Annotated in this window: 53 protein-coding genes, 1 tRNA gene, 1 pseudogene and 1 riboswitch; of the genes and pseudogenes, 22 read left to right on the top strand and 33 right to left on the bottom strand. The window is 70.9% G+C overall.

Annotation, left to right across the window (positions count from 1 at the left end):
* Window positions 1-223 precede the first annotated feature (223 nt).
* Complete coding sequence (locus AB0H32_RS13240) at window positions 224-1,027, bottom strand: inositol monophosphatase (RefSeq protein WP_361118876.1); 804 nt, start codon at window positions 1,025-1,027, stop codon at window positions 224-226.
* A gap of 130 nt (window positions 1,028-1,157) precedes the next feature.
* A complete protein-coding gene (locus tag AB0H32_RS13235; RefSeq protein ID WP_361118827.1) occupies window positions 1,158-1,688 on the bottom strand; it encodes a GNAT family N-acetyltransferase in 531 nt (176 codons plus the stop codon).
* 116 nt (window positions 1,689-1,804) lie between these two features.
* On the opposite strand from AB0H32_RS13235, the gene AB0H32_RS13230 reads away from it, so the two are divergent.
* Window positions 1,805-2,347, top strand: a complete 543-nt coding sequence (locus AB0H32_RS13230; protein WP_361118825.1) for an MOSC domain-containing protein — start codon at window positions 1,805-1,807, stop codon at window positions 2,345-2,347.
* Window positions 2,348-2,477: 130 nt separating this feature from the next.
* A complete protein-coding gene (locus AB0H32_RS13225) occupies window positions 2,478-2,780 on the top strand; it encodes a hypothetical protein (protein WP_361118823.1) in 303 nt (100 codons plus the stop codon).
* A 233-nt stretch (window positions 2,781-3,013) separates the two neighbouring features.
* Here the strand turns inward: AB0H32_RS13225 and AB0H32_RS13220 are convergent, their stop codons facing one another.
* Complete coding sequence (locus AB0H32_RS13220) at window positions 3,014-3,988, bottom strand: helix-turn-helix domain-containing protein (RefSeq protein ID WP_361118821.1); 975 nt, start codon at window positions 3,986-3,988, stop codon at window positions 3,014-3,016.
* A gap of 164 nt (window positions 3,989-4,152) precedes the next feature.
* Here AB0H32_RS13220 and AB0H32_RS13215 point away from each other — a divergent pair, with 164 nt between their 5' ends.
* Window positions 4,153-4,602, top strand: coding sequence for a hypothetical protein (locus AB0H32_RS13215; RefSeq protein WP_361118819.1), 450 nt, complete (start codon window positions 4,153-4,155; stop codon window positions 4,600-4,602).
* Between the two features lie 119 nt (window positions 4,603-4,721).
* Here AB0H32_RS13215 and AB0H32_RS13210 read toward each other — a convergent pair whose 3' ends face one another.
* The gene (locus AB0H32_RS13210) at window positions 4,722-6,056 is read right to left on the bottom strand and encodes an SGNH/GDSL hydrolase family protein (protein WP_361118874.1); all 1,335 of its coding nucleotides are present in this window, start codon (window positions 6,054-6,056) and stop codon (window positions 4,722-4,724) included.
* A 249-nt stretch (window positions 6,057-6,305) separates the two neighbouring features.
* Between AB0H32_RS13210 and AB0H32_RS13205 the strand changes: the two genes are divergently transcribed.
* Together AB0H32_RS13205 and rdgB are read left to right on the top strand one after the other, a co-directional pair.
* Window positions 6,306-7,619, top strand: a complete 1,314-nt coding sequence (locus tag AB0H32_RS13205) for a DUF445 domain-containing protein (RefSeq protein ID WP_361118817.1) — start codon at window positions 6,306-6,308, stop codon at window positions 7,617-7,619.
* Window positions 7,620-7,802: 183 nt separating this feature from the next.
* Window positions 7,803-8,405, top strand: coding sequence for an RdgB/HAM1 family non-canonical purine NTP pyrophosphatase (rdgB, locus tag AB0H32_RS13200; protein ID WP_361118815.1), 603 nt, complete (start codon window positions 7,803-7,805; stop codon window positions 8,403-8,405).
* Window positions 8,406-8,446: 41 nt separating this feature from the next.
* On the opposite strand, the gene AB0H32_RS13195 is transcribed toward rdgB, so the two are convergent.
* The 3 genes and pseudogenes from AB0H32_RS13195 to bcp form a co-directional block, all read right to left on the bottom strand.
* Window positions 8,447-8,529: transfer RNA gene (locus AB0H32_RS13195), tRNA-Leu, on the bottom strand.
* Window positions 8,530-8,542: 13 nt separating this feature from the next.
* Window positions 8,543-8,758 (bottom strand): annotated as a pseudogene (locus tag AB0H32_RS13190) (HNH endonuclease); the annotation flags it as partial.
* Window positions 8,759-8,884: 126 nt separating this feature from the next.
* Entirely contained in the window at window positions 8,885-9,352 is a 468-nt protein-coding gene (bcp, locus tag AB0H32_RS13185) for a thioredoxin-dependent thiol peroxidase (protein WP_361118813.1), read from the bottom strand.
* Between the two features lie 92 nt (window positions 9,353-9,444).
* On the opposite strand from bcp, the gene AB0H32_RS13180 reads away from it, so the two are divergent.
* The 3 genes from AB0H32_RS13180 to AB0H32_RS13170 all read left to right on the top strand — a co-directional run bounded on the left by AB0H32_RS13180 (window position 9,445) and on the right by AB0H32_RS13170 (window position 10,688).
* A complete protein-coding gene (locus AB0H32_RS13180) occupies window positions 9,445-9,774 on the top strand; it encodes a DUF3618 domain-containing protein (RefSeq protein ID WP_361118811.1) in 330 nt (109 codons plus the stop codon).
* Window positions 9,775-9,850: 76 nt separating this feature from the next.
* On the top strand, window positions 9,851-10,210 hold the full coding sequence (locus AB0H32_RS13175; protein ID WP_361118808.1) for a co-chaperone GroES: 360 nt from the start codon (window positions 9,851-9,853) through the stop codon (window positions 10,208-10,210).
* 48 nt (window positions 10,211-10,258) lie between these two features.
* Window positions 10,259-10,330, top strand: a riboswitch (guanidine-III (ykkC-III) riboswitch).
* A 37-nt stretch (window positions 10,331-10,367) separates the two neighbouring features.
* Complete coding sequence (locus AB0H32_RS13170) at window positions 10,368-10,688, top strand: SMR family transporter (RefSeq protein ID WP_361118805.1); 321 nt, start codon at window positions 10,368-10,370, stop codon at window positions 10,686-10,688.
* 21 nt (window positions 10,689-10,709) lie between these two features.
* On the opposite strand, the gene AB0H32_RS13165 is transcribed toward AB0H32_RS13170, so the two are convergent.
* The gene (locus tag AB0H32_RS13165; RefSeq protein ID WP_361118872.1) at window positions 10,710-13,352 is read right to left on the bottom strand and encodes a transglycosylase domain-containing protein; all 2,643 of its coding nucleotides are present in this window, start codon (window positions 13,350-13,352) and stop codon (window positions 10,710-10,712) included.
* Window positions 13,353-14,703: 1,351 nt separating this feature from the next.
* Between AB0H32_RS13165 and AB0H32_RS13160 the strand changes: the two genes are divergently transcribed.
* From AB0H32_RS13160 to AB0H32_RS13145, 4 genes are read left to right on the top strand one after another with little or no spacing between them, the layout of a single operon-like run.
* Window positions 14,704-15,504 carry an ABC-2 family transporter protein gene (locus tag AB0H32_RS13160; protein WP_361118802.1) on the top strand — a complete coding sequence of 267 codons (801 nt, stop codon included), beginning with the start codon at window positions 14,704-14,706 and terminating at the stop codon, window positions 15,502-15,504.
* A 37-nt stretch (window positions 15,505-15,541) separates the two neighbouring features.
* On the top strand, window positions 15,542-16,318 hold the full coding sequence (locus AB0H32_RS13155; protein WP_361118870.1) for an ABC transporter permease: 777 nt from the start codon (window positions 15,542-15,544) through the stop codon (window positions 16,316-16,318).
* Window positions 16,319-16,322: 4 nt separating this feature from the next.
* Window positions 16,323-17,291 carry an ATP-binding cassette domain-containing protein gene (locus AB0H32_RS13150; RefSeq protein ID WP_361118868.1) on the top strand — a complete coding sequence of 323 codons (969 nt, stop codon included), beginning with the start codon at window positions 16,323-16,325 and terminating at the stop codon, window positions 17,289-17,291.
* 10 nt (window positions 17,292-17,301) lie between these two features.
* The gene (locus AB0H32_RS13145; RefSeq protein WP_361118799.1) at window positions 17,302-18,063 is read left to right on the top strand and encodes a DUF1707 domain-containing protein; all 762 of its coding nucleotides are present in this window, start codon (window positions 17,302-17,304) and stop codon (window positions 18,061-18,063) included.
* Between the two features lie 37 nt (window positions 18,064-18,100).
* On the opposite strand, the gene AB0H32_RS13140 is transcribed toward AB0H32_RS13145, so the two are convergent.
* From AB0H32_RS13140 to AB0H32_RS13130, 3 genes are all read right to left on the bottom strand, one after another.
* Window positions 18,101-18,502 carry a hypothetical protein gene (locus tag AB0H32_RS13140; protein ID WP_361118796.1) on the bottom strand — a complete coding sequence of 134 codons (402 nt, stop codon included), beginning with the start codon at window positions 18,500-18,502 and terminating at the stop codon, window positions 18,101-18,103.
* Between the two features lie 150 nt (window positions 18,503-18,652).
* Complete coding sequence (gene rph / locus AB0H32_RS13135) at window positions 18,653-19,390, bottom strand: ribonuclease PH (RefSeq protein WP_361118866.1); 738 nt, start codon at window positions 19,388-19,390, stop codon at window positions 18,653-18,655.
* Window positions 19,391-19,486: 96 nt separating this feature from the next.
* Window positions 19,487-19,720 carry a glucose PTS transporter subunit EIIB gene (locus AB0H32_RS13130; RefSeq protein ID WP_014672981.1) on the bottom strand — a complete coding sequence of 78 codons (234 nt, stop codon included), beginning with the start codon at window positions 19,718-19,720 and terminating at the stop codon, window positions 19,487-19,489.
* A 184-nt stretch (window positions 19,721-19,904) separates the two neighbouring features.
* Here AB0H32_RS13130 and AB0H32_RS13125 point away from each other — a divergent pair, with 184 nt between their 5' ends.
* Both AB0H32_RS13125 and AB0H32_RS13120 read left to right on the top strand, forming a co-directional pair.
* The gene (locus AB0H32_RS13125; protein WP_361118792.1) at window positions 19,905-21,197 is read left to right on the top strand and encodes a PTS transporter subunit EIIC; all 1,293 of its coding nucleotides are present in this window, start codon (window positions 19,905-19,907) and stop codon (window positions 21,195-21,197) included.
* A 286-nt stretch (window positions 21,198-21,483) separates the two neighbouring features.
* Window positions 21,484-22,749 carry a PTS transporter subunit EIIC gene (locus AB0H32_RS13120; protein ID WP_361118789.1) on the top strand — a complete coding sequence of 422 codons (1,266 nt, stop codon included), beginning with the start codon at window positions 21,484-21,486 and terminating at the stop codon, window positions 22,747-22,749.
* 90 nt (window positions 22,750-22,839) lie between these two features.
* Here the strand turns inward: AB0H32_RS13120 and AB0H32_RS13115 are convergent, their stop codons facing one another.
* Window positions 22,840-23,592, bottom strand: coding sequence for an MBL fold metallo-hydrolase (locus AB0H32_RS13115; RefSeq protein ID WP_361118786.1), 753 nt, complete (start codon window positions 23,590-23,592; stop codon window positions 22,840-22,842).
* 240 nt (window positions 23,593-23,832) lie between these two features.
* Between AB0H32_RS13115 and AB0H32_RS13110 the strand changes: the two genes are divergently transcribed.
* Complete coding sequence (locus AB0H32_RS13110; RefSeq protein ID WP_361118784.1) at window positions 23,833-24,294, top strand: type II toxin-antitoxin system PemK/MazF family toxin; 462 nt, start codon at window positions 23,833-23,835, stop codon at window positions 24,292-24,294.
* Window positions 24,295-24,564: 270 nt separating this feature from the next.
* Here AB0H32_RS13110 and AB0H32_RS13105 read toward each other — a convergent pair whose 3' ends face one another.
* From AB0H32_RS13105 to clpS, 9 genes are all read right to left on the bottom strand, one after another.
* Window positions 24,565-25,041 carry a hypothetical protein gene (locus AB0H32_RS13105; RefSeq protein ID WP_361118781.1) on the bottom strand — a complete coding sequence of 159 codons (477 nt, stop codon included), beginning with the start codon at window positions 25,039-25,041 and terminating at the stop codon, window positions 24,565-24,567.
* 121 nt (window positions 25,042-25,162) lie between these two features.
* Window positions 25,163-27,232 (bottom strand): putative Ig domain-containing protein, encoded by a 2,070-nt coding sequence (locus AB0H32_RS13100; RefSeq protein ID WP_361118778.1) that lies wholly within the window; start codon window positions 27,230-27,232, stop codon window positions 25,163-25,165.
* A gap of 268 nt (window positions 27,233-27,500) precedes the next feature.
* Window positions 27,501-28,451 carry a cysteine synthase gene (locus tag AB0H32_RS13095; RefSeq protein WP_361118775.1) on the bottom strand — a complete coding sequence of 317 codons (951 nt, stop codon included), beginning with the start codon at window positions 28,449-28,451 and terminating at the stop codon, window positions 27,501-27,503.
* 17 nt (window positions 28,452-28,468) lie between these two features.
* A complete protein-coding gene (locus tag AB0H32_RS13090) occupies window positions 28,469-28,747 on the bottom strand; it encodes a MoaD/ThiS family protein (RefSeq protein ID WP_361118772.1) in 279 nt (92 codons plus the stop codon).
* A gap of 116 nt (window positions 28,748-28,863) precedes the next feature.
* Window positions 28,864-28,959 (bottom strand): putative leader peptide, encoded by a 96-nt coding sequence (locus tag AB0H32_RS13085; protein WP_335743766.1) that lies wholly within the window; start codon window positions 28,957-28,959, stop codon window positions 28,864-28,866.
* Window positions 28,960-29,038: 79 nt separating this feature from the next.
* Complete coding sequence (locus tag AB0H32_RS13080) at window positions 29,039-29,461, bottom strand: M67 family metallopeptidase (protein ID WP_361118769.1); 423 nt, start codon at window positions 29,459-29,461, stop codon at window positions 29,039-29,041.
* Between the two features lie 143 nt (window positions 29,462-29,604).
* Window positions 29,605-31,023 (bottom strand): amino acid permease, encoded by a 1,419-nt coding sequence (locus AB0H32_RS13075; RefSeq protein ID WP_361118766.1) that lies wholly within the window; start codon window positions 31,021-31,023, stop codon window positions 29,605-29,607.
* Window positions 31,024-31,363: 340 nt separating this feature from the next.
* The gene (locus AB0H32_RS13070) at window positions 31,364-31,969 is read right to left on the bottom strand and encodes a DUF2017 domain-containing protein (RefSeq protein ID WP_361118763.1); all 606 of its coding nucleotides are present in this window, start codon (window positions 31,967-31,969) and stop codon (window positions 31,364-31,366) included.
* 13 nt (window positions 31,970-31,982) lie between these two features.
* Window positions 31,983-32,300 carry an ATP-dependent Clp protease adapter ClpS gene (gene clpS, locus AB0H32_RS13065; RefSeq protein ID WP_361118760.1) on the bottom strand — a complete coding sequence of 106 codons (318 nt, stop codon included), beginning with the start codon at window positions 32,298-32,300 and terminating at the stop codon, window positions 31,983-31,985.
* Window positions 32,301-32,437: 137 nt separating this feature from the next.
* Here clpS and AB0H32_RS13060 point away from each other — a divergent pair, with 137 nt between their 5' ends.
* Both AB0H32_RS13060 and AB0H32_RS13055 read left to right on the top strand, forming a co-directional pair.
* A complete protein-coding gene (locus AB0H32_RS13060) occupies window positions 32,438-33,766 on the top strand; it encodes a nicotinate phosphoribosyltransferase (protein ID WP_361118864.1) in 1,329 nt (442 codons plus the stop codon).
* 146 nt (window positions 33,767-33,912) lie between these two features.
* A complete protein-coding gene (locus tag AB0H32_RS13055; RefSeq protein ID WP_361118757.1) occupies window positions 33,913-34,506 on the top strand; it encodes a nicotinamidase in 594 nt (197 codons plus the stop codon).
* Window positions 34,507-34,769: 263 nt separating this feature from the next.
* Here AB0H32_RS13055 and AB0H32_RS13050 read toward each other — a convergent pair whose 3' ends face one another.
* Both AB0H32_RS13050 and AB0H32_RS13045 read right to left on the bottom strand, forming a co-directional pair.
* A complete protein-coding gene (locus tag AB0H32_RS13050; protein ID WP_361118754.1) occupies window positions 34,770-35,108 on the bottom strand; it encodes a hypothetical protein in 339 nt (112 codons plus the stop codon).
* Between the two features lie 121 nt (window positions 35,109-35,229).
* Window positions 35,230-37,584 (bottom strand): immune inhibitor A domain-containing protein, encoded by a 2,355-nt coding sequence (locus tag AB0H32_RS13045; protein ID WP_361118751.1) that lies wholly within the window; start codon window positions 37,582-37,584, stop codon window positions 35,230-35,232.
* A gap of 364 nt (window positions 37,585-37,948) precedes the next feature.
* On the opposite strand from AB0H32_RS13045, the gene AB0H32_RS13040 reads away from it, so the two are divergent.
* Window positions 37,949-38,185, top strand: a complete 237-nt coding sequence (locus AB0H32_RS13040) for a hypothetical protein (protein ID WP_361118748.1) — start codon at window positions 37,949-37,951, stop codon at window positions 38,183-38,185.
* A gap of 99 nt (window positions 38,186-38,284) precedes the next feature.
* Here the strand turns inward: AB0H32_RS13040 and AB0H32_RS13035 are convergent, their stop codons facing one another.
* On the bottom strand, window positions 38,285-39,100 hold the full coding sequence (locus AB0H32_RS13035; protein ID WP_361118745.1) for an RDD family protein: 816 nt from the start codon (window positions 39,098-39,100) through the stop codon (window positions 38,285-38,287).
* A gap of 74 nt (window positions 39,101-39,174) precedes the next feature.
* Window positions 39,175-40,689, bottom strand: coding sequence for an RDD family protein (locus AB0H32_RS13030; RefSeq protein ID WP_361118742.1), 1,515 nt, complete (start codon window positions 40,687-40,689; stop codon window positions 39,175-39,177).
* 234 nt (window positions 40,690-40,923) lie between these two features.
* Between AB0H32_RS13030 and AB0H32_RS13025 the strand changes: the two genes are divergently transcribed.
* A complete protein-coding gene (locus AB0H32_RS13025; protein ID WP_361118739.1) occupies window positions 40,924-41,337 on the top strand; it encodes an SsgA family sporulation/cell division regulator in 414 nt (137 codons plus the stop codon).
* A gap of 17 nt (window positions 41,338-41,354) precedes the next feature.
* Here AB0H32_RS13025 and AB0H32_RS13020 read toward each other — a convergent pair whose 3' ends face one another.
* Window positions 41,355-42,761, bottom strand: coding sequence for an FAD-linked oxidase C-terminal domain-containing protein (locus tag AB0H32_RS13020; RefSeq protein ID WP_361118736.1), 1,407 nt, complete (start codon window positions 42,759-42,761; stop codon window positions 41,355-41,357).
* A 92-nt stretch (window positions 42,762-42,853) separates the two neighbouring features.
* Here AB0H32_RS13020 and AB0H32_RS13015 point away from each other — a divergent pair, with 92 nt between their 5' ends.
* Window positions 42,854-44,365, top strand: a complete 1,512-nt coding sequence (locus tag AB0H32_RS13015; RefSeq protein WP_361118733.1) for a tetratricopeptide repeat protein — start codon at window positions 42,854-42,856, stop codon at window positions 44,363-44,365.
* 66 nt (window positions 44,366-44,431) lie between these two features.
* On the opposite strand, the gene hppD is transcribed toward AB0H32_RS13015, so the two are convergent.
* Window positions 44,432-45,580: a 4-hydroxyphenylpyruvate dioxygenase gene (gene hppD / locus AB0H32_RS13010; protein ID WP_361118730.1), complete on the bottom strand. Its 1,149-nt coding sequence runs from the start codon at window positions 45,578-45,580 to the stop codon at window positions 44,432-44,434.
* Between the two features lie 122 nt (window positions 45,581-45,702).
* Here hppD and AB0H32_RS13005 point away from each other — a divergent pair, with 122 nt between their 5' ends.
* Complete coding sequence (locus AB0H32_RS13005; protein ID WP_361118727.1) at window positions 45,703-46,209, top strand: Lrp/AsnC family transcriptional regulator; 507 nt, start codon at window positions 45,703-45,705, stop codon at window positions 46,207-46,209.
* A 106-nt stretch (window positions 46,210-46,315) separates the two neighbouring features.
* On the opposite strand, the gene AB0H32_RS13000 is transcribed toward AB0H32_RS13005, so the two are convergent.
* From AB0H32_RS13000 to AB0H32_RS12990, 3 genes are read right to left on the bottom strand one after another with little or no spacing between them, the layout of a single operon-like run.
* Window positions 46,316-47,107: a S16 family serine protease gene (locus AB0H32_RS13000; RefSeq protein WP_361118724.1), complete on the bottom strand. Its 792-nt coding sequence runs from the start codon at window positions 47,105-47,107 to the stop codon at window positions 46,316-46,318.
* 42 nt (window positions 47,108-47,149) lie between these two features.
* Entirely contained in the window at window positions 47,150-48,259 is a 1,110-nt protein-coding gene (gene menC / locus AB0H32_RS12995; RefSeq protein ID WP_361118721.1) for an o-succinylbenzoate synthase, read from the bottom strand.
* Window positions 48,256-49,257: a hypothetical protein gene (locus AB0H32_RS12990; protein WP_361118718.1), complete on the bottom strand. Its 1,002-nt coding sequence runs from the start codon at window positions 49,255-49,257 to the stop codon at window positions 48,256-48,258. Before AB0H32_RS12990 ends, menC begins: the two co-directional genes overlap by 4 nt.
* Window positions 49,258-49,376: 119 nt before the next feature.
* Between AB0H32_RS12990 and AB0H32_RS12985 the strand changes: the two genes are divergently transcribed.
* The gene (locus tag AB0H32_RS12985) at window positions 49,377-50,924 is read left to right on the top strand and encodes a helix-turn-helix domain-containing protein (RefSeq protein ID WP_361118715.1); all 1,548 of its coding nucleotides are present in this window, start codon (window positions 49,377-49,379) and stop codon (window positions 50,922-50,924) included.
* On the opposite strand, the gene dapE is transcribed toward AB0H32_RS12985, so the two are convergent.
* The 3 genes from dapE to AB0H32_RS12970 all read right to left on the bottom strand — a co-directional run bounded on the left by dapE (window position 50,887) and on the right by AB0H32_RS12970 (window position 54,353).
* On the bottom strand, window positions 50,887-51,960 hold the full coding sequence (dapE, locus tag AB0H32_RS12980) for a succinyl-diaminopimelate desuccinylase (protein WP_361118712.1): 1,074 nt from the start codon (window positions 51,958-51,960) through the stop codon (window positions 50,887-50,889). The genes AB0H32_RS12985 and dapE overlap by 38 nt on opposite strands.
* Window positions 51,957-53,414 carry an amino acid permease gene (locus AB0H32_RS12975; RefSeq protein ID WP_361118709.1) on the bottom strand — a complete coding sequence of 486 codons (1,458 nt, stop codon included), beginning with the start codon at window positions 53,412-53,414 and terminating at the stop codon, window positions 51,957-51,959. The genes dapE and AB0H32_RS12975 overlap by 4 nt, the downstream gene beginning before the upstream one ends.
* A 297-nt stretch (window positions 53,415-53,711) precedes the next feature.
* Entirely contained in the window at window positions 53,712-54,353 is a 642-nt protein-coding gene (locus AB0H32_RS12970; RefSeq protein WP_361118706.1) for a helix-turn-helix domain-containing protein, read from the bottom strand.
* Between the last annotated feature and the right edge of the window lie 505 nt (window positions 54,354-54,858).

The following is a 54,858-nucleotide window of genomic DNA, read 5'->3' as shown; positions in this document are numbered from 1 at the left end:
GAGTTCGAGTTCATGGCCCAGTCTAGCCACCGCTCGGAAAGGGGCGAGATGGTGGTGCGTCCTGACGCAACCCTGGATGATTGCGGCGCCGGCAGGACGCGACCCGGCCGCGTGAAGTCCTGTGCATGTTCGGTCGTCCATCCGTGCCGACGGCCCCAGTAGTCGTTTCCCACGTCATGGCCTGACACAAGAGCGGGTCGCAGCCACTCGCCGATGGCGGCGACTATGCCTCTCCGGGCTGGATCGTGCGCCACAGTTCCGTCATTTCCTCCGCCACCCCCGGCGCCGCCAGTAGCAACGGCTCGTCGTACGACGGGAATCGAGGCAGGGACACCGCTCCGGCCTCCGTCGCGATCAGGAATGCCGGGAGGCCGTCCACCGCGTGGAATTCGCCGATGGCCGCGGCGGTGGCTCGACCTGCGGCCACCTGGGCGAGGGAGAGTGCCGTCGAGCCCATCACCCGTGTCGTGCAGTGGCGTTGCGACAGGGCCGCCAAGAGAGGGTCCAGGCCCGGCCAGTGGGCGTGGGCTGCCCATTCCGTCAGGAAGACGTGACCCGTGAGGGTGGTGTGGGTGGCCGCCCGGATCGGGGTGCCGTTCAGGTGGGCGCCCCTTCCTCGGATCGCGGTGAAGGTCTCTCCCCGCCAGGGGTCGGCCACCAGGCCGAGCAGAGGTGTGCCGTCGGGGGCCGCCAGGCCCAGGGAGAAGGAGCACCAGCCGATGCCGTGGGCGTAGTTCGTGGTGCCGTCCACCGGGTCCACCACCCAGTACGGGGCGTTCGGGGTCGGCGGCTCGTCGGTGCCGTACTCCTCACCCTCGATGCCGTGGGACGGGAATGCCTCCCGCAGGACCGAGCGGACGTGCGCCTCGATCGTCTCGTCCGTCCGCGTGACGATGTCCGCCGGGCTCACCTTCTCCCGTACCTCGCCGCGGTGCGGGCGGCGGATCGCCTCCGACGCCCAGGCGGCCAGGTCGGTCGCGACCGCCAGGGCACGACCGAAATCCACGTCCGGACCGTCGTCGTTCAGGTGCGGGCCATCGTCGTCCAGGTGTGAGCCGTCGTCGTCCAGGTCCTGACCGGGCTGTGGGTCGCGGTCGTTCACGGGGCTTCACCGCCGGTCTGGTCGGGGACGGTTCCTGGGGTCCGAGGTGTCGAAGCTACTCGTTCTCGGCCCGTACAGCCTTCTCCAGGAGCGTGAACGACTTGGGTGTGCCGCCCGGCTGCGGCTTGGCCGGTGTGTGGCCGGCGATCCTGTAGCCGGCGTTCAGGTAGTACTCGTTCAGGCGCGCGTTGCCGGCCAGGCAGTCCAGGCGTACCAGCGTCCGGCCCGCCGCGGCCACACGGCGCTCCGCGGCTCGCAGGAGCAGGCGGCCCGTTCCGGGCGGGGCGCCGTCGCGGTTCACCATGAGGCGGTGGACATAACCGGCCACCGGCGGCTGCGGTCCCCAGGCGTCCTCGTCCTGCCACCACAGCTCCCAGGCCCCGGCCAGACGGCCGTCGGCCTCCGCGAGCCAGACCTCTCCCCTGTGCATGACCCGGCGGAAGTGGTCCTCGTCCAGCTCGCCCGGCTCCCACTGGCCGGTGATGCCCTGCGCGAGTATCCAGCGGGCGGCGGCGTCGCGCAGATGAACGAGAGAAGCGAGGTCGGCGTCCTCGGCGGGCCGGAGGTGGAGGCGTATGTCGTTCACGGCGTGATCTTTGCATGGGGGGAGGCAGGTGTCGGAGTGCGGGCCCTGGCGGGTGTGACCGGCGGGTTAGGCTCTCCGCCGATCTTGGAGCGCGGAGCGGAAGCGGGGGTCAGCGCATGGGTGGGACCGTCACGGCTGTGAGCAGTAACGGGGAGTACTCCTTCACCAAGCCGAACCGGGAGAGCATCACGCTGCTCGCCGGGCTCGGGGTCGAGGGGGACGTGCATGCGGGAGTGACCGTCAAACATCGGTTCCGGGTTGCCCAGGATCCGACTCGACCCAATCTGCGGCAGGTGCACCTCATCCACGAGGAACTCTTCGAGCAGGTCGGGGAGAACGGGTTTCGGGTGGGAGCCGGGGAACTCGGCGAGAACATCACCACCCGCGGGATCGATCTGCTGGGGCTGCCCACCGGCGCCCTGTTGCGGATCGGGGACGAGGCCGTCGTCGAGGTGACCGGGCTGCGCAATCCCTGCGCCCAGATCGACGCCTTCCGGCGCGGGCTGCTGAAGGAGGTCGTGGGGCGGGGTGAGGACGGGCGCGTCGTGTACCGGACCGGTGTCATGGGGGTCGTGCGGGTGGGGGGTGTTGTGCGGCCCGGGGATTCCATTGCCGTGGAGTTGCCGGACGGGCCCCATCGGGCGCTCGAGCGTGTGTGAGAAGGAGAAGAAGTTGACACTTCTCGACTCAACTTTGTGACGCCCGTCCGCCTGCGAGTTAGCCTCGGCGCAGGCAGAAGAACAGTACAGACAGAACAGACAGAGCAGACACAGGCATACGGAGGCACTCATGGCCAGGGTTCCCAGCGCAGTGGTCGCCGCGACCGGGCTCGTCGGTGGGTACGGCGTTGCCCGCTGGACCAAGAAGCGGCAGCTCGGCGGGGCCGTCCTGGCCGTCGCGGGGGCCGCCGCCGCCCAGCAGTGGCGCAAGCAGGCGGGCGGGAAGGCCGCCGGGGCGCTGACCGCCGCGTACGTCGCCGCGTTCGCCGGGTCGCACCCGCTGGCGAAGAAGGTCGGCGCCTGGCCGTCCGTCTTCGGCGTCGCCGGCGCCGTGGCCCTGGCCTCCTGGGCCGTCGCCGACCGACGGGCCTGACTCGGCCGACGGACCTGAGTCGCCCGACCGGCCTGACTCGGCCGACGGACCTGACTGGGCCGACGGGCCTGAGTCGGCCGAGGCGACAGCCTCCCGTCAGCCGAGACAACGGCATCGCGCCAGCCGACGCGTCACGTCAACTGACGCATCACATCAACTGACGCACCACATCAGCCGACGCACCAAATCAGCCGACGCGACAGCATCGCGTCGGCCGAGGCGACGGCCTCGCCTCAGCCGGGCGTCGACGTCGGCTCCCCCGCCGACCGGAACGACCGCCGGTACGCCTGCGGGCTCGTCCCCACCACCCGGCGGAAGCGTTCCCTGAAGGCCGTCGGGGAGCCGAAGCCCGCCTGGGCCGCGATCCGTTCCACCGGGTACGGCGTCGTCTCCAGCAGGTACTGCGCCCGCCGCACCCGCGCCCGGTGCAGCCACTGCAGCGGCGTCGTGCCGGTCTGTTCGCGGAAGCGGCGGTTGAGGGTACGGCTGCTCATGCGGGCTTGTGCAGCGATCTCGTCCAGGGTGAGGTCGCGGTCGCAGTGGTCCTCCAGCCAGGCCAGGAGGGGCTCCAGAGTGGCGCCCGAGGGCGCCGGGGGCAGGTCGTGGACGATGAACTGGGCCTGCCCGCCCTCGCGTTCCAGCGGCATCACGGACATCCGGGCCGCGTGTGCGGCGACCGCCGAGCCGTGGTCCTTGCGGATCATGTGCAGGCACATGTCCATGGCCGCGGCGGCGCCCGCCGAGGTCAGGAACTGGCCGTTGTCGACGTAGAGGACGTTCGGGTCGACGGTGATCCTCGGGTGCCTCGCGGCGAGTTCCGCGGCGGCGCACCAGTGGGTCGTCGCCCGCCGGCCGTCCAGCAGGCCGGTCGCCGCGAAGACGAACGCGCCCACGCAGATCGACGCGATGCGCGTGCCGTTCGCCGCCGCCGCGCACACCGCCTCCGCGACGCCCGGCGGCAGCGCCGCGGCCGGGTCGGCGACCCCCGGCAGGATGATCGTGTCCGCTTCCGCGAGTGCCTCCAGGCCGTACGGCGCCCGCACCCCGAAGACGCCGGCGCCCGCGCTCACCTCGCCGGCCGGGGCGCAGACCCGTACCCGGTAGGCGGGCCGGCCGTCCGGCAGCCGGGCCCAGCCGAAGGTGTCGATCGGGACGGAGAGGTCGAACGGGATCACCTGGTCCAGCGCCAGGACGGCCACGGTGTGCATGGCAGGAACCTAGACCCACGACGGACTCTCGCCAACCCCGGTCCGGATGACCTGGCTCCCTTGATACCCGCGAGAAACAGGCTGGCGGGCATCTGGCGGAATTCCGTTGCATGCTGGCAATCACGCCACTTCTCCCGGATCCGCCGCTCCCCTAGCGTCCCCCCGTGACCAAGTTCCTCCTCGCCGTCCACGTCCTCGCCGCGATCGTCGCCGTCGGACCCGTCACCGTCGCCGCCAGCATGTTCCCGCCCGCAGCCCGCCGGGCCCTGGCCGCACCGGACGACACCCGGGCCGCCGAGACCCTCCGGCTGCTGCACCGGATCTGCCAGGTCTACGCCGTCGCCGGCGTCGTCGTCCCGGTCTTCGGGTTCGCCACCGCGAGCAGCATGGGCGTGCTCGGCAGCGCCTGGCTGATCGTGTCCATCGCGCTCACGGCGGTGGCCGCCCTCGTGCTCGCCGCGCTGGTGCTGCCGGCCCAGACCGCGCTCGTGGAGGGCGGCGGCACACGCGAGAAGACCGTACGACTGGCCATGACCACCGGGGTGTTCAACCTGCTGTGGGCGGCGGTGACGATCCTGATGATCGTGCGGCCGGGGTCGACGACCGGAGCCTGAGCTTCTGTTGCCGGTACCCCGGCCTTCCTCGGAATGACGGCGGCCCCTGCTGCTCTCCCGCCCACGCGCCCGCCGGCTTCCCCGCCCCAAGCGCCCGACAGACCGGCCTGACCCGCGCCCTACAGCTCCGCCTGCCCCGCACCCTTCAGGGCGCCCAGGTCGAAGACCTCGCCCATCCTGGCGAAGCCCAGGTCGCTGGGGTGCAGATGGTCGCCGGAGTCGAAGTCGGGACGCAGACGGCTCGGGTCGTACGGGTCCTTGAGGGCCTTGTCGAAGTCCACCACCGCGTCGAACACCCGCCCGGCCCGGATCTGCGCGTTCACCTGCCGGCGCACCACGTCCCGGGCCGGAGTCCAGCCGCGGTGGCCCTTGAACGGCATGAGGGTGGCGCCGACGACCTTCAGGCCGCGGGCGTGGGCCTGGCGGACCAGGGTGCGCAGACCGTCCGCGATCCGGTTCGGGTCGGCGAGCTTCGGGTTGCGCAGGATGTCGTTGATGCCGAGGTCGATGACGACGACCTTGACGTCGGTCCGGGAGAGCACGTCCCGGCCGAAGCGGCCCAGCCCGCTCTGGTTCTCGGCAGGGCGGCCGAGGCCGTCGGCAAGGACCTGGTTGCCGCTGATGCCCTCGTTGACGACGCCGTAGCGCGGCAGGCGCTCACCGCTCTCGACGGCCGCGCGCAGACGGCCCGCGAGGACGTCGGTCCAGCGGTGGTCGGCGCCCACGGTGGAGGTGATGCCGTCGGTGATGGAGTCGCCGAAGACGACCACGGTGCCGTTGGCCTCGTTGCTCAGCACGTCCAGGGCCGTCAGATAGCGCCAGTACGGGGTCTGTTCGGTGTAGGGCGTGCCGGTCGCGTCCTCCGTGCGGTCGCCCTGGGCGACGTACGAGACCTGACGGGCGTGCGGGTGGTAGGTGACCGGTCCGGACGGGGTGGGCGAATACGTGGTGACCAGGACGTCCGACTGGTGCGCGATGGTCAGGCGCACGGCGTCGCTGAGCACCTGCCCGCCGGCCGGTATGACCACGCCGGTGCTGCCGTTGAACGTGAGGCGCCGCATCGTTTCTGCGTCGGCTGCGGCCGTGCCGTCGCCCGTCGACAGCGCCAAGGACGCATGCGTGATGGTCAGCGGGGACTGACCGTAGAGATTCGACAGCGTGATCCGGGCACTCGTACCGCCCGTGCTCGCATGCACGACATTGCGCACCGAACGGCCGGCCATCCCGCTCGCCTCGGTGCCCGGCTCACCGCCCACCGGCGCCGTGGACCACGCACCGACCCAGGCACCCGTCGACGCCGGAGCCACGGACGACTCCCGGTGCGGCCGGTCACCACCGGCCGCCGTACGCGCACTTCCGTCGTCGGCCGCGACCGTCACGTAGATGACCGCGGACAACACCAAGACCAGCGCAACCAGCGCACTCAGTACCGCACGGTGCTTCGCGGGGGCCACGGGCGAGGGCTGCTCCGCAGCGGACCCCGCACCCCCGTCATGACGCTCGGTCACGCTTTTGTCGTTCTCCTCGGGAATTGGGAGCCCGAGGCTCCGATCAGGTGAGTTCATGATGCGTCATGGGCTCCGCCGACCTGACAGGGCCCTGCCCAAACCCCCGTCCACACAGACGCCGGGAACTCCTGTCCCGTTCCGGGAGTCGGTCAGGAAGGGACAATTGTGTGCGGGATCACCGAACGGGTGGAGCTGATGGAACGCACGGAGACCGAAACACCGAACAGGACGACGTCGTACCGGACCATGACCGCGTTCACCCCGGCCGACGAAGAACGCCGGCGCGGGGTACGCCGCATGAAACTCACGGCAACCGGACTGCTGCTCTTCGTGGCCGTCGTCTACATACTGGCCAAATGGGGCTCGAACGCCGGTGCAGGCGCCTGGACGGGATACGTGGCCGCCGCCGCCGAAGCCGGCATGGTCGGCGCACTCGCCGACTGGTTCGCGGTCACCGCCCTCTTCCGGCACCCCCTCGGCCTGCCCATCCCCCACACCGCCATCATCCCGACCAAAAAAGACCAGCTCGGCATCTCACTCGGCGAATTCGTCGGCGAGAACTTCCTCTCCCAGGACGTCGTACGCCAACGACTGCGCGCCGTCGGCATCGGCAGCCGCCTCGGCACCTGGCTCGCCGAACCCGAACACGCCGACCGCGTCACCGCAGAACTCGCCACCGCACTCAGAGGCGCCCTGACCGTACTGCGCGACACCGACGTACAGGCGGTCGTCACAGAAGCGATCACCCGCCGCGCCAACACACAGGAGATCGCACCCGGCATCGGCAAGATGCTGGAGAAAATCGTCGCCGACGGCGGACACAGACGAGTCGTCGACCTGGTCGTGACCCGCGCACACGACTGGCTGGTACTCCACCGGGACGACGTGATGGTCGCCGTCGAAGGCGGCGCACCCGGCTGGACCCCCCGCTTCGTCGACAAGAAGGTCGGCGAACGCGTCTACAAGGAACTCCTGCGCTTCGCCGCCGAGATGCGCGACATGCCCTCCCACCCCGCACGCGGCGCCCTCGACCGCTTCCTCACCGACTTCGCCTCCGACCTCCAGTCCGACACCGACACCCGCACCCGCGTCGAACGCCTCAAGGGCGAGGTACTCGGCCGCGGAGAAGTGCAGGACCTGATCGCGTCCGCCTGGACAGCCGTACGATCCATGATCGTCGCCGCGGCCGACGACGACCGCAGCGAACTCAGGCTGCGCGTACGAGCCGCCCTCCTCTCCCTCGGCGCACGGATGGCGAGCGAACCGAAAGTGCAGGAAAAGGTCGACAGCTGGGTCGAAGGCGTGGCCGTGCACATCGTGACCACCTACCGCAAGGAAATCACCTCCCTCATCACCGACACCGTGGCCGGCTGGGACGCCGAGCACACCACCCGCAAGATCGAGGCGCACATCGGCCGCGACCTGCAGTTCATCCGCATCAACGGCACCGTCGTCGGCTCCCTGGCCGGCCTGCTGATCTACGTCGTCACCCAGGCCCTCGGCGCCTGAATCCATCCCGCACGGGCACTCGGCTCCCGTCCTCGACGAGGAAGGGAGCCCATGAGCACGGCGCAGTCCGTCACCGGCCGGCCCATCACCACCTTCGTCCCCGCCCGCTGACGGCAGCGGCGGCCGGAAAGGCATGAGGACCAGGACACCCGGGGGCCGAACCCGCCGGGGATACTGGCCCCCATGACCCGCTTGATCCTCGCCACCCGCAACGCCGGAAAGATCACCGAGCTGAGGGCCATCCTCGCCGAAGCCGGACTCCCCCACGAACTCGTCGGCGCGGACGCCTTCCCCGAGATTCCCGACGTCAAGGAAACCGGCGTCACCTTCGCGGAGAACGCCCTCCTCAAGGCCCACGCCCTCGCCCGGGCCACCGGCCTCCCCGCAGTCGCCGACGACTCCGGCCTCTGCGTCGACGTCCTGAACGGCGCCCCGGGCATCTTCTCCGCCCGCTGGGCAGGCCGCCACGGCGACGACAAGGCCAACCTGGACCTCCTCCTGGCCCAGCTCTCCGACATCGCGGAGGAACACCGCGGCGCCCACTTCGCCTGCGCGGCGGCGCTCGCACTCCCGGACGGCACGGAACGGGTGGTCGAGGGACAGCTGCGGGGCGTCCTGCGGCACGCCCCGTCCGGCACGAACGGCTTCGGCTACGACCCGATCCTCCAGCCGGACGGCGAGAAGCGGACGTGCGCCGAGCTGAGCCCCGAACAGAAGAACGCGATCAGCCACCGCGGGAAGGCGTTCCGGGCGCTGGTGCCGGTCGTGCGGGAGTTGTTGGGCTGAGACGCGGAAGGGGCCGTACATTGCGACGGCCCCTCTGCGTGTGCGGCCGATGGGAGTCGAACCCACATGGGCAAATGCCCCGAGGCACCTAAAACCTCTGCTTATACCATTCAGCAACGGCCGCGTGACCGCCCATGCTACCGGGGATGCGCGCGACGCCCACCCCTGCACCACGTACTGGTGATCGCGTGGCAGTTGGGACACAACAACCGCAGGTTTTCCCGCCGGTCGTCGCTCCGGTCCCCGTTGATGTGGTCGACCTCCAGCGGGAGCGGATTGCCTCGCCGGATGGCCTCCGCGCCGCAAGGAGCGCAGCGCTCCGGGACGCCCTCGGCGGTCATCGCCCGCTTGAGCCGGTCGCTCGGGATACGCCGAGCCTGTCCATCGGACAGTCACGCACGGAATGCGAAACGGCCGGCGGCCCGCGTCGGAGGGTTCCGGGGCGGGCCGCCGAGCAGCTCAAAGGGGTTTTCGGAGAGTCAGATCCCCAGGTCTTTGATGATCTTGGCTACGTGGCCGGTGGCGCGGACGTTGTAGAGGGCCCGTTCGACCTTGCCCTGTTCGTCGACGATCACCGTGGAGCGGATGACGCCCATGTACGTCTTGCCGTAGTTCTTCTTCTCGCCGAAGGCGCCGTAGGCGTCGAGGACCTTCTTGTCGGGGTCGGCGAGGAGGGTGACCTTCAGGGACTCCTGGTCGCGGAACTTGGCCAGCTTCTCCGGCTTGTCGGGGGAGATGCCGATGACGTCGTAGCCGGCGTCGGCCAGGAGGGACAGGTTGTCCGTGAAGTCGCAGGCCTGCTTGGTGCAGCCGGGGGTCAGGGCCGCGGGGTAGAAGTAGACGATGACCTTGCGGCCCTTGCGGTCCGACAAGGACACCTCGTTGCCGTCGGCGTCGGGGAGGGTGAAGGCGGGGGCCACGTCGCCGGGCTGGAGTCGCTCGCTCATCGGTCCAGCGTAACGGGGGGCGTTGCGGTGCGGTGGGGCATGGAGCTGACAGACTGTCCGGGACAGCATCAGGAGACTTCGGAGGCCGTACGGTGGCGGACACGTCGGACACCAGAACCCCGGCGCAGATCGAGGCGGACATCAAGCGCCGCCGTGAAGTGCTGGCCGAGACGCTCGACGAGATCGGGGTGCGGGTGCATCCGAAGACGATCGTCGGGGATGCGAAGGCCAAGGTCGTCGCCAATATCGATCACACGGTGGGGCGGGCTTACGTCCAGGTCAACCGGGTGGTGAGTGAGGTGCGGGCGCAGTTCGTGGACGAGGAGGGCGCGCCGCGTCTGGAGCGGATCGTGCCGGTTGCGCTGGTGGCGGTCGGGATCGTGGGGCTGCTTGCCGTGGGTTCGCGGCGCCGTAAGGGCTGACGCGGGCCGACGGGCCGGTGGGACGAGCTGCGGCCCGGGGTCGTACGGGCCGGTACGAGGCAGGTAGGTTCGTGGCGTGAGCGCCAAGAGAAGTGAGCAGAGCAGCCCTCAGCACGACAAGCTGCCCATCCGGATGCTGCATGACCGGGTACTGGTCAAGCAGGAGACGGGTGAGGGCGAGCGTCGGTCGGGCGGCGGCATCCTGATTCCCGCGACTGCGGCGGTCGGGCGGCGGCTGGCCTGGGCCGAGGTGGTCGCGGTCGGGCAGAACGTGCGGACGGTGGAGCCGGGCGACCGTGTCCTGTTCGATCCGGAGGACCGGGCCGAGGTCGAGGTGCGGGGCGTGGCGTATGTGCTCATGCGGGAGCGTGATCTGCACGCGGTGGCCGCGGACCGGTTCGAGGGGACGGAAGACTCTACCGGTCTCTACCTGTGATTCGATGGCCGAAGGGGGCCGGTGACTGTTGCCACCGGCCCCCTTTTGTCATTTCTTTGCTATGTTCGGAGGAGCCCGACGAGACGCGCCGTACCGGGATGCAGGCAAAGACGACGCACCGCCAGGAAGTCGTCCGTTCGTCTCGGAGGTGTTTGTCGTGGCCTGGGTGTTGCTGGTCGTGGCCGGTCTGCTGGAAGTGGGCTGGTCGATCGGGATGAAGTACACCGATGGGTTCACCCGGCTCGTGCCCAGTGTGTTCACGGGTGCCGGGATCGTCGCGAGCATGGTGTTGCTGTCGTATGCGGCCAGGTCCCTGCCGATCGGTACGGCGTACGGCGTGTGGGTGGGGATCGGGGCGGCCGGGGCGGCGGTGCTCGGCATGGTGGTGCTGGGTGAGCCGGTCACCACCGCCCGGGTTTTCTTCGTCTGTCTGCTGCTGGTCGCCGTGGTGGGGCTGAAGGCGACCAGCGGCCACTGAGGGCCGCCGGCCGCCGGCCGGTCATTGTGGTTGGCCTGCTGTGATGCCGCCGTCCGTGGTGCCGACGTCGGTGCCGCCGTCCGTGGTCGTGCCGCCGCCGTCGGCGCCTCCGGGTGTGCCGCCGCCGGTGGTCGGGTCACCGCCGGTGGTGTTGCCGCCCGTGGTGTCGCCTCCGGTGGTGGTGCCGCCGCCGTCGGTGGTGGTGGTGGTACCACCGTCCGTCGTCGGGCCGCCGTTGGTCGTGCCGCCGTCGGTGGGGGTGCCGGTGGTGTTGCCGCCGTCGGTCGTGCCACTGGTCGGGGTGCCGCCCTGTGACGGGGTGCTGGTCGTGCCGCCGTTGTCCTGGTTGCCGGTGGTACCGGGGGTGGACGGGGCCTGCGAGGCGGGTGCCTGGACGTCGGCGCCCTGCTGGAGCTCGAGGTCGAAGTCGCTGACCGGCTTGCCCTTGAGCGCGTTGCGGGTGAACTGGGCCCAGATCTCGGTGGGTGCGCCGCCGCCGTTGATGCGGGGCAGGCCCATCGCGCCGTAGAGCGATTTGTGGCCGGCGGTGACGGGGTCCTGGCCCATGACGGAGACGACGGTGGCGAGGTCGGGGGTGTAGCCCGCGAACCAGGCTGCGGTGTCCTCCTCGGCGGTGCCGGTCTTGCCGGCGGCGGGACGGCCGGCCTGCTGGGCCGCGGTGGCGGTGCCGCTGTCGACCACGCTCTGCAGGACGGAGGTGGTGGTGTCGGCGGCCTCGCGGCTGACGGCCTGCTTGACCGCCCGGTCGGGCAGCCTGACCTCTTCGGTGTTGTCCTTGGTGATCTTCTCGACCATCGAGTACGTGCCGTGCTTGCCGTGGTTGGCGAGGGTGGCGTACGCCTCGGCCATGTCGAGGACGCTGGCGGTGGCGGTACCGAGGGCGATGGACGGGTAGGGCTGGAGGTCCTTGGTGTCGGAGGGGACGCCGAGGTCGACGGCGGTCTGCTTGACCTTGGCGGGGCCGACGTCGACGGCCATCTGGGCGTAGACGGTGTTGACCGACAGGTCGGTGGCCTTGCGGACCGTGATGTCGCCGTAGGACTTGGAGTCCTCGTTCTCGGGGGCGTAGCCGCCGCCGCTCCAGCCCTGTACGGGGCGCTTGTTGGTGCCGTCGTAGTAGGTGTTGGGGCTGATGGTCTGGCCGTCCTGGGTGGCCGAGCCGTTCTGGACCGCGGAGGTGAACACGAACGGCTTGAAGGTGGAGCCGACCTGGAAGTCACCGCGGGTGGCGCCGTTGGTGTACTGCTTCACGTAGTCGATGCCGCCGTACATGGCGACGACCTTGCCGGTCTTGGGGTCGACGGAGGCTCCGCCGGCGCGGACGCTCTTGTCGACCTTGTTGTTCTTCTTGTCCAGCTTGGACATCAGCTGGTCGTTCACGGCCTTGACGAAGGCGTTCTGCTTGTCCTTCTGGAAGGTCGTGGTGATCCGGTAGCCGCCGGCGGCGAGCTGGTCGGGGTCGATGATGTTGTTGGTGATCAGGTAGTGCTTGACCGCCTCGACGAGGTAGCCGCGCTGGCCGGACAGGCCGGTGGAGACGGTCTGCTGCTTCGGCATGGGGAACTTCATGCCGGTGCGCTTGGCCTCGCTGAGCCAGCCCTTCGTGACCATGCCGTCCAGGACGTAGTTCCAGCGGGCGACGGCCGCGGACTTGTTCTCGGGGTGGGCTACGACGTCGTACTCGCTCGGCGCGTTCACGAGGGCGGCGAGGTAGGCGGCGCGGGCGGGGTCGAGGTCGGTGGCGTCCCTGCCGTAGTAGGCCTGGGCCGCGGCCTGGATGCCGTAGGCGTTGCGGCCGAAGTAGCTGGTGTTGAGGTAACCCTCGAGGATCTGGTCCTTCGTCTTGTTCTGGTCCAGCTTGATCGAGATGAAGAATTCCTTGGCCTTGCGGGTGACGGTCTGTTCCTGGGCCAGGTAGTAGTTCTTGACGTACTGCTGGGTGATGGTGGAGCCGGACTGCTTGCCCTTGCCGGTGGCGGTGTTCCAGCCGGCACGGATCATGGCCTTGGGGTCGATGGCGGACTCGGTGTAGAAGTCGCGGTCCTCGGCGGCCAGGACGGCGTGCTGGGCGTCCTTGGAGATCTGGGCGAGGGTGACGTTCTCGCGGTTGATCTGGCCGTCTCGGGCGAGTTGGGAGCCGTCGGCGTAGAGGTAGACGTTGCCCTGCAGGGTGGCGAGGGCGTTGGCCGGCGGGATCTTCACGAGGGAGTAGCCGAGGAAGAAGAGGCCGACGATCAGCAGGACACCGATCACGAAGGTGCCGAGCACCATGCGCCAGGTGGGGATGATCCGTCGCCATCCGGTGCGCTTGGGCCGCTTGGGCTTCTTGCCGCCGTTGCCACCGTTGCCGCCGTTGCTTCCGCCGCCGTCGCCGCCGGAGGCCGCGAGGGCGGCGGTTTCGTCGGCGGGGCCGGTTGCGGGGGTGCGGGGGGTGGAGGTGGTGCCGGGAGCGCCGGAAGCGCGGTTGGTGGAGGTGGTGCCGGGGGTGCGGGTGGGCGTGGCCGCGGCGCCGGCCGTGGCGGCGGCCTTTGCCGCGCCGGCCGCGGTGCCCGCCTGGGCGGGTGCCGCGCCGGCCGCGGTGCCCGCCTGGGCGGCCTTGGCCGCGGCGCCTGCGGCACCGGCCTGGGCCGCTCCGCTCGCCATGGCGGCGGCCTGGCCACCGCGGGCGGCGCCGCCCGCCTTGCCGGGCTGGGACGGCTGGGTCTGGCCGGTCTGGCCGGTCTGGCCGGTCTGGCCGGTCTGGCCGGAGGCTTTCACGCGGCGGAGGACCTGGGTGGTCTCGGGTGGTGCAGGGGTGTCCTTGGACGCCTGCGGAGCGGCGGCCGCCTTGCCGGTGCCTGCGGCCTGGGCCGCGGAGGCCGCTGCCGCGGCGGGCTTGATACGGCGGAGGACCTGGGTGCTCTCGGCCGGGTTCGGCTGCTGGGACTCGTGCGGCTTCGCGGCGCCCTGGGTCTCCCCGGACCGCTGGGGCCCGACGGCTCCCCGGGGCTTCTCGGACGCCTGGGACCCGCCGGACCGCTGAGGGCCGACCGAGCCCTGGGGCTTCCCGGATCCCTCGGACCCGGCCGACCGCTGAACAGCCGCCGAGCCCTGCGTGTTCCCGGAGGCATCGGAGCTGCCGGACCGCTGAGGGCCGACCGAGCCCTGGGGCTTCCCGGACGCCTCGGACCCGGCCGACCGCTGCGGGGTCCCGGAGTCCTGGGGCTTCTCGGGTCGCCGGGGCGCAGGGGTCGCGGGGCGCTGGGAGCCTTCAGGTGCCTTGGCCGCCGGGGAGCCCTCGTCCGTGCGGTTGTCCGCGCCGGTGCGCCCCGCGCGGCTCGCCTGGGCGGCGAGCGCTGCGCGGCGTGCTCGCGCCGCCTGCACCGAGCCGGAGCCCGCAAGCGTCTGGTCCGCAGGGTCCTTGTCCGCGGAGGGCGTGTCCGCGGAGGCCTTGTCCGCCCGGGCCGCCGTGCCCGGCTGCCCCTGGGCAGCCGGAGCCGGCCGGGCGGCCGGACCCTCCTGGTCCTGACCGTCCCGGGTCCGACCGTCCGTGGTCCGACCGTCCCGGCTCTGGCCCTCCCGGGCCTCGGGCGCGCGGCCCTGGCCCCGGGTCTGGCCCGGCCTCTTACGGGTGGCCTGCTCGGGAGTCCCGCCGGGTCGGGTGTCCGGCCCGGGGGGCGGGTTCTCGCGGCCCCGGGTGCGGGCACCCCCCTCTGCGGCGCGGCCCCCCTGTTCCCCGGGTCCTTCGGCCGGCAGCGGCTTCTTCGGCGCGCCGCCCTCGTTCTGCTGCGGCTGCGGCTCGTCGCTCATGTCGTGCACGGACTCCTGTTTCGCGTCGTACGTTCCCGTACGCCTCGTACGCCTTCTGCGCCCCCTGTTTGAAGACTCTCGCACCTGGCGTTCCGTTCCCGGATTTCCGGCACGGTTCCGGCACGGATAATGCGTGGCCGGCTGCCGGGCCTCCGGACTAGGCTCCTGCGCTTCGGTGTCGAGCAGTCCAGGGAGGTTGACTGGCGTGGGCGCGGGACGGTTGTACGGGGCCGTCGCGGCGGGGGGATTCAGACGGTACGCGACGTATCGGGCGGCGACTGCGGCAGGGGTGTTCACGAACACGGTCTTCGGGCTGATTCTCGTATACACGTATCGCGCGTTGTGGGACGTGAAGCCGCACCTCGGGGGGTACGACCAGGCGCAGGTCGTGACGTATGTGTGGCTGGGGCAGGCGTTCTTGTCGACGCTCGCGATCGGCGGCGGAGGCGTCGAGAACGAGTTGATGGAACGCATCCGTACGGGGGATGTGGCGATCGACCTGTACCGGCCTGCCGATCTTCAGTTGTGGTGGCTGGCCGCCGATCTGGGCCGGGCGTTCTTCCAGCTGCTGGGGCGGGGGGTGATTCCGTTCGTCTTCGGTGCGCTGTGTTTCCCGGTCTATCTGCCCACGGACGCGGGCACCTGGGTGGCGTTCCTGGTCGCGGTGGTGCTGGCGATGGTGGTCGGCTTCGGGATCCGCTTCCTGGTGGCGCTGAGCGCGTTCTGGCTGCTGGACGGGACGGGTGTGGGGCAGATGGCGTGGTTGGCGGGGTATTTCTGCAGCGGGATGCTGCTGCCGCTGAATGTGTTCCCGGGGGCGCTCGGGGAGGTCGTGCGGGCGCTGCCGTGGTCGTCGCTGCTGCAGGCGCCGGCGGACATTCTGCTGGGGCAGGGGGATCCGCTGGGGACGTATCTGTTCCAGGGGGCGTGGGCGGTGGCGCTGCTGGGTGCGGGCCGGCTGGTGCAGTCGGTGGCGACGCGGCGGGTGGTGGTCCAGGGTGGGTGAGGACAGCCGGCTGGTGGCGGGTGTGCGGGCGTACCGGATGATCGCCGGGATGTGGGTGCGGTCGACGATGGCCTACCGGGCGTCGTTCGTGATGACCACGTTCGGGAACTTCGCGGCGACCTTCTTCGATTTCGTCGCGATCATGCTGATGTTCTCGCGGGTGGATGCGCTGGGTGGCTATTCGCTGCCCGAGACGGCGTTCCTGTACGGGCTGTCGGCCGCGTCGTTCGGGCTGGCCGATCTGGTGATCGGGTCGATGGAGCGGCTGGGGCAGCGGGTGCGGGACGGAACGCTGGACACGTTGCTGGTGCGGCCGGTGCCGGTGCTGGCGCAGGTGGCGGCGGACCGGTTCGCGCTGAGGCGGCTGGGCCGGGTGACGCAGGGGCTGCTGGTGCTGGGCTGGTCGCTGACCCGGGTGGAGATCGACTGGACGGCGGCGAAGCTGCTGCTGATGCCGGTGATGGTGGTGAGCGGGTTCGGGATCTTCTGCGCGGTGTTCGTGGCGGGGGCTGCGTTCCAGTTCCTCGCGCAGGACGCCTCGGAGGTGCAGAACGCGTTCACGTACGGCGGGACGACGCTGTTGCAGTATCCGCCGACGGTGTTCGCGAAGGAGCTGGTGCGCGGGGTGACGTTCGTGCTGCCGCTGGCCTTCGTGAACTGGGTGCCCGCGGCCTATGTGCTGGGGCGGCCGTATCCGCTGGGCCTGCCGGGCTGGGTCGCGTTCGCCTCGCCGCTGGTGGCGGTGGGGTGCTGTGCGCTGGCCGGGCTGGCGTGGCGGGCGGGGCTTCGTTCGTATCGAAGTACAGGGAGCTAGCGCGGTGGCGGACAGCGACTTCATCGCAGTGGAGAAGGTCGAGAAGGTCTTCGAGGTGCGCAGGAAGGCCGGGTTCCTGAAGCGGGAGCGGCGGCAGGTGCGGGCGGTGGACTCGATCTCGTTCACCGTGGCGCGCGGTGAGATGGTCGGCTACATCGGTCCGAACGGTGCCGGGAAGTCGACGACGATCAAGATGCTGACCGGGATCCTGACGCCGAGCGCGGGCCGGCTGCGGGTGGCGGGGATCGATCCGTCGCGGGAGCGGACGCGGCTGGCGCACCGTATCGGTGTGGTGTTCGGGCAGCGGACGACGTTGTGGTGGGATCTGCCGCTGATCGACTCCTACCGGCTGGCGCACCGGATGTACCGGATCCCGGACGCCCGTTACCGGGAGAACCTGGACCGGTGTGTCGAACTCCTGGAGCTGGGTGATCTGCTGGATGTGCCGGTGCGGCAGCTGTCGTTGGGGCAGCGGATGCGGGGGGACATCGCGGCGGCGCTGCTGCACGATCCGGAGGTGTTGTATCTGGACGAGCCGACGATCGGTCTGGATGTGGTGTCCAAGGCCAAGGTGCGTGGTTTTCTGAAGGAGTTGAATGCGGAGCGCGCGACGACGGTGCTGCTGACGACGCACGATCTGCAGGACATCGAGCAGTTGTGTTCGCGGGTGATGGTGATCGACCACGGGCGGCTGATGTACGACGGTGCGCTGGCGGGGCTGCACGAGGCCGCGGAGGGCGAGCGGACGCTGGTGGTGGATCTGGAGCGGGAGTTGCCGCCGATCGAGGTGGCGCCGTGCCGGGTGGTGCGGGTGGAGGGGCCGCGGCAGTGGCTGGCGTTTCCGGCAGGGCAGTCGGCGGCGCCGCTGGTGGCGGCGATCGCGGCCGAGTATCCGCTGGTGGATCTGTCGGTGCGGGAGCCGGACATCGAGGCCGTCATCGCGAAGATGTACGCCGGGAGGGCGGTCTCGTAGGCTTTCCGTCATGACCGACGACGCAGTCCCGGAACTCCGCGCATCCGATGCCGACCGTGAACAGGTCGCCGAGGTGCTGCGGGAAGCCGTGGCCGAGGGACGCCTGGACATGGGGGAGTTCGAGGAGCGGCTGGAGGCGGCGTACAAGGCGCGTACGTATGCCGAGCTGGCGCCGATCACCCGTGATCTGCCGGTGTCCGGGGCGGTGGCGCCCTCTCCCGTGTCCTTCGTCAAGGAGCCGGTGGACAGCGGTGGTTGGGCGGGCCGGATCGTCGGCGGCGGGGAGTCGCCGGAGACTGCGGTCGCGGTGATGTCCGGGTTCGAGCGCAAGGGCCGCTGGCGGGTGCCCAGGCGGTTCAACTGCTTCGCCTTCTGGGGAGGCGGCGAGCTGGATCTGCGGGAGGCGGACTTCGCGGCCCGCGAGGTCGAGATCAACTGTGTGGCGATCATGGGCGGGGTGCAGGTGATCGTGCCGCCGGGCGTCGAGGTCGTGGTGCGTGGGATCGGCGTGATGGGCGGTTTTGAGCATCCCAGGGACGACGAGCGGCCCGATCCGGGTGCGCCGCGGGTGGTGATCGGCGGCTTCGCGTTCTGGGGCGGGGTCGGCGTGGAGCGCAAGGTGACCCGGGCCGAGCGGCAGCGGCTGAAGGAGCAGCGCCGGCAGGAGAAGCTGGAGCGCAGTCAGGCCCGGCACGAGTTGCACCGGGCCCGGCGCGAGGAGCGCTGGGAGAACCGGCGGGAGCGGGACAGGCGCCGGCACGGGGAGTACTGAGCGCACTCCCCCGGGCCGGTCGTCGTTGCGGCCGTGGTTAGGGCGTGCAGACCTTGGTCAGTTCGCCGGCCGCGTCGGTGACGGGGCCGACGTCGGGGGTCTTGTCGCCGTTCTTGATGGCGGTGCGGACGTTCCCGACGGCCTTGTCCAGGTTGTCGACCGCTTTGTTGACGTCGGCGTTGTCGGTCTTGTCGCCGATCTTCTTCAGGTTCTTCTCGATGGCGTCGAGGGAGGCGTCGGCCTGGGTGGGGTCGTTGGCGGCGTTCTCCACGGCCTGCTGGAGGTCGGTGACGCTGTCGGCGATGGAGTCGGCGGTGCGCACGCAGTCCAGGGCCTTGCCGACGGCGTCGCAGCCGGTGGTCAGGCCTGCGGTGAGTGCGACGGTCGCGACGGCGGCGGCGACGGCGGCGAGGCGGCCTCGGCGTCGGGTGGCGGCCATGGTGGTGGGTTCCCTCCCCTGGTACGGCTGGCTGGGCGCACGGGGGTTTTCCGTGCACCCGTATCCATAGGACGCCGGGGAGGGGGACGGGGGTTGCCCGCCGTACACCCGATGTTTGGTGTTCCCTTTACCTTTCGTGCGACTTTGGGGTTACTTCTCCAGGGCGCGGGCGAGCGCGGCCTGCTGGATCGCGGTCAGTTCGGTGCAGCCGGTGACGGCGAGGTCGAGCAGGGCGTTCAGCTCCTCGCGGGCGAAGGGCTGGGCCTCGGCGGTGCCCTGGACCTCGACGAAGCGGCCGTCGCCGGTGCAGACGACGTTCATGTCGGTCTCGGCGCGCACGTCCTCCTCGTAGCAGAGGTCGAGGAGGGGGATGCCGCCGACGATGCCGACCGAGACGGCGCTCACGGTTCCGGTGAGCGGCTGGCGGCCGGCCTTGATCAGCTTCTTGCCCTGGGCCCAGGAGACGGCGTCGGCGAGGGCGACGTAGGCGCCGGTGATGGCGGCGGTGCGGGTGCCGCCGTCGGCCTGGAGGACGTCGCAGTCGAGGACGATGGTGTTCTCGCCGAGCGCCTTGTAGTCGATGACGGCGCGCAGGGAGCGGCCGATGAGACGGGAGATCTCATGGGTGCGGCCGCCGATCTTGCCCTTGACGGACTCGCGGTCGCCGCGGGTGTTGGTGGCGCGGGGCAGCATGGAGTACTCCGCGGTGACCCAGCCCTCGCCGCTGCCCTTGCGCCAGCGCGGGACTCCTTCGGTGACGGAGGCGGTGCAGAAGACCTTGGTGTCGCCGAAGGAGACGAGGACGGAGCCCTCCGCATGCTTGCTCCAGCCGCGTTCGATGGTGACCGGGCGGAGCTGTTCGGGGGTGCGGCCGTCGATTCGAGGCATTGAGGACATGGGGCCGAGCCTATCCGGAGTGCCGGAAGGGGCTCCTCCCGCGGTGGGAAGAGCCCCTTTCAGGTGAACCCGGGTGATCCCGAGGGCTCACATCATGTCTTCGATCTCCGCCGCGATCGGGTCGGCGTCGGTGCCGATGACGACCTGGATGGCGGTGCCCATCTTGACGACGCCGTGGGCGCCCGCGGCCTTCAGGGCGGCTTCGTCGACCAGAGCGGGGTCGGACACCTCGGTGCGCAGCCGGGTGATGCAGCCCTCGATCTCCTCGATGTTGTCGATGCCGCCGAGGCCGGCGACGATCTTCTCAGCCTTGCTGGCCATGTTCCTTCTCCCTGATCCGAACCGCTTTGTCGCAGTAACCCACAGTTGGCCCATCTTTGCGAGCGGTCATGCCGTACGTGCCGAATGATGGCGATCACGACAGCGGAACCGTCCGCCGACTGGTCTACACCACCGTGGGGACGGTCGCCAAACCGCCCCGGTGAAGCGGTCAGGGAGGACGCCGATGAGCGCCGACAGCACGGTCAGTCCCGCGCTCGCCCGCTGGCACAAGCTCTTCCAGGGCCTGCAGAAGATGGGCCGCAGCCTGCAGCTTCCGATCGCGGTGCTGCCGGCGGCGGGCCTGCTGATCGGCCTCGGCCAGCCCGGCGTCGTAGGGGCCGAGGGCCTGGGCTGGACGACGGTCGCCCAGGTGATGCAGGGAGCGGGCGGCGCCCTGCTCGACGGCTCGCTGGGCCTGCCCCTGCTGTTCTGCGTGGGCGTGGCGATCGGGATGGCCAAGAAGTCCGACGGTTCGACGGCGCTCGCGGCGGTGGCGGGCTTCCTCGTCTACTACGGCGTGCTGCACCAGTTCCCCGCGGACTGCCCCGGCGGCTCCAGGGCCGTCCCGCAGGTCGGCTGCCAGGTGATCAGCGGCGGCTCGGTGTCCCCCTTCACCTTCCAGAACCCCGGCGTCTTCGGCGGCATCGTCATGGGTCTGCTGGCGGCCTTCCTCTGGGCCCGCTTCCACCGCACCCGGCTCGTCGACTGGCTGGGCTTCTTCAACGGACGTCGGCTCGTCCCCATCATCATGGCGTTCGTCGCCATCGTCTTCGCGGTGCTGTGCCTGTGGATCTGGCCACCGATCGGGAGCGGCCTGGAGGACTTCAGCCACTGGCTGCGGGATGCCGGGTCGTGGGGCGCGGGCGTGTTCGGCGTCGCCAACCGGGCGCTGCTCGTGATCGGCCTGCACCAGTTCCTGAACGTGCCCATCTGGTTCCAGTTCGGCAGCTACACCAAGCCGGACGGCACGGTGGTGCACGGCGACATCAACATGTTCCTGGCGGGCGATCCGCACGCCGGGCAGTTCACCTCGGGGTTCTACCCGATCATGATGTTCGCGCTGCCGGCGGCGGCGCTGGCGATCACGCACTGCGCCAAGCCGCACCGCCGCAAGGAGGTCGGCGGGCTGATGCTCTCCGTGGCGCTGACCTCGTTCGTGACCGGCATCACCGAACCGATCGAGTACTCCTTCCTCTTCATCGCGCCCCTGCTGTACGCGGTCCACGCGGTGCTCACCGGTGTCTCGATGGCGGCGACCTGGGGGCTCGGGGTGCACGACGGCTTCAGCTTCTCGGCGGGCCTGATCGACTACGTCATCAACTGGAACCTGGCGACCAAGCCGTGGCTGATCATCCCGATCGGTCTGTGCTTCGCGGCCGTCTACTACGCCGTCTTCCGTTTCGCGATCACGACGTTCGATCTGAAGACCCCGGGCCGGGAGCCGGAGGAGGACGTCGAGGACGTCACCAAGGTCTGACGCCGCAGCCGACGCCCCGTCACCGCCCCCGTCACCACCTCGGTCGCCGCCCCCGGTCGCCCGGGCCCGGCACCGCGGAGGTCCGCCCTGAGCCGCCCTCCGGCCGGTACGGCGTGTAGTGCTGCGGTAGCGGATTCACGGGTTCCTTATCCCGCCTTCATCGTGCTACAACAGGTCTACACCACTGAGTGGTGTAGACCAGAGACGCTGCCGTCCCTTCCATGGTTCCCGGGCGGCGCCTTGCCCTCCCCCGGCCCGCGGCCGGAGGTACCTCCAGGAGGAACTTGTGACCACGGCCACCGCCGCTCCCGCGGCAGAGAAGAAGAAGGGCGCCGGGGCGATGGCTGTGCTGCAGCGTATCGGCCGCAGCCTGATGCTGCCGGTGGCGGTGCTTCCCGCAGCCGCCCTGCTGGTGCGCCTCGGCAACACCGACATGCTCGGCCGCCCCGAGTTCCCCGCCTTCCTCACGAAGATAGCCTCCTTCATGGCGGCCGGCGGCAACGCGATCCTCGACAACATGCCGCTGCTGTTCGCCGTGGGCATCGCGATCGGCTTCGCGAAGAAGTCGGACGGTTCGACGGCGCTCGCCGCGGTGGTCGGATACCTGGTCTTCAAGAACGTGCTCGGCACGTTCACCGACAAGAACCTGCCGAAGGTGGCGACGGCCGTCGACGGCAAGGTCGTCATGGTGGACGCCCCGGCGGACGCCAAGGTCCTCGGCGGCGTGGTGATGGGCCTCGCCGTCGCACTGCTCTACCAGCGCTTCTACCGCACCAAGCTGCCCGACTGGGCGGGCTTCTTCGGCGGCCGTCGGCTGGTCCCGATCCTGTCGGCCCTCGTCGGCCTGGTCCTCGGCATCGTCTTCGGCTACATCTGGCCGGTGCTCGGCTCCGGTCTGCACAACTTCGGCGAGTGGCTGGTGGGTTCGGGCGCCGTCGGCGCCGGCATCTTCGGTGTCGCCAACCGTGCACTGATCCCGATCGGCATGCACCACCTGCTGAACTCGTTCCCCTGGCTGCAGGCGGGCGACTACCACGGCAAGAGCGGCGACATCGCGCGCTTCCTGGCCGGCGACCCGACCGCGGGCCAGTTCATGACCGGCTTCTTCCCGATCATGATGTTCGGCCTCCCGGCCGCCTGCCTCGCCATCGTGCACTGCGCCCGCCCGGAGCGCCGCAAGGTGGTCGGCGGCATGATGTTCTCGCTCGCGCTGACCAGCTTCGTCACCGGCGTGACCGAGCCGATCGAGTTCACCTTCATGTTCATCGCCCCGGTCCTGTACGCGATCCACGCGGTCCTCACCGGCATCTCCATGGCGCTGACCTGGTCGCTGGGCATGCGCGACGGCTTCGGCTTCTCGGCCGGCGTGATCGACTGGGGCCTGAACCTGGGCATCGCGAGCAACCCGTGGGGTCTGCTGCTGGTGGGCCTGTGCTTCGGTGTCGTCTACTACGTCGTCTTCCGCTTCGCCATCACCAAGTTCAACCTGCCCACCCCGGGCCGGGAATCGGACGAGGAACTGGCGGAACTCCAGAAGGCCGAAGCCAAGTAGGCCCCTGCGAAAGCCCGACCGAAAACGAATTCCCCGGCCGTGTCACGGCCGGGGAATTCGTTTTCGGGTACCTGCTGCGGCTCGGCGGCCTCAGATGTCGTAGACCTTGCGGGGAGCGGCCAGCTCCACCGGCCCGTCGAACACCTCGCGCGCGTCCGCCAGATTGACCTGTGGGTCGGTCCACGGCGGGATGTGGGTGAGGACCAGGCGGCGGGCGCCCGCACGGGCCGCCGTCTCGCCTGCCTCGCGGCCGTTGAGGTGCAGGTCGGGGATGTTCTCCTTGCCGTGCGTGAACGCGGCCTCGCACAGGAACAGGTCGGTGTCCCGGGCCAGCTGGTCAAGCACCTCGGTGACGCCCGTGTCGCCGGAGTACGTCAGGGACGTCCCGCCGTGTTCGATACGGATGGCGTACGCCTCCACGGGGTGGCGGACCCGCTCGGTGTGCACCGTGAACGGTCCGATCTCGAACGTGGACGGCTTGACCGTGTGGAAGTCGAAGACCTCGCTCATCGAGGAGGCGGAGGGGGTGTCGGCGTACGCCGTGGTCAGACGGTGCTCGGTGCCCTCGGGGCCGTAGACCGGGAGCGGGTCGCAGCGGCCGCCCTCGTGGCGGTAGTAGCGCGCGACGAAGTACGCGAGCATGTCGATGCAGTGGTCGGCGTGCAGATGGCTCAGGAAGATCGCGTCGAGGTCGTAGAGACCGCAGTGGCGCTGCAGCTCGCCGAGGGCGCCATTGCCCATGTCGAGGAGCAGCCGGAAGCCGTCGGCCTCGACGAGGTAGCTCGAGCAGGCCGATTCCGCGGAAGGAAACGACCCCGAGCAGCCGACGACGGTGAGCTTCATGAAGCAGAAACCTCCGTAGGCGGAAATCCGGTGGGCGGGAGCCGGGAAGAGGGCTCGGGAAAGGGGCAGGCGGGGGTCGTGCGGTTTGTCGAGCGTAAGGCGCAAAAGGGCCGGTCGCTCCTCCGCCAGGGGCCGTTGTGGGCGAACTCACCTGCGCTGTCACCGGTTCGGCTGGACCAGGGGCGCACGGAGATTACAGAGGGCGCGCAATGACGAGCACACGCCGGTAACGTCGTCGTTATGGACACGTCCTGGTGGCTCGCGCTCGCGGCGGTGGTGCTGCTCGCGGTGATCGCCACGCTCGTCGACGGCTGGGGCCGGGGCAGCCGGCCCGGTGGGCGACGGCTGCGGCCGCCCGGGCGCCCCGAGCGCCGGGAGCGCGCCCTGGCGGCGCATCCGCACCCGGGGGACATCTGGTGGGCGAACGTGCCCTACGAGGACCGGGCGGACGCCAAGGACCGGCCCTGTCTGGTGCTGGCCGTGCGCGGCAACCGGGCCACCGTCGCGAAGATCACCAGCAAGTACCACGACGAGCGCTCCGGGGTGATCCCGCTGCCGCCGGGAGCGGTCGGCGACGCCCACGGCCGGCCCAGCTTCCTGCAGACCGACGAGCTGCGCGAGGTGCCGGTGTGGGACTTCCGGCGGCGGGTGGGCGTGGTCGACCCGGTCCTGTGGGACCAGGTCAGGCACCTCGCCGGCTAGGGCCTTTTTTCGGATCGGGACGGCCTCGGGCGACGGCGCCTGGTGGCGGACCCGAGCGGGGGCCGGTGCATGCAGCTGCAAGGCGGGGGACGGACGCGACGAGGGGGCCCCCGCGCGAGCGAGGCCGAGCGTGGGGGGAGTCGGCGAGAGACGACAACGCCGCTGGGCGTGCCCCCACGCTCTTGAGGCGGTGGGAAAGTGCGTGCCGGCTCCCGCGACTCCGGCAGGATCCGAAGGAGAGGCCCTGGCTCTCCACGTCACCCGCTCCGCCTATTTCACCGTCACGGTGACCGTCCACTCCTGGATGCCCTTGCAGGAGAACTGGCCGGAGCCGGTGGGCTCGGCGCACAGCGGGCGGGAGGACGAGAGTTTCACGGTTCCGGGAGCCACCGCCCGGTAGGCGGCCGTGGCGTCGCCCGGCTGGATGACGAATCCCGCGTTGATCGCCTGGAGGGCGCCGCCGTGCGCGGTGACCGGCTTCCAGGGGCGGGCCTTGGTCCCGTCCAGGGTCAGCCGCACCTCGCCGCCCTTGGCCAGGCAGACGGTACGGCCGCTGTCGGCCGCCTTCAGCTCCGCCTGGGGGGCGCACCCGCCGCCGGAGGGCGGGGCGGAGGCGGAGGCGGAGTCGGAAGCGGTGGCCGACGGTGACACTTTGTCGTTGCTGCTGGTGTCCTTGCCGCTCTGGGAACCGCAGCCTGCCAGGAACAGCGCTGTGGCAGCGAGGACGACGGGCGTCGTACGGCGCATGGGGGACCGCCTTTCTGCGTGGCCGGCCGACCGGCCACTTGGTGCAGATGTGACGTACCACCGGCGCGGACGGATCCCGCACACGGACGGCGTCCGTGTGCGGGACCGGGTGTCGTACGGCTCAGCTGGTCGTCAGGGCGGTGTCGTCCACGACGAAGCTGGTCTGGAGGGAGGAGTCCTCCACTCCGCTGAACTTCAGGGTGACCGTCTGGCCCGCGAAGGAGGACAGGTCGAAGGTCTTCTGCGTGTACCCGGAGGCGGCGTTGAGGTTCGAGTAGGTCGCCAGGGTCGTCGAGCCGGCGCTCACCGTCAGCTTGTCGTACGCGGTGCTGCTGGTGGTCTCGTCGGAGTCGATGTGCAGGTAGAAGGTGAAGCTGGCCTTGCAGCCGGCCGGGACGGTCACCGACTGGGAGAGCGTGTCGGTGTGCGAGGAGCCGTAGCCGTCGAGCCAGGCCTTGTAGGAGCCGCCGTGCGCGGCCTCACCGGAGTCGGTGGTGATGACACCGCTGGAGGCGGTCCAGGTGGTGTTGCCCGACTCGAAGCCCGGGTTGCCGAGCAGCTGGGCCGAGCTGCAGGTGCCGCCGGAGGAGCCGACCGTCCAGGTGAAGGAGGTGGCACCGGAGGCGCCGGTGGAGTCCTTGGCGGTGACGGTGACCTGGTAGGTGCCCGCGGTGGAGGCCGTGCCGGAGATCAGGCCGGTGGAGCTGTTGATGGACAGGCCGGTCGGCAGGCCGGAGGCGCTGTAGGTCAGGGCCGCACCCGCGCTGTCGGTGGCGTGGATCTGCAGGCTGGCCGAGCCGCCGGTGGTGGTGGACTGGCTGCCGGGGTTGGTGACGGTCACCGTGTTGCCGGTGCTGGTGCCGGCGGTGAAGGCGGTGGTGCCGTTCGGGGTGCCCCAGCCGGTCGGACCGTCGTAGCCGGTGCCCGCGGTGCAGAAGTACGACGGCGAGCAGGAGCCGTTGTTGCCACTGGTCACGTCGTACAGGTTGCCGGTGTGCTGGTACGGGTACTTCGACGGGTAGTCGCCGGAGCCCGGGGTGCCCGCGAGGGCGTAGACGCCGGCGACGATCGGGGAGGAGGCGCTGGTGCCGCCGTAGACCGCCCAGCCGGAGCCGCCGTAGGTGTCGTAGACCGCGACGCCGGTGGCCGGGTCGGCGACGGCGGAGACGTCGGCCTCCATGCGCTTGGAGCAGCCGGTGTCGGTCTGCCAGCTCGGCTTCGGGTCGTAGGCGGAGCAGCCGGAGCCGGTGCCCTCGGTGGAGTTGGTGTGCCACACCGACTCGCTCCAGCCGCGGGAGCTGGAGGAGGTGGTGAGCGCGGTGCCGCCGACGGCGGTCACGTACTGCGAGGTCGCCGGGTACTCGGCGCCGTAGGCGGAGTCGCCCGAGGAGACGGTGATGGCGACGCCCGGGTGCTTGAAGTACTGGGTGTCCTCGCTGGTCTGGGAGGAGGACTCGTCGCCGCCCCAGCTGTTGGAGACGACCTTGGCGCCCAGCGTGACGGCCTCGTTCTCGGCGATGCCGAGGTCGGTGTCGTTCGCGGAGTTCGCCTCGACCAGGTCGATGCTGCAGTTCGGGCAGACCGCGCTGACCATGTCGATGTCGAGCGCCTCTTCACCGGCCCAGCCGCTGTCGTTGGTCGGCAGCGAGGTGGTGGAGCCGGTCTGGCTGACCTGCTTGAAGCAGCCGTTGGCCTTGGTGCAGGCGGACAGGCCGTAGGTGGAGCGGTAAGTGGCCAGGTCCGACTCGGCGTTGGGGTCGTTGTAGGCGTCGACGATGGCGACGGTCATGCCGGAGCCGCCGGTCGAGGGCAGGTTGTAGGCGCTGTGCAGGTTGGCCGGGGACAGGCCGGAGGGGGCCGCGGCGGCGAGCGCCGAGGCGAGCCGCTGCTTGATGTCGGTGCGCCGCTGGGCGAAGCAGGACGCGTGGCCCGGCTCGGCGGTGGCGCACAGGTGGGTCGTGGGGACCTTCTGCCCGGCCTTGCCGGTGGAGTGGAAGGTCTGCCGCTCGGGGGCGGTCAGGGCCTTGGCGTTCTGCGCGGCCCGGGAGGTGTGGGGCGTGGGGGCGGCGGCCTGGGCTCCGGCCGTCGGTGCCGCGGCCAGTCCGGCGACGGTCAGGGTGAGGGCGGGCAGGGCGACGGAGAGGAGTCTTCGCAGGTTCCGTCTCGGCCCGCTCGGGCGTGACTCACGCATGGGGTACTGCCTCCATGGGGAAGTGGGGTTTCTCGCACTGGTGGGGCAGGCCCGTGACGCGCGTAGCGGCGGCAGACGCAGTCATGAGCATGACACTCATTGCCACCCTGAAGTCGAGTGAGCGTGACATGACAGGGTGCGCGAGGACCGTAGACCCGGCCGGAGGACGACCGGCAGTACCGGACGGAATCCTTTGCCTCTCCGTAGGATGCGTTTAGCCCCCTCATGGGAGGGGGCTGGCGCGTGCTTGATGCGGACCCGCGGGGGCCTACGCCCAGAGCTGGCCCTGCAGCGTCTCGATGGCCTCTTCGGTGGTGGCGGCCGTGTAGACGCCGGTGGAGAGGTACTTCCAGCCGCCGTCGGCCACGATGAAGACGATGTCGGCGCTCTCCCCCGCCTTGACCGCCTTGCGGCCGACACCGATCGCCGCGTGCAGGGCGGCGCCGGTGGACACGCCCGCGAAGATGCCCTCCTGCTGCAGGAGTTCACGGGTGCGGGTGACCGCGTCGGCGGAGCCGACCGAGAAACGGGTCGTGAGGACGGAGGCGTCGTACAGCTCCGGTACGAAGCCCTCGTCGAGGTTGCGCAGGCCGTAGACCAGGTCGTCGTAGCGCGGCTCGGCGGCGACGATCTTCACGTCCGGCTTGTGCTCGCGCAGATAGCGGCCGACGCCCATCAGGGTGCCGGTGGTGCCGAGGCCCGCGACGAAGTGCGTGATCGACGGCAGGTCCGCGAGGATCTCCGGGCCGGTCGTCGCGTAGTGGGCGCCCGCGTTGTCCGGGTTGCCGTACTGGTAGAGCATCACCCAGTCGGGGTGCTCGGCGGCCAGCTCCTTGGCCACGCGCACGGCGGTGTTGGAGCCGCCCGCGGCCGGGGAGGAGATGATCTCGGCACCCCACATGCCCAGCAGGTCACGGCGCTCCTGCGAGGTGTTCTCCGGCATCACGCACACCATGCGGTAGCCCTTGAGCTTGGCTGCCATCGCCAGGGAGATGCCGGTGTTGCCGGAGGTCGGCTCCAGGATCGTGCAGCCCGGAGTGAGGCGGCCGTCCTTCTCCGCCTGCTCGACCATGTGCAGGGCGGGGCGGTCCTTGACCGAGCCGGTCGGGTTGCGGTCCTCCAGCTTGGCCCAGATCCGCACGTCGTCGGACGGCGACAACCGCGGCAGGCGCACCAGAGGGGTGTTGCCCACCGCGGCCAGCGGGGAGTCGTAGCGCATGGGTGCTCAGCGACCGATCAGTGCATGCCGCCGGCCACGGCCGGCAGGATCGTCACGGTGTCACCGTCGGACAGTTTGGTGTCGATGCCGTCGACGAAGCGGACGTCCTCGTCGTTCAGGTACACGTTGACGAAGCGGCGCAGCTGGCCGTTGTCCACGATGCGGGCCTGGACGCCCGCGTGCCGGGTCTCGAGGTCGGCGAACAGCTCGGCGAGGGTCTCACCGCTGCCCTCCACCGCCTTCTGACCGTCGGTGTACTGGCGGAGGATGGTGGGGATGCGGACCTCGATGGCCATGGTTGCGGTCTCCTGTCGGAAAGAGTCATCGGTTCGGTGTGCGCGCGATGGGGGTCCCGCCGGGCTTGCGCACTGAGGGAACGCCGCGGCTCACGGCCGTACGGCGGTGGGGAACGTCAACAGATGGCGCTGTTCAGCCTGCACAGGTCGACGTGCAGCCGCGCCACGAGCAGCGTGCTCGGCGCCTTCTCGCTCACGTCGTTCAGAACCATGGGCTCATCGTATCGATTCCCGGTCCGGGTTCTGGAAGGCGATCCCACATGACGGACTGATCTCAACCAAGGACTGAGATCAGTACGCCTCCACGACCCTGACCTCCTCCTCGGTGACCTCTCCGTCGAGGATCCGGAAGGAGCGGAACTGGAACTCGCCGAGGCCGTCGGCGTCGGCGGTGGAGACCAGGACGTAGTGGGCACCGGGCTCGTTGGCGTAGCCGATGTCGGTGCGGGAGGGGTAGGCCTCGGTCGCGGTGTGGGAGTGGTAGATGATCACCGGCTCCTCGTCGCGGTCGTCCATCTCGCGGTAGAGCTTGAGCAGGTCCTGCGAGTCGAACTCGTAGAAGGTGGGCGAGCGGGCCGCGTTCAGCATCGGGATGAAGCGCTCGGGGCGGCCGGAGCCCACCGGGCCGGCGACGACGCCGCACGCCTCGTCGGGGTGGTCCTCGCGCGCGTGGGCGACGATCTGGTCGTGCAGGGCCTGGGTGAGGGTCAGCATGGGGGTCAGGATAAGCATGTGGGCCGTCCCGTACCGAGGTGTGGTACGAGGCGGCCCACATGGTGGACGTCCTGAGCGGCAGCCGCCGGGGGTGCCACGAGTACTCCCGGCGGCCGGACGTCCTGGGATGGGTCTCCCTGCGGTCAGCCCACCTTCTCGAAGGTCGGCTCGGTGCGGTCGGCGATCTGCGGCGTGCGGGTCTTCAGGACCATCCAGCCGATGCCGAGCGCGGCCGCCCAGACGGCCATCACGTACAGGCAGACCCGGGAGTCGGCGTCGTAGGCGATCAGGCCGGTGACGAAGAGCAGGAACGCGATGGCGATGTACGAGCACACCGCGCCGCCCGGCGCCGGGAAGGACGAGGCGGGCAGCCGGCCCGCGACCACCGCACGGCGGTAGAGGACGTGGCTGACCAGGATCATCAGCCAGGTCCAGATGCCGGCTGCGGTGGCGACGGAGGTGACGTAGCCGAAGGCCTTCTCCGGGACGATGTAGTTGAGGATCACGCCGATGCCCATGAAGGCCACCGAGACGGTGATGCCGAGCGCCGGGGTCTTGGTGGACGACAGCTTGGAGAAGACGCGCGGCGCCTCGCCGTTGTCCGCGAGGGTGCGCAGCATGCGGCCGGTGGAGTACATGCCCGAGTTGCAGGACGACAGGGCCGCGGTGAGCACCACGAAGTTGACGATGCCGGCGCCGGCCGGGATGCCGATCATGGCGAACGCCTTCACGAAGGGGCTGACGCCCGCCGCGAACTGGGTCCACTTGACCACGCACAGGATGACCGTGAGGGCACCGATGTAGAACAGGGCGATACGCCAGGGCAGCGTGTTGATCGCCTTCGGGAGGGTCTTCTCCGGGTTCTCGGACTCGCCCGCGGTGACGCCGACCAGCTCGACGGCGAGGTAGGCGAACATCACGCCCTGCAGGGTCATCAGGGAGGAGCCGACGCCCTTGGGGAAGAAGCCGTCGAACTGCCACAGGTTCGAGACGGAGGCGGTGTCACCGGCGGCGCTGAAGCCGAAGGTAAGCACGCCGAGGCCGATCACGATCATGCCGACCAGGGCGGTGACCTTGACCATGGAGAACCAGAACTCGATCTCGCCGAACAGCTTCACCGAGATCAGGTTGGCCACGAACAGGACCACCAGGAAGACCAGCGCCGTCACCCACCGTGGGACGTGCGGGAACCAGTAGTTGACGTAGATCGCCGCGGCCGTCAGCTCGGCCATGCCGGTCACGACCCACATCAGCCAGTACGTCCAGCCGGTGAAGTAACCGAAGAACGGGCCGAGGAACTCCCGGGAGTACTCCGCGAAGGAACCGGAAACCGGGCGGTAGAGCAGCAGCTCGCCCAGTGCCCGCATGATGAAGAAGATGATCACGCCGGCGAGGGCATACATCAGGATGAGGCTGGGACCGGCCTTGGCGATGTTCGCCCCGGCTCCCAGGAACAGGCCGACGCCGATCGCGCCGCCGATCGCAATCATCTGGACCTGACGGCTGCCGAGCCCGCGCTCGTAACCCTCTTCAGGGGCTTCGGTGACCTTCTCAGAGGTCATGTGTGGTGCGCCTTTCTCCATGCCGAACCGGGCCTTCCGTCGGCCTCGGATCGGGTTTCGATCCCCCCGGATTGATGGAGCTGGGCGGGTTTCTCGAGCCCGCCCGTGCCTGGCCGGCGGTCGCCGGCTCGGTGGCGCACCCGGCCGAACATGGGTGGTGTTCGCCGGGCGGTCGTGAAGATTTATCACGGCCGCAACAATGATCACAGGTGCGCATTGTGACGCACCGCACAGGAAGAACCGGACAAAAAGCACCCTAAAGTGCCAAAACAGGCCGCAACGGTGACTGGATCGTTATCCGGATTTGAGCGTCCTCTGAGCGAACACAAAATCGGGACGATCAGGGCATCAGGGTCGTCACCAGCGTCTCCTGGAGACCGCCCAGCCACAGATAGGCCATCACCATCGGCTTGCGCGGGTCCTCGTCCGGGAGCCGGTAGAGCAGATCGGTGTCGTCCTCGTCGGTGATCTCCAGCCGGGCACCGATCGCCAGGCGCAGATCATTGAGGGCGCCGAGCCAGCGCCGTGACTCGTCCGGGGACAGCTTGAGCACCGCCCCGCCCTCGTCCACCGGGGACAGCGCGTCCAGCGTGCGGATCACCGCGAGGGCGCTGTCCCGCTTGCCGGCCCTGAGGTCGTTCTCGGTGTAGCGGCGGAACTCGGCGGAGTGCGCCTCCTGCTCCCCGGCCTCGGCCGGCGAGGCGGGCGCCTGCTCCGGATCGCTGTAGGCGTCCGGGAAGAGCCTTCGGAGCACCGGGTCGGCGGGCGGCTCGCTCGGGCCCTCGGCGAACAGCTCGGCGAGCGGGTCGGCGGAGGCGTCCTCGGCGGGGCCGGGGCCGATCAGCTCCAGGAGCTGGACGGCCAGCGACCGGATGATGGAGATCTCGACCTCGTCGAGTGCGACGGCAGCGCCGCCACCGGGGATCGGTTCGAAGTGTCCGGGCATCGAAATGGGTTCGCTACTTCCGGTCCTGCTGGAGGGTGGCCCACAGACCGTAGCCGTGCATCGCCTGCACGTCGCGCTCCATCTCCTCGCGAGAACCGCTGGAGACGACCGCCCGGCCTTTGTGGTGGACGTCGAGCATGAGCTTGGTGGCCTTGTCCTTGGTGTAGCCGAAGTACGTCTGGAAGACGTACGTCACATAGCTCATGAGGTTGACCGGGTCGTTGTGGACGATCGTGACCCAGGGGACGTCGGGCTCGGGTACGGCGAAGACCTCCTCCGCCGACTCGGTGCGTTCGATCTCTACGGGCGCGGGTGACGTCACAGAGCCCATGCTGCCACGCGCGCGATAAATCGTCACACTGACGAAATGGGGTGTACGATTACCTGCCATGCGGCACACACCGGGGGACAACCCCCGGACCCCTGGCCACGCCTGGGGAACCGGAGAATAGGGGTCAGGTGAGTTTGGTGGACGTGGCGGACCTTGGGCTGCCGGTGGACGTTCCCTCGACGGCGCTCTTCACGGACCAGTACGAACTGACGATGCTGCAGGCCGCCCTGAAGGCCGGTACGGCCGAGCGGCGCAGCGTGTTCGAGGTCTTCACCCGGCGGCTGCCGAACGGGCGCCGCTACGGCGTGGTGGCGGGCACCGGACGCGTCCTGGACGCGGTCGAGAACTTCCGCTTCGACGAGGGCGTCCTCGGCTTCCTGCGCGAGCGGAAGATCGTGGACGAGCAGACCCTGAAGTGGCTCGCCGACTACCGCTTCAGCGGTGACATCTGGGGCTACCCCGAGGGCGAGGTGTACTTCCCGGGCTCGCCGATCCTGCGGGTCGAGGGCAGCTTCGCCGAGTGCGTGCTGCTGGAGACCGTGATCCTGTCCATCCTCAACCACGACTCGGCGATCGCGGCCGCCGCCTCCCGGATGGCCTCCGCCGCCGGTGACCGGCCGCTGATCGAGATGGGCGCCCGCCGCACCCACGAGCTGGCCGCCGTGGCCGCCTCCCGGGCCGCCTACCTCGGCGGCTTCGCGACCACCTCCGACCTCGCGGCCGGCTTCCGCTACGGCATCCCGACCGTCGGCACCTCCGCGCACGCCTTCACCCTGCTCCACGACAGCGAGCGGGACGCCTTCCAGGCCCAGGTGCACTCCCTCGGCAGGAACACGACCCTCCTGGTGGACACCTACGACGTCGCCGAAGCGGTCCGTACGGCGGTGGAGGTGGCCGGGCCCGAGCTGGGCGCGGTGCGCATCGACTCCGGGGACCTGCTGCTGGTCGCCCACCGGGTGCGGCACCAGCTGGACGAGCTGGGCGCCACCGGCACGAAGATCATCGTGACCTCGGATCTGGACGAGTACGCCATCGCCTCGCTCGCGGCGGCGCCGGTGGACGCGTACGGCGTCGGCACCCAGCTGGTGACCGGCTCCGGGCATCCGACCTGCTCGATGGTGTACAAGCTGGTCGCGCGGGCCGAGTCCGCCGATCCGGCGGCACCGCTGGTGCCGGTCGCGAAGAAGTCGACCGGGGGCAAGACCTCCATCGGCGGGCGCAAGTGGGCGGCGCGGCGGCTGGACGAGGAGGGAGTGGCCGAGGCCGAGGTGATCGGCACCGGGCCGGTACCGGCCGGTCTGGCCGACCGGCAGCTGCTGGTGGAGCTGGTCAAGGGCGGGGACGTCGTCACGCGCGAGACGCTCGACGTGCCCCGCGACCGGCACATCGCGGCCCGCGCCAACCTGCCGCTGTCCGCGATACAGCTCTCCCGCGGGGAACCCGTCCTGCCGACGGAGTACGTCTAGGGGAGGTGCGTCCGGAGACGGTACGCCCTGGGGCGCTCGGACAGCTGACGCGCGCCCCCTGTCCGCCCCTGTTCAAGCCCCCTCCCGGACAGGGCCGGAACTCTCTAGGCTCAGTTACTTAACCCGACAGCCGAAGGACACCCATCATGCGCCGCGCCTTGATCGTCGTAGATGTGCAGAACGACTTCTGCGAGGGGGGCAGCCTCGCGGTCGCCGGAGGTGCGGACGTCGCCGCCGCGATCACCGAGCTGATCGGCCAGGCGGCGGGTACCGGATACCGCCACGTGGTCGCCACGCGTGACCACCACATCGCGCCCGGCGGACACTTCGCGGACAACCCCGACTACGTCCGCACCTGGCCCGCGCACTGTGTCGCGGGTACCGAGGGCGTGGGCTTCCACCCGAACTTCGCGCCGGCCGTCGCCTCCGGGGCGGTGGACGCGGTGTTCGAGAAGGGCGCGTACTCGGCGGCGTACAGCGGCTTCGAGGGCACCGACGAGAACGGGGTCCCGTTGGCCGAGTGGCTGCGCTCGCGCCACATCGAGGAGGTCGACGTGGTCGGCATAGCCACGGACCACTGTGTGCGTGCCACCGCGCTGGACGCCGCCAGGGAGGGCTTCCGCACCCAGGTCCTCCTGGACCTGACCGCGGGGGTGGCCCCGGAGACGACCGACCGGGCCCTGGAGGAGCTGCGCGAGGCGGGCGTGGAACTGACCGGCAAGCCGGTGGTCAGCGGCTAGAAAGCCGCCCTGCAGCGGCTTGTGGCAACTCCGGCACCGCCGGACAGCACCACCGCGGCGGCGGAAACACAGCTCCCCCGGGCAGGACAGTCAACCTGAGGGGCGCGGGGCAGTGCCGACATGCGGCTCCGCCGCGGGGGCGCGACCGGCCACAACGCTCATGCGGCCGCTCACGCCTCGCAACACCGCACGACGCGTCACAGGTGCCGCCCAGGACGCGGCCGCACACAGCTCACCCGCGGCGGCCCGGCCCTGCGTCGGCCTCACCCCTGCTGTACCACCGCCGGCCTGCGAAGCAGTGCCCGGATGGGGTGCCACAGCTCCATCACGGTGACGTCGTTGTCGGGTGCCGTGCGCCATATGAGGCCGTCCGGATGGTGCAGGACCGCGGTGATCTCGTCCGGCGTCGGAGGAGCCGCGTTCCCCCGGAGGTAGATCGCGCGCAGACCCAGGTTGCGCAGACGCGTCAGGGCCCGGGCGCGGTTCTGGGCGTGCACCAGCACCCGCACCCCGCCGGAGCCCCCGTCAGGGGTCGGGCTGGGCAGATTCAGCGCCACCACCACCGTGCCGTTCGGTAGCTTGCAGAAACCTCCTGCGGCCATGCGGTCACATCCCCGTTTCGGTCGGTGTCAATAAGCGGACCACAGGACGCACCTAAACACGATCGGCGGCGACCCGCCAGGGGGTCACCGCCGATACGCTTCTGACCTGCGGAAACGTCCGCTACTTCACCGCGGGGCCGACTTCGAGCTCGATCGTCGAGCCGTCCTTGGCCTGCTTCGTGATCTTGATCTTGGTGTTGGTGTCAGTGATCTTGACACCGCCGGTCGGGTTCGACGCGTCGTAGTAGGAGCTGGTGTGGTCGTTGAAGACCGACACGCCCCTCTGCGACTTGATCTCGGTCGCCACGTCCGCCTTGTGCAGCGTGAAGCCGTCCGTGCGGTCCAGGCTGAACGGGGAGTCGTAGGCCTGGATCCGGTTGCGCAGCAGCGTGCCGTCGGAGTACTTCAGCGCCTTCCAGTGCGCGTCCACCGGCAGGATCAGACCGGTGCCCGGGTGGGCGTTGGCGTTGGTGTTGTTGTCCGCCTGGGAGGTGTCCCACTTCCAGATCAACAGACCGTTCTGGTACGGGTAGTGCTCCACCCAGCCCGGACGCTCGGCCGAACCGAAGTTGTACGGGCCGACCTTCAGGGTCTTGTCGTACGACACGTACTGGCGGTTCTCGGCGATGTAGTACTGCTTGTAGTCCTTGGTGAAGGACGCGCCGATGCGGGAGAAGCCGGTGGCGGTCCAACCGGCGTCCGCGGTCTCGGCATTGTCGGAGAACACCGGCGTACCGTCGGCCGTCAGCGTGATCTCGTCGGCCGCGAAGCCCTTCTGCGCCACCCCGCCGTCGGTCAGGTAGCGGAAGCGGACGTCGATCTTCTTGCCCGCGTAGGCGTCCAGCGAGTACGACAGCTTCTTGTAGCCGTCGACCGTGCCGGTCAGGGCCGGCTTGCCGGAGCCGTCGCGCGGGATGGCCTGGCCGTCCACCGTGCCGTCGATCGCGGTCCAGTTGGCGCCGCCGTCGGTCGACACCTCGGTGTAGAGGAAGTCGTAGCCGTTCTCGATGTCGTACCAGCCGTCCAGGCCGAGCGTCGCCGAGGACTTGCCGGTCAGGTCGACCGAACGGGTCAGCGTGTTCTTGAGGTTGTCACCGCTGCCGCTCCACCACTGGTTCGCGCCCTGCGCGGGGGTGACGATGTCGGTCTTGACCGCCTTGTCGGGCAGCGAGACCACCAGCGCCTGGCGGTACTTGGTGTTGTACTCGGCGAGGCCCAGCTTGTGCCAGGAGGAGACACCGGCCTTGCCGCTGTCGTAGTTCAGCCAGCCCAGCTGCAGCTTGTCCCAGGCGTTCATGTCGCCGGGCAGGTTGCCGATGGACTCCTTGCCGGTGCCGAGCCAGGAACCGGAGGACATCAGGGTCCAGAAGCCGGTGGAGTTGTCACCGCCCGCGGTGTCGTACTCGTCCGGCAGGCCGAGGTCGTGGCCGTACTCGTGGGCGAAGACGCCGAGGCCGCCGTTTTCCGGCTGGATGGTGTAGTCGCCGACCCAGATGCCGGTGTCGCCGATCTGCGCGCCGCCGAGCTTGTTGCCCGCGGGGCCGGTGGAGCCGGTGTCGGTGCCGAAGGCGTACCAGCGGTGGGCCCAGATGGCGTCCTTGCCCTGGGCGCCGCCGCCCGCGGACTCGTCCTCACCGGCGTGCACGAGCTGGAAGTGGTCGATGTAGCCGTCGGGCTCGTTGAAGTTGCCGTCGCCGTCGTAGTCGTAGCGGTCCCACTGGTCGTACTTGGCCAGGTCCGCCTTGATGGCGGCGTCGGACTTGCCGGCCTTCTTCTGGTCGGCGACCCAGGCGTTGACGCCGTCACTGACGGCGTTCCACACGCTCGGGCAGTTGGTCTGGCCACAGGCGTTGTTGCCGTAGCGGGCCTCGTTGTAGGGGACCTTGACCCAGTCCGAGACCTCGCCGTCGACCGAGTAGCGGCCCGAGGACTGCTTCTCGTAGTACTTCTTCAGCGACTCGGTCTTCTTGCCGGTGCCGAAGTAGAGGTCCTGGTAGTGCTTCTGGTTGTAGTCCTTCTGCCAGGCCGTGCTGTTGTCCTTCTTGCGGTCCGGCTCGGCGATCTTGTTGTGCAGCGGGCCGGGGGTCCCGCCGTACTTGGGGTCCGTCTGGTCACCGAACTCCACCAGGATCGTGAAGATCTTGTCGGTCTTCTCGCGGCCCAGCTCGACGTACTTGCTGTCGCCCTTCTTGCTCTTGAGCTGGACGACCTTCGAGCCGTTGCGCTCCTGAGCCTTGGCCTTGCCCGATATGAGCTGGTTCAGGGCTTCCTGCCGCTGTGCCCTCTGAGTCTTGCTCATGGGACCGTCGAGGTCGTGCTTCTGCTGCTTCACCGGGGCCGGGTCGTGCCGGTTCTCGGCAGCCGGCCGGGCCGTGGTGCTCGCCTCGGCGACGGCGAACGTCGCGAAGGTGGCGGAAGCCGCGGCGAGCGCGACACCGATGGCCGCGGCTCTGAACGTCCAGGGTCTGCTGGTCACTTGAGTTCCTCCCCCGCGCCGCGCCCACGGACAGGGGGGTCCTAGGTCATGGAAGGGTCCGTGCGCGCACGATCAACGCGTGTAATCAAGTGACGACATTTGACTAGAGGTTTAGAAGAAAAGACAGACCTTGACTTGAGCAGAACAAGTGCACTATGCGGAGCCGAAGTTCGCTTTACGAACAGCCGAACATGTCGGTCAGCGGTCGCGCGGGCCCGTCCACCTGGTGGACGCCATGACTCCGTGCGCCCCCTGTGCACCGGCACCGTGGGTTAGGTCACGCTTACCGGGCGTCCAGTTCGGGCATGCACGCGAATAGAGTCGAAGGCGCTCCCCATCTTCATCTTCCGAGGACACGATTGCCATGCCTCGTCCGACTGCCGCACAGCTCGTCTACGGTTCGTGCACCGTGATCTTCTCGACGCTCGCCATGCTGCTGCTGTCCCAGACGAGTTCGGGCCTCGGGATCACGGTCATCGCCCTGGCCGCGCTCGCGCTGGGGCTGCTCGTGGCCATGACGGTACCCCTGCCCAGGCCACGTACGGTTGCTTCGCCCGCCGAGCCCGCACCCGAGGAGGAGCCGGTGACCACCGCGCTCTGACCGGCCGCATACGTGAGCGGCGGGCCCGTGACTACTCCCACGGACCCGCCGCTCTCGTATGGGCACCCATAGCGTCTTCGGACGGGCGCCCGTGCCGGCTCAACCGAGCGCCACCACGACCGTCTTGGCCGCCTTGTCGTGCAGTCCCTGTTTGTAGGGCTTGTCGAAGAAGCTCCAGCCGCCGCAGATGGCCGTCCAGATGCAGGCGCAGCAGAAGGCGAACGGCAGCCAGAGCACACAGGCCCGCAGCAGCGAGGTCTGGGTGGTGGGCGTGGAACCGTCGTTCAGGTTCGCCACCCGCATGTTGAACCACTTCTTGCCGAGGGTCTGCCCCCACTTGGCGATCAGAACGGTGTCGTAGGCGACGTAGAGGACGGCGGCCACGAAGGACTGCCACAGTCCCCGGCCGACCTCGACCCGCTCCCCGTTCACGTTGTACTCGTGGACGCCGAGGGCCCAGGTGACCAACCAGACGACGATGCCCACGAGGATCATGTCGATGATCCTCGCGATGGTCCGCTTGCCGCTGTCCGCGAGCGGGGGCATGCCGGCGAGCGGATCGGCAGGGTAACCGGGGCCGCCGGGACCGTACGGCCCACCGCCGTAGGGTGGTTGTCCCCCGTAGGGAGGCTGTCCGCCGTAGGGGGGCGGCTGCTGGCCGCCGCCATGGGGCGGAGGCTGCTGACCTCCCCAGGGCGGAGGCTGCTGATCGCCGGGCGGCGGGGGCTGTCCGCCGGGCGGGGGTGGCTGGCCACCGCCCGGGGGTGGTGGCTGTCCGCCGGGCGGCGGGGGCTGCTGGGCGCCGTACGGGGTGTCGTACGGCGAACCCGACCCCTGGTCCGACGGGGGCCGCTTCTTGAACGGGTCGTCCTCGGGTGGCTGCTCTCCGGAGCCGGGGGGCGGTTCGCTGCTCATGGCCCGAGTGGACCGCGAACGCCCCGGCTCCGCATCCGACGGGCGGCCGTACGGAGTACAGCCGCCCCACCCGGTCAGTCCGCGACGAAGGTGTGGGCCGCCTTGTCGTGCCAGCACTGGTGCCAGGGCCGGTCGAACAGGCACCACAGCACGCCGACGATCCCGATGCCGAGCAGGCCGGGGATGCTGTATACCAGCCAGCGGCGCAGGGCCGCGCCGAACGTCGGGGGTTCGTGCGCCTCGATGTCCCGGACCTCGATGCCGCACAGCTTCTTGCCCAGGGTGCGGCCCCACTTGGCGGTGGGCAGCACCTCGTACAGCACGCCGAAGACCAGGAGCACGGCGAGGACGATGCCGAGCGCGGTGCCGGTCGTGCCGTCGAGCAGCCAGACGGTGACGGTACGGCCGGACAGCTCGGCCTCGTCGATCTTGTGCTGGACGTGGTCGACCGCCTGCGCGCCGAACGGGACCGCCGCGGCGGCCGTGACGGCACCGAGGACCAGGTTGTCGATCAGACGGGCGGCGAAGCGCCTGCCGAGGCCGGCCGGGCGGGCCGAGGCCTGCCGGCGGGCCGCCGCCTGGAACAGGTCCTCGACCGGCGGCTTCCACGGCGCCATCTGCTCGTCGCCGCCGGCCAGCTGGTGCACCTGCTGCGCCCAGGAGGCCTGGCCGCCGCCGGGGCCCGCGGTCACGGGGGTGCCGGGGGCAACGGCCTGCTGCGGACCGCCCTGCTGGGGCACACCCGGCTGTGGTACGGCCTGCTGCGGTACCGAGGAGGCCGCGGAGGCATGCGGGGCCTGCGGTGCCGGGGACGCCTGCGGGGCCTGGGGTGCCGGGGACGCCTGCGCGGCCGCGGCGCGGGCCGCGGCCGCCTTCCCGGCGCCGAAACCGGGGCCCGCGCCCGGGGCGGACTGTGCCGGGGGTGCCCCGGCCGGTCCCTGCGCACCGGGTCCGGCGCCACCCGGACCGCCGAATCCGCCCGCGGCGGCACCGCTCGGGCCACCGGCTGCGCCCGGTCCCGTCCGCGGCGCTCCGACGGGACCCTGTGCCCCGAAGCCGGAGGTACCGGGGGTGCCGGAGGTGCCCGAGGGCGCCGGGCCGGAGGCTCCCGGATGCCGGCCGGGGCCCTGGTTCTGGCCCGGTACCGGACGGAACGTCATCGTGCCGTCGTCGTTGACCGCCGCCGGGCCGGGGACCGGGCGGCGGAAGATGAACGTACCGCCGGGGTCGGGGGCGTCGTCCTGCGCCGGCGGGATCGATGCCGTGCCGTCGGTGCGGCCGGCCGGTGCGGAGGGACGGTCCGCGGGAATCCTCGGGTCGGTGCCCCAGGCGGGCATCCGCTCCTGCCCCGGGGACCGCGGCTGCGGGTCCTCGTCGAAGAAGTGCGGGCCCGTCTCCTCGACGGACGGGGCCGCCGGGCGGGCGCCCGGCGGCGGGGTGAGCGATTCGCCGTCCTTGGGCGCCGGCCGGCTGGTTCCCGGCACCCAGGAGGCGCCGTTCCAGTACCGGACGTAGCCGGGGATGGACGGGTCCGGGTAGTAGCCCTCGCGGGGCCTGTCGTCACCGGGGGCCGGGGTTGGGGCGCTCATGTCCGCTCGTCCCGTATCTGCTCGGGGGTGTGCTGGGGGCCTACACATCTATCAGACCCGGGCATGCCACACCGCCAGTCCCGCCGGACCCACTCCTTTCCGGGCAACGCCGTGCACGGGTCCCACACCCGCGCCGAGAAAATTCCCGGAACCCGCGTAATGGCCGCGCAGCTACGCCCTCTCCCCTGTGCACGGGCCCGTCCGAGCGGCCCCGGCGGAGAGGAAACGCAGGTCATGCATCACACCATGGTGGAGCGGGAGCTGGAGATGAAGCTCATTCTGTCCCCCGAGCGGAGCATCCCGGTCCCGGCGCGGCTCACGTACCGCTGCGACGATCCCTACGCGATCCACATCGGTTTCCACATCAACTCCGAGCAACCCGTCAACTGGACGTTCGCCCGGGAGCTCCTGGTGGAGGGGGTGTTCCGTCCGTGCGGGCAGGGCGATGTGCGGGTGTGGCCGACGAAGGTCGACGGGCGCAGCGTCGTGCTGATGGGGCTGAGTTCGCCCGACGGGGACGCCCTGCTGGAGGCGCCCGCCGCACAGGTGTCCGCCTGGCTGGAGCGGACGTTGCGGGCGGTGCCCCCGGGGACCGAGGGCGGGCAGCTGGGCATCGACGACGCGCTCGACCAGTTGCTCGCCCGGTGAGATCGGTGCCGGAGCGGTCAGAACAGCTTGCCGGGGTTGAGGATGCCGAGCGGGTCGAAGGCCTGCTTGACCGCCCGCTGCATCTCCACGCCGACCGGGCCGATCTCCCGCGCCAGCCACTCCTTCTTCAGGACGCCCACGCCGTGTTCGCCGGTGATGGTGCCGCCGAGCTCCAGGCCGAGGGCCATGATCTCGTCGAAGGACTCGCGGGCCCGCCGGGACTCGTCGGCGTCCTGGGCGTCGAAGCAGACGGTGGGGTGCGTGTTGCCGTCCCCGGCGTGGGCGCAGACGCCGATGGTGAGCCCGTACTTGTCGGCGATCCGCTCGACGCCCTCCAGCATCGCGCCGAGCTTCGAGCGGGGCACGCACACGTCGTCGATCATCGTCGTGCCCTTGACCGCCTCCAGCGCGGTCAGCGAGAGCCGCCGGGCCTGGAGGAGGAGTTCGGACTCGGCGGCGTCCTCGGCCGGGACGACCTGGGCGGCGCCGGCGGCCTCGCACAGCGCGCCGACGGCCGCGAGGTCGGCGGTGGGGTCCGGGGTGTCGAAGGCGGCCAGGAGCAGCGCCTCGGTGGTCTCCGGGAGACCCATGTGGGCGAGGTCGTTGACCGCCTTGACGGTCGTACGGTCCATCAGTTCGAGGAGGGACGGGACGTGACCGCCCTCCATGACCCGGCACACGGCGTCGCAGGCGGCGGCCGCGGAGGCGAACTCGGCGGCCAGGACCAGCTGCTGGGGCGGCTTGGGCCTCAGGCCCAGGACCGCCCGGACGACGATGCCGAGCGAGCCCTCGGAGCCGACGAAGAGGCGGGTGAGGTCGTAGCCGGCCACCCCTTTCGCGGTACGGCGCCCCGTGGACATCAGGCGGCCGTCGGCGAGGACGACCTCCAGGCCGAGCACGTACTCGGCGGTGACGCCGTACTTCACACAGCACAGGCCGCCGGACCCCGTGCCGATGTTGCCGCCGATGGTGCACATCTCCCAGCTGGAGGGGTCCGGCGGGTAGTACAGGCCGTGCTCCTCGACCGCGCGGGAGAGGACGGCGTTGATCACGCCCGGTTCGACGACGGCGATCCGGTCGACGGGGCTGATCTCCAGGATGCGGTCCATCTTGGTGAGGGACAGCACGATGCAGCCTTCGGTGGCGTTGGCGCCGCCGGACAGCCCGCTGCGTGCGCCCTGCGGGACGACCGGGACACGCAGCTCGGTGGCGGTGCGCATGACGTGCTGCACCTGCTCGACCGTGCGCGGCAGCACGACCACGGCCGGGGCGCCGGCCGGGCAGAAGCTCGCCATGTCGTTGGCGTAGGACGAGGTGACGTCGGGGTCGGTCAGGACGGCCTCGGCGGGCAGGCCGGCCAGGAGCCGGTCGGTGAGGTCACCGATTGCTTCGTCGCGGGGGGCTTCGATACGGCTCATGATCACAGCCTCGCACTCGGGGCCATCGGTGTGAACCCCGTCCGTGCCTTCCTTGGGCCACCCGGGCGCGATCGTCGTATTGACGCACAGTGAGCGCCATGGAGATCCGACAGTATGGTCACTCCGTCCCCGGTCCGTCCCCGGTGGCCGAACAGCCCCCGCCGCGCCGCCGCCGGCGGTGGCCGCGGCGCGCGCTGGTCACCGCGCTGGCGGGCGGGGTCGTGGCGGGCTCCGTGCTGATGCTGCGGCCGGACGGGCCGCACCGCCGGGCGCGGCCACCCGCTCCGGGCCCGCAGGCACAGGCACCGGCGCTGTCACAGGCACAGGTGCAGGCGCAGGCGCTGACGGCGGTCACCTCCGGGCTGCCGGCCGCGCTGCCCGGCCTGACGGCGCTCGTCGGGCAGCAGGAGAGCAGGGTGCGGGCGCGGCCGCAGGACGCGCGGGCGTGGGCGGTGCTGGGGGCCGCGTACCTGGAGCTGGGCCGGCGGAGCGCCGACGCGGCGAACTACCCGAGGGCCGAGCGGGCGCTGCGGACCTCGCTGGAGGTGCGGGGCGAGGGGCACCCCCAGAACGCGATGGCGCTGGACGGGCTGGCCGCCCTGGCGAACGCGCGGCGCGACTTCCCGACGGCGAAGCGGTACGGCGAGCAGGCGCTGAAGCTGGCCCCGAAGCAGTGGACGGCCTATCCGCCGCTGCTCGACGCCTACACCGGGCTCGGCGACTACAAGGCGGCGCGCAGCACCCTGGACAAGCTGCTGGGACTGCACGCCGGGGCTGCCGCACGGCCCGCGGTGATGGCGCGGGCGTCGGCCGTGTACCGGGACCGGGGCTGGCGCGAGGACGCGACCGCCCAGCTCACGGACGCGGCGGCGGCCGCCCGCACCCCCGCCGAACAGGCCGTCTATCTGACCGGAATCGGGCAGCTGTCCTGGGAGCGCGGCGACCGGGAGGACGCGCTCAGGCACTTCGAGTCGGCCCTCGGGCTCGACCCCGGGCGGGCGGCGCTGGCCGGCAAGGGCCGCGTGCTGGCGGCGCTGGGCCGTACCCACGAGGCGATGGCCGCATACCGTGAGGCCCTCGCCAGGCAGCCGGATCCGCAGGACGCGCTGGAGCTGGGCGAGCTGTACGAGTCGCTGGGGATGTTCCCGTCCGCGCAGGAGCAGTACGAGCTGCTGGAGAAGCGGGTGCGGGAGGCGATGTCCGACGGGGTCGACGAGGAACTGCTGATCGGGCGGTTCGAGGCGGACCACGGGGATGCGCACGAGGCGGTGGAACGACTGGAGCAGGAGTGGCTGCGCCAGCCCGGCATCGAGGTGGCCGACGCGCTGGGCTGGGCGCTGCACCGGGCCGGCGACGACGCGCGGGCGCTGGAGTACGCCTCGACCGCGACGGACAAGGTGAAGGGTGGCGGGGTGCGCAGTGCGCTGTACACGTTCCACCGGGGCATGATCGAGCGGGAGCTGGACGAGGACGGGCCCGCCCGGCGGCACCTGGAGGAGGCGCTGCGGATCAACCCGTACTTCTCGCCGCTGGGGGCCCCGGCGGCGCGGTCGGCGTTGCGCGAGATGGGTGACGTACCGGACGAGCCCCTGCCCGCCGAGCTGCCCTAGGGCAGCCCCAGGGCCCGTCCGGCGGACTGCCGGACGGGCCCTGGCCGCGGGTCGCTCCGCTGTCGGCTACAGGTTGCCGCGCTTCGCCTGCTCGCGTTCGATCGCCTCGAACAGGGCCTTGAAGTTGCCCTTGCCGAAGCCCATCGAGCCGTGCCGTTCGATGAGTTCGAAGAAGACGGTCGGCCGGTCCTGGACCGGCTTGGTGAAGATCTGCAGCAGGTAGCCGTCCTCGTCGCGGTCGGCGAGGATCTTCAGCTCGCGCAGCGTCTCGACCGGGACCCGGGTGTCCCCCACCCATTCGCCGAGGGTGTCGTAGTAGGAGTCCGGGGTGTCGAGGAACTTGACGCCGGCCGCGCGCATGGTGCGGACCGTCTGCACGATGTCGTTGGTGTTCAGCGCGATGTGCTGGACGCCGGCACCGCCGTAGAACTCCAGGTACTCGTCGATCTGGGACTTCTTCTTGGCGATCGCGGGCTCGTTGATCGGGAACTTGACCTTGAGGGTGCCGTCCGCGACGACCTTCGACATCAGCGCGCTGTACTCGGTGGCGATGTCGTCGCCCACGAACTCCTTCATGTTCGTGAAGCCCATGACCTTGTTGTAGAACGCCACCCACTCGTTCATCCGGCCGAGTTCGACGTTGCCGACGCAGTGGTCGATGGCCTGGAAGGTGCGCTGGGCGGGCGGCTCGACGATCGGGGACGCGGCGACGAAGCCGGGCAGGTACGGGCCGTCGTAGCCGGTGCGCTCCACGAGGGTGTGGCGGGTCTCGCCGTAGGTGGCGATCGCGGCGAGGACGACCGTGCCGTGCTCGTCCTTCATCTCGTACGGCTCGGCGACGGAGCGGGCGCCGTGCTCGATGGCGTACGCATGGGCGGCACGCGCGTCCGGGACCTCGATGGCCAGGTCGATGACGCCGTCGCCGTGGTCGGCCACGTGCTGGGCGAGGAAGCGGCCCCAGTCGGTGCTCGGCTTGATGACCGAGGTGAAGACGAAACGGGCGGAGCCGTTCTCCAGCACGTAGCTGGCGGTCTCGCGGCTGCCGTTCTCCGGTCCGGAGTAGGCGACCAGCCGCATGCCGAAGGCGGTGGAGTAGTAGTGCGCCGCCTGCTTGGCGTTGCCCACGGCGAAGACGACCGCGTCCATTCCCTTGACCGGGAAGGGATCGGCCTGCCCGGCCGTCGTGGCGGGAGTGTGGTGTGTGGTCTGCGTCATAGCGGAAGGGTGGCTCTGCTCTGCAAGGTGCGCAATAGTTCGCGTATTCACTGCGCAATCTGTTTAGTGACCCGGCGGTATCGGCGGGCTTTCTGTACAGGATGACCATCCGGGAGGCGGGCGTGGCGATCGATCAACTGGACGGGCGCATCATCGTGCTGCTGGCGCGCGAGCCCCGCATCGGCGTGCTGGAGATGTCGCGGCGGCTCGGGGTCGCCCGGGGGACGGTCCAGGCGCGGCTGGACCGGCTCCAGTCGAACGGAGTCGTCCGCGGATTCGGCCCCCAGGTGGACCCGGCGGCCCTCGGCTACCCGGTCACCGCGTTCGCGACACTGCAGATCCGGCAGGGTCAGGGAGCCGATGTACGGGCGCACCTGGCGACCGTGCCGGAGATGCTGGAGCTGCTGACCACCACCGGCAGCGGGGACATGCTGTGCCGGCTGGTGGCCCGTTCGAACGCCGATCTTCAGCGGGTGATCGACCGGGTCGTCGGCATCGAGGGCATCGTCCGGGCCTCCACGGCGATCGTCATGGAGAACCCCGTTCCGCTGCGGATCATCCCCCTGGTGGAACAGGCCGCCGCCGACGCCGGCGAAGCAACCCGGCCACCCCGGGGCGAGCACCCGTGAACCCCCGGAACCACCTCGGCACAGCCGCCACCGTCCGCAGCCCACGGACGGCTTCCGGCACGCCGGCGCGGTCCTCCGGTGCGGCAGGTCCGAAGCCGGTCGTCGTCTAGCAGCTCGGGATCGGGCCCTTGCCCTTCTCCAGGGCCTTCAGGGAGTCGACCGCGCTCTTCAGCGTGGTCACCGGGACCAGCCGCAGCCCGTTGGGCAGCTCTGCCTTGGCGTCGGTGCACTCGTCCTTCGGCACCAGGAAGACGGTGGCCCCGTCCCGCTTCGCGGCCTGCGTCTTCAGGGCCACGCCGCCGACCGCACCGACCTTCCCGGCGGCGTCGATGGTGCCCGTACCGGCGATGGTGCGCCCGCCGGTGAGCTCGCCGCCGCTGCCGTCGCCGTTCAGCTTGTCGATGATCCCCAGGGTGAACAGGAGCCCCGCGCTGGGCCCGCCGACATCGGCGAGCTTCAGGTCGACCTTCACCTTGTCGGGGCTCAGGCCCAGGTACTTCAGTGCCGCCTCGGTCGCCGCGTCCTGGGACTGCTGCATCTGGTCCGTGTTGTGCTTCTCGATCTCCTTGATGCTGTTTCCGCTCGGGTAGACCGAGTCGCGGGGCATGACGGCCCGGTCGGTGCGGAACCAGTTGTCGAACACGTCCCGGAGGGAGACCCGTGCGTCCGGGCCGGTCGCCACGATGGTCGTCATCCGCAACTGTCCGCCGGTCTTGCGGGTGGGCACGCCGGAGACGGTGATCACCGGGGTGCCCCGGTTCTCGCCGAGCACGTTCACCGTGCTTCCGGGCTGCGCCACCGAGAACGGCAGCGGTGCGAACGCCGCCGTGGCGAGCAGGGCCACGACGGGCAGGGCGCAGACGGCGACAGCCTGGGGACGCGTGAGACGTGAGAGCACGGAGTCAATCTAACGCGGCGCCCCGTCCCGGCCACCGGCCCCTCACCCGGGATAAAGGTCCCGTCGCGCCCTGGTGAAGCGCCGCAGCGCCTCCGGGCGCGGCTCGGTGCCGATGCCGGGCGTGGCCGGGACCGGGAGGTGGCCGTCCTCCAGCACGAACGGCTCGGTGATGTCCTCGGCGAAGTAGCGGGAGGAGGCCGAGGTGTCCCCCGGGAGGGTGCAGCCGGGCAGGGCGGCCAGGGCCAGATTGGGGGCGCGGCCGATGCCCGTCTCCAGCATGCCGCCGCACCACACCGGGACCCCGTGCGCAAGGGCCACGTCGTGGACGCGGCGGGCCTCCAGGTAACCGCCGACCCGGGCGGGCTTGACGTTCACCACCCGGCAGGCGTCCATGGCGATCGCGGACGCGGTGTCGCGCGCGTGGTGCAGGGACTCGTCCAGGCAGACGGGGGTCGTCAGGCGCTGCTGGAGCTGTGCGTGGGCGTGCAGGTTGTTCTCCTCCAGCGGTTCCTCGATCAGCAGCAGCCCGAACTCGTCGAGGCGCCCGAGGTGGCGCGCGTCGGCGAGGGTGTAGGCGGTGTTGGCGTCGACCTGGAGGGGCAGCTCTGCGCCGAAGCGCTCGCGGACCGCCCGGACCGGCTCGATGTCCCAGCCGGGTTCGATCTTCAGCTTGATGCGGAGGTACCCCTCGGCGAGGTAGCGCTCCACGTCGTCCAGCAGTTCGGGCACGGAGTTCTTGATACCGACGGAGACCCCGGCGGGCACCCGGTCCCGTACGGCGCCCAGATAGGTCGCCAGCGGCATGCCGTACGAGCGCAGCTCCGCGTCCAGGACCGCCGTCTCCAGGGCCGCCTTGGCCAGCTCGTGTCCCTTGATCTTCGCCGTCGCGGGGGCCAGCGCCGCCGTGGTGAGGTGCGGGAGGGCGGCCGCCCGGGGCACCAGGAAGTCGCGCAGCACGATCTCGGCGCCGGCCACGAACTCCGAGCAGTACAGCGGCTCGGGGTCGGCGGCGAACTCCGACCAGCCCTCGGCCGCGTCCGTGACGACGTGCAGCAGGAAGGTGTCCTTCGTCGTCATCGTGCCGAAGGACGTGCGGAACGGGGTGACCAGCGGGATCGCCACGTGCACGATCTCGACGCGCTCCAGCTTCATGCGCTCTCCTGCGTCCGGGCGAGCGTGTACCAGCCGTCGCGGGACATGCCGGTGGCCCGGAAACCCTCCGTGAAGGCCTCCGAGAAGACCTCGCGCACGGCGTGGCGCCAGCGCAGCGCGAGGACGGGATCGGCGGCACGCAGCTGCACGATGTCGTGGGGGACGCGGCAGAAGACGTACCGGTCGCCGAGGTCGCGGCGGGCCAGGAAGCCGCCGTCGGGGGCGGTGTGGGTCGCGGGCGCCAGGTCCCGGTCGTGTGGGTCGTACGCAGTTGCAGCCGTCGTGCCGTACGAAGCCACAGTCATCGGGCCGCACGGAGCCGCAGGCATCGTGCCGTACGGAGCCGAGGGCGCCGTGTCGCAGTCGGCGGACGCCTCCGTGTCGCACGCGACGGAGGGTGGTGTCCCGTCCGGCGCGGAGGGTGGCGTCCCGTCCGGCGCGGAGGGTGGCGTCCCGTCCGGCGCGGAGGGTGGCGTCCCGTCCGGGGCGGAGGGTGGCGTCCCGTCCGGGGCCGGAGGCGCCGTGAGGTCCCAGGTGACCGTCAGCCTGTCGCTCTCGTCGCCGTCGTTCACGCCGTCGGTCATGGGGCCGTAGAAGTCGACCAGGTACTCCGTGCCGACGGCACCCAGCTTGGCCAGGTTGAAGCGGGCGTTGCGGCCCACCAGCGGGTCGAAGGTCCAGCGCATGCTGCGGGCGCCGGCGCCCACGGCCCACGCGCGCTGGGCCCGCTTCACGGCGTGCCCGAGGCCCCGGTCGGCGGCGGCCACCAGGGAGTACGTGCTGCGCTCCGGCCCGAGGACGGCGACCGAGGCCCCGGCGAGGCGCTGCCCGTCGTAGGCGGCGTGCACGGCGCCGCCCGCGTGCACCAGGCTGTGCAGCACCTCGGCCGGGTAGGGCGGGGCGGTGCGCGGGGTGTGCCACACGTCGCTGAAGTAGTCGGCCACGGCCGCCAGTCCGGCCACGTCGTGGACGGTGCGGACGGCGACTCCTGCTGTCATGACTCCTGCTGTCATGGAGACGAGTCTCCGAGGCCCCGGAGGGGCATGTGTTGTGCAGACGGCCAAGGGGTGCGTAGGTTCGTTGCACCATCAGCCAAGCCGCACTGTCGAGGATTCCCATGGACGCGTGCACTCTCGGCGATCTCCTGGACGTCGTCGGCGGCCCCGCGCTGCGCCTGCACACCGCCCCCGCCGGGCCCGGCGTGCCGGTCACCGAGGCGGTGCTCTACGACGGCCGCACCCCGCTCCCCCCGCTGCAGGGCGGGCTGCTGCTGGCGGTCGGGGTGCCGGCCGCCGAGGCGGGGCCGCTGCTGCGGGCGGCTGCGCAGGCCGGACTGGCCGGGGTCGTGGTGCGGGGCGCCGACGGGCCCGTCGAGGAGGCGCGGGCGCACGGCGTGGCGCTGCTGTCGGTCCCCGAGGACACGGCCTGGCACCAGGTGCACCTGCTGCTGGCCTCGGCCATCGGGGCCCGCCCCGCCGCCTCCTCCGACACCGGCCTGGGCGACCTGTTCGCGCTGGCGGACGCGATCGCGGCGGGGACCGGCGGGGCCACCGCCATCGAGGACCCCCGCCAGCGGATCCTCGCCTACTCGACCGTCCCCGGGCAGCCGGTGGACGAGGACCGGCGGCAGGGCATCCTCGGCCTGCAGGTGCCCGCCAGCGCGGAGAACACCGAGCAGTACCGGCGGCTGTTCGCGGCCGACCGGCCGGTGCGGCTGCCCGCGCTGACCGGCTCGGACCTGCCCCGCCTCGCAATGCCGGTGCGGGCCGGCGGGGAGACGCTCGGCTCCGTCTGGGTGGTCGACGGCGGCTCGCTCGCCCCGGACGCCGAGGACACCCTCGTCCAGGGCGCCTCCACGGCCGCCCTGCTCCTGCTGCGGGCCCGCGCGGCCCGCGAGCTGGCCCGGCACCGGGGCACCGACCTGCTGCGCCGCCTGCTGGACGGCACGGCGGACGCGGCGACGGCCGCCGAGCGCCTCGGGGTCGCGGGCCCGGCCCGGGTGGCCGCCTTCGTCCTGGACTCCGCCGCGAGCGTCCCGGACACCGAGCGCACCGCGCTGCGCCTGCTGGACGTCGTCCGCCTGCAGTGCGAGGCGCGGTACGGGCGGCACGCGTGCGTGCTGGTGGACGGCGTGGTGTACGCGGTGCTGCCGGGTCCGGGCGAGCGGCACCGGAAGCTCGCCGAGGACATCGTCGCGCGGGCCGGGCAGGCGCTGCGCGTGCCGGTGCGGGCGGCACTGGGCGAGGTGGTGCCGGACGCGGGCGGCCTCGCGGACTCCCGCGCGGACGCGGACCTGGTGCTGCGGGTCCTGGACGCCGCGCTGCCGGTCGCCACGGTGGACGAGGTGCGCCCGCGCGTGACGCTGCTGCGGCTGTCCGAAGTGATGCAGGAGCGGCGGGAGCTGAGCGCGGGCGCCTGGCGCAGGGTCCTGGCGCACGACGCCGAGAACGGTACGGAGTACGCCCGCACGCTCGTCTGCTGGTTCGACGCGGGCTGCGACATGGCGGGCGCGGCCAGGCTCCTCGCGGTGCACCCCAACACCTGCCGCTACCGCCTCAAGCAGCTCCAGCAGCACGCCGGGGTCGACCTGGACGACCCCGACGAACGGCTGCTGCTGTGGCTTCAGTTCAGGACGCTTGCCGGGCTCGGCCCAGCCACCGCCTGAGCCGCTCCTCGCACTGCTCCAGATGCTCGACGGGGACGTACTCCCCCGCCGTGTGGGCCAGCGACGGATCGCCGGGACCGTAGTTGAGCGCGGGCACGCCGAGCGCGGCGAACCGGGCCACGTCCGTCCAGCCGAACTTGGGCCGGGGCTCGGCGCCGAGCGCGGCCACGAGCCCGCCGACCCGGTCCAGATGGGGCAGTGCGCCCGGGACGACCTCGGTGACGCGGACCTCGTACTCCGGGAAGATCCCGCGCAGGTACGCCTCCGCCTCCCCGGCCGAACGGCTCGGTGCGAAACGGCAGTTGACCGTGACGACACACTCGTCGGGTACGACGTTCCCGGCGACCCCGGCCCGCACGGCGACCGCGCTCAGCCCCTCCCGGTACTCCAGCCCGTCCACGACGATCCGCTCGGGCGTGTGCTCGTCGAGCCGCTGGAGCACCCGGGCGGCCTTGTGCGCGGCGTTGACGCCCTGCCAGGCGCGGGCGGTGTGGGCGCGGGCACCCCCGACGACGACGTCGGCGGTGAGGATGCCCTGGCAGCCGGCCTCGACACCGGCGCCGGAAGGCTCCATCAGGATCGCCAGACCGGCCTCTTCGAGCAGCCCCGGCCGCGCGGCCGCGATCCGGGCCAGCCCGTTCCGGTCGCCTTCGACCTCCTCGCACTCGTAGAAGACGAAGGTGAGGTCGCGGACGGGCTCGGGCACGGTGGCCGCGAGCCTGAGGCCCACCGCCACCCCGCCCTTCATGTCACAGGCGCCGAGCCCGTGGACACGGCCGCCGGCGAGCCGGGAGGGCAGGTTCCCGGCGGCCGGAACGGTGTCCAGGTGCCCCGCCAGCAGGGCGCGTTCGGGCCGGCCGAGAGCGGTACGGGCGACGACGGAGTTGCCCACGCGCTCGACGGTCAGGTGGGGCAGCCCGCGCAGGGCCGCCTCCACGGCGTCCGCGATCCGCCGCTCCGCTCCGCTCTCGGAGGGGAGGTCGACCAGGGCACGGGTGAGGGTGACGACGTCGGCGGTGAGGTCGAGGGCGGTCATGCGGGGTCCTCGTGCGGTGCGTTGAGCCTGGAGTGCCGGATGCCGTAGAGGCCGTAGATCACGAGCCCGGCGGCCATCCACGCCCCGAACGCGATCCAGGTGTCGGCGCCCAGGCTGCCCAGCATGTAGACGCAGAAGGCGACACCGAGCAGCGGCGTGACGGGCGAGAAGGGGACCCGGAAGGAGCGCGGAGTGCCGGGGCTGCGCCGGCGCAGGATGACGACGGCCAGGTTGACCAGCATGAACGCGAAGAGGGTGCCGATGCTGGTGGCGTCGGCGAGGCTGCCGAGCGGGACGAGGGCGGCGAGTACGGCGATGAAGGCGGAGACGATGACCGTGTTGGCCCGCGGCACCCCGGTGCGCGGATGGACGCGGGCGAACAGCGGGGGCACGAGCCCGTCCCGGGCCATGGCGAAGAGGATGCGGATCTGCCCGTACTGCACGGTGAGCACGACGCTGGTGGTGGCGACGACCGCCCCGACGGACAGCAGGACCGGCCACAGGCTCCCGCCCCCGACGGAGCGCACGAGCACCTCGCTCAGGGTCGCCTCGGTCCCCGCGAACTGCTTCCAGGGCATCGCGCCCAGCGCGGCCACGGCGACGAGGACGTACAGGACGGTGACCAGGACGAGGGAGAGGATGATCGCGCGAGGCAGGTCCCGCTGTGGATTTCGGGCCTCCTCGCCTGCCGTGGAGGCGGCGTCGAACCCGATGTAGGAGAAGAAGAGCGAGGCCGCCCCGGCGCTCATGCCGGCCGCGCCGAGCGGGAAGAGAGGGTGGAAGTTCCCCGCGCGGAAGGCGGTGAAGGCGACCGCGCAGAAGAGGACGAGGGCGGCGATCTTCACCCCCACCATGATCGTGTTCGCGACGGCGCTCTCCTTCGCACCGCGCAACAGCACGACCATGGCGAGGACGACGATGAGAGCGGCCGGAACGTTGAGGGTGCCGCCGGCCCCGGGCGGAGCACTGAGCGAGTCGGGCAGCGTCACCCCGAAGAGGAGATCGAGCAGCTCGTTGACGTACTGCCCCCATCCCACGGCGACGGCGGCCACCGACACCCCGTACTCCAGGATCAGACACCACCCGCACACCCAGGCGACCAGCTCGCCGAGGGTGGCGTAGGCATAGCTGTACGACGACCCAGAGCCCGGGATCATGCCCGCCAGCTCGGCATAGGAGAGCGCCGAGAACAGCGCGGTGACCCCGGCGAGCACGAAGGAGACGACGATCGCGGGCCCGGCCTCCGGGACGGCCTGCCCGAGCACGACGAAGATCCCGGTACCGAGGGTGGCCCCCACGCTCAAGAGCGTGAGCTGGGCGACCCCCATGCTCCGCCTGAGCGGGCTGGCGGCGGCCTCACCGACGAGCGTGCCCACGGCTTGCCGCCGGGTGAGCCGGCTCCCACGACCCGCTCGTCCTCCGGCCTCCGGCCGACTGTCGACTCTCTCCACCATGCCGCTCCCTCCGCATCGGGGCTTGTATGGCCCTTGATGATGCGGAGGCGGATCAGGCAGAGGGTGAGGGGAACGGCCAAAGGTCGAGGGCGCTCATTGGCGAGACGGCCAAGAGAGTGTTTCCGACGGCGCCTTGGTGGCGGGCAGTGGGAACAAAGGGGGCGCGGGGCGGCATCGATGTCCGGCTCCACCACGTGGGCGCGGGGCGCGACAAGCAACAGTGCACCCGCACCCGCACCAGCACCCGCACCCGCACCCGCACCCGCACCCGCACCCGCCAACGGTGCCCCCGCGCCCCTAGCGCAACGCCTCGGCGACCTCCCTCGCCGCATCCACCACCCGCGGCCCCACCCTCTCCGGCACGGAATCCGCGAGCATCACCACCCCCACGCTGCCCTCGACGCCGGTCACCCCGACGAGCGGCGCCGCCGCCCCGCTCGCCCCGGCCTCCAGCTCTCCGTGCGTGAGCGTGTACCCGGGATCGGTCGACGGCGAGTGCCGCGCAGCGAGAATCGCCCTGCCCGCCGCCCCACGGTCCAGCGGATGCCGGAAACCGGCCCGGTAGGCGACGTGATAGTCCGTCCACGTCGGTTCGACCACGGCGACGGCCAGCGCCTCCGTGCCGTCCACCAGCGTCAGATGCGCCGTCGCCCCGATGTCCTCGGCGAGCGACCGCAGCGCGGGCAGTGCGGCCTCCCGTACGAGCGGATGCACCTGGCGGCCGAGGCGCAGCACTCCCAGCCCGACCCTGGCTCGCCCACCGAGGTCACGCCGTACGAGCGCGTGCTGCTCCAGCGTGGCGAGCAATCGGTACACCACGGTCCGGTTCACGCCCAGTTTGTTGGATAGCTCGGTGACGGTCAGCCCGTGGTCCGTGTCGGCCAGCAGCTTGAGGACGCGCAGTCCCCGGTCGAGCGTCTGAGAGGTCTCCGCGGTCACGACGCCCACTCCTTTGGTGGTGAGGTCGGCGTCCCCTGAGCGGCAGATGCGTCACCGAGTCCCGTCGACGACGCGCTTCAGAGGCCGCCGATCGGCAGGACGGCCCGGCGGCTCCGGGCCGTGTCGCTTCACGGCTGCGCTCCGCGGCGGCGCTGCCACGGGGCGTGTGCGTAGCGGGACAGTAGCGAAGGCGGTTCGCTGAGCGGAAGTCTCCGTCCAGAATCCGGGCAAGGCGAGATCCGGCCTGCCTCCATTCGTCCGATTAGGCATGCCCCCATGAACATGAAAGCCCCAGGATCATGGGGGGTACGGCCGGAAGGAGCACATGCCGCGATCCGCGGCGAAGCCCTGCGGCAGCAGCCTTGCGTCCGACCGAGCCGGGCGGACACACATACCGGGACCCGGGGCGGCGACGATCCCGACGCCCAGGTCAGGATCGCCGCGTTCCATGCCCTGGCTTGCGACCGGTGCAAGGGCGAAACGTGTGCGCCGGGCGCGGACCGAG

Origin of the sequence: Streptomyces sp. NPDC020362 (assembly GCF_040642095.1) — a bacterium.
In the GTDB taxonomy this organism is placed as follows: domain Bacteria; phylum Actinomycetota; class Actinomycetes; order Streptomycetales; family Streptomycetaceae; genus Streptomyces.
The sequence above is the reverse complement of the archived record's forward strand: the minus strand, read 5'-3'. Positions and strand labels throughout refer to the sequence as shown.

Bases quoted from the DNA above. Each gene is read 5' to 3' on its own strand.
- AB0H32_RS13025 (WP_361118739.1), top strand. From the start codon at position 40,924: ATGCATCACACCATGGTGGAGCGGGAGCTGGAGATGAAGCTCATTCTG.
- dapE (WP_361118712.1), bottom strand. From the start codon at position 51,960: ATGACCGCCCTCGACCTCACCGCCGACGTCGTCACCCTCACCCGTGCC.
- AB0H32_RS13090 (WP_361118772.1), bottom strand. From the start codon at position 28,747: ATGGCCATCGAGGTCCGCATCCCCACCATCCTCCGCCAGTACACCGAC.
- AB0H32_RS13055 (WP_361118757.1), top strand. From the start codon at position 33,913: ATGCGCCGCGCCTTGATCGTCGTAGATGTGCAGAACGACTTCTGCGAG.
- AB0H32_RS13070 (WP_361118763.1), bottom strand. From the start codon at position 31,969: ATGCCCGGACACTTCGAACCGATCCCCGGTGGCGGCGCTGCCGTCGCA.
- AB0H32_RS13035 (WP_361118745.1), bottom strand. From the start codon at position 39,100: ATGAGCAGCGAACCGCCCCCCGGCTCCGGAGAGCAGCCACCCGAGGAC.
- AB0H32_RS13165 (WP_361118872.1), bottom strand. From the start codon at position 13,352: ATGGCGAGCGGAGCGGCCCAGGCCGGTGCCGCAGGCGCCGCGGCCAAG.
- AB0H32_RS13220 (WP_361118821.1), bottom strand. From the start codon at position 3,988: ATGCACACCGTGGCCGTCCTGGCGCTGGACCAGGTGATCCCGTTCGAC.
- AB0H32_RS13040 (WP_361118748.1), top strand. From the start codon at position 37,949: ATGCCTCGTCCGACTGCCGCACAGCTCGTCTACGGTTCGTGCACCGTG.
- AB0H32_RS13080 (WP_361118769.1), bottom strand. From the start codon at position 29,461: ATGCTGACCCTCACCCAGGCCCTGCACGACCAGATCGTCGCCCACGCG.
- AB0H32_RS13105 (WP_361118781.1), bottom strand. From the start codon at position 25,041: ATGCGCCGTACGACGCCCGTCGTCCTCGCTGCCACAGCGCTGTTCCTG.
- AB0H32_RS13125 (WP_361118792.1), top strand. From the start codon at position 19,905: ATGAGCGCCGACAGCACGGTCAGTCCCGCGCTCGCCCGCTGGCACAAG.
- AB0H32_RS13115 (WP_361118786.1), bottom strand. From the start codon at position 23,592: ATGAAGCTCACCGTCGTCGGCTGCTCGGGGTCGTTTCCTTCCGCGGAA.
- AB0H32_RS13230 (WP_361118825.1), top strand. From the start codon at position 1,805: ATGGGTGGGACCGTCACGGCTGTGAGCAGTAACGGGGAGTACTCCTTC.
- AB0H32_RS13110 (WP_361118784.1), top strand. From the start codon at position 23,833: ATGGACACGTCCTGGTGGCTCGCGCTCGCGGCGGTGGTGCTGCTCGCG.
- AB0H32_RS13140 (WP_361118796.1), bottom strand. From the start codon at position 18,502: ATGGCCGCCACCCGACGCCGAGGCCGCCTCGCCGCCGTCGCCGCCGCC.
- AB0H32_RS12975 (WP_361118709.1), bottom strand. From the start codon at position 53,414: ATGGTGGAGAGAGTCGACAGTCGGCCGGAGGCCGGAGGACGAGCGGGT.
- bcp (WP_361118813.1), bottom strand. From the start codon at position 9,352: ATGAGCGAGCGACTCCAGCCCGGCGACGTGGCCCCCGCCTTCACCCTC.
- menC (WP_361118721.1), bottom strand. From the start codon at position 48,259: ATGAAGCTGGAGCGCGTCGAGATCGTGCACGTGGCGATCCCGCTGGTC.
- AB0H32_RS13050 (WP_361118754.1), bottom strand. From the start codon at position 35,108: ATGGCCGCAGGAGGTTTCTGCAAGCTACCGAACGGCACGGTGGTGGTG.
- AB0H32_RS13145 (WP_361118799.1), top strand. From the start codon at position 17,302: ATGACCGACGACGCAGTCCCGGAACTCCGCGCATCCGATGCCGACCGT.
- AB0H32_RS13130 (WP_014672981.1), bottom strand. From the start codon at position 19,720: ATGGCCAGCAAGGCTGAGAAGATCGTCGCCGGCCTCGGCGGCATCGAC.
- clpS (WP_361118760.1), bottom strand. From the start codon at position 32,300: ATGGGCTCTGTGACGTCACCCGCGCCCGTAGAGATCGAACGCACCGAG.
- AB0H32_RS13075 (WP_361118766.1), bottom strand. From the start codon at position 31,023: ATGACCTCTGAGAAGGTCACCGAAGCCCCTGAAGAGGGTTACGAGCGC.
- AB0H32_RS13225 (WP_361118823.1), top strand. From the start codon at position 2,478: ATGGCCAGGGTTCCCAGCGCAGTGGTCGCCGCGACCGGGCTCGTCGGT.
- AB0H32_RS12990 (WP_361118718.1), bottom strand. From the start codon at position 49,257: ATGACAGCAGGAGTCGCCGTCCGCACCGTCCACGACGTGGCCGGACTG.
- AB0H32_RS13100 (WP_361118778.1), bottom strand. From the start codon at position 27,232: ATGCGTGAGTCACGCCCGAGCGGGCCGAGACGGAACCTGCGAAGACTC.
- AB0H32_RS13205 (WP_361118817.1), top strand. From the start codon at position 6,306: ATGGAACGCACGGAGACCGAAACACCGAACAGGACGACGTCGTACCGG.
- rdgB (WP_361118815.1), top strand. From the start codon at position 7,803: ATGACCCGCTTGATCCTCGCCACCCGCAACGCCGGAAAGATCACCGAG.
- AB0H32_RS13030 (WP_361118742.1), bottom strand. From the start codon at position 40,689: ATGAGCGCCCCAACCCCGGCCCCCGGTGACGACAGGCCCCGCGAGGGC.
- AB0H32_RS13095 (WP_361118775.1), bottom strand. From the start codon at position 28,451: ATGCGCTACGACTCCCCGCTGGCCGCGGTGGGCAACACCCCTCTGGTG.
- AB0H32_RS12985 (WP_361118715.1), top strand. From the start codon at position 49,377: ATGGACGCGTGCACTCTCGGCGATCTCCTGGACGTCGTCGGCGGCCCC.
- hppD (WP_361118730.1), bottom strand. From the start codon at position 45,580: ATGACGCAGACCACACACCACACTCCCGCCACGACGGCCGGGCAGGCC.
- rph (WP_361118866.1), bottom strand. From the start codon at position 19,390: ATGCCTCGAATCGACGGCCGCACCCCCGAACAGCTCCGCCCGGTCACC.
- AB0H32_RS13155 (WP_361118870.1), top strand. From the start codon at position 15,542: ATGATCGCCGGGATGTGGGTGCGGTCGACGATGGCCTACCGGGCGTCG.
- AB0H32_RS13015 (WP_361118733.1), top strand. From the start codon at position 42,854: ATGGAGATCCGACAGTATGGTCACTCCGTCCCCGGTCCGTCCCCGGTG.
- AB0H32_RS13085 (WP_335743766.1), bottom strand. From the start codon at position 28,959: ATGGTTCTGAACGACGTGAGCGAGAAGGCGCCGAGCACGCTGCTCGTG.